The sequence below is a fragment of the Flavicella sp. IMCC45537 genome (assembly GCF_057197705.1).
The window spans coordinates 2,018,500-2,076,170 of the sequence record NZ_CM170067.1; the positions used below are offsets into that span (position 1 = coordinate 2,018,500).

A 57,671-nucleotide genomic window follows, 5' to 3' on the forward strand; every position below is an offset into this window, starting at 1 on the left:
AGAGCATATAGAGCATTGATCGCAAAACCACCCCATAATACTACAACCCATATGGCCAAACTACTGTTTCTTGCGATAGCCCCAGCATTTCGAGCTAATTCACCAATTGCCTTCCCTTCAGAAAATCCAACAGCTAGGTAGGCAGATAAGAAACCACTCAATACAGCGATAATTAATCCAACTTTTAAATTTATTTTTTCTCCAGTATCACCTTGTAATTTATCTTTTAATACACCTGCATACGCGGTAATCCCAACACCCACAAGCATAATAATTACACCTCCAATGATAAACGGAAATTCTGGCATTGCACTCGGATTATCCATAGAGAACAAAGGAATCAATCCACCTGCAGCAGAACAAACTCCCATAACAATTCCATAAGTTAAAGAAATCCCAATATAAGGAACACTTTTTCCAAATAAAATTCCACCAACTCCCCATAATGCACCAAATGCCATTGCTGTCATAATCACATTTGATGGAGCAGCTGTCAATACACTAAACAAATCTGGTGTGACAAAATAAGCCCATGCAGTAGGAATCAAAATCATTGCTACTACTGAGTGAACAAGCCACCAAGCTTCCCATTTCAAAGGGTTCATAAATTTCATTCCAAGTCCAAAAGAACCTTGAAATACACTTGCTACTATTACCAGTAAAAAAGGTAAAAACATAGATGATTCCATAATTATTGTTTAAGTTTATTTAGTTATGTTTATTATTTAAGTTGACTTGTAATACCCTTAAAAGCATTCATCACCAATCCTACATCCACAGCATAAGATATATATTGTACCCCTATATCGCTCCACATTTTTGCTTTTTCTGGAGACTCTGTAAATGTACCCACTGCCTTTCCGAATTTTTTCGCTGTTTCAACAGCTTCTTTCATTGCATTCACAACACTTGGATGATCTACTTGCCCAGGTACACCACAAGACTGTGATAAATCATAAGGTCCTAAAAAGATAACATCAATCCCATCTACTTGAACAATTTCAGTCAAATTTTCAATTCCTTCCATCCCTTCAATATGAATGATTGTCGTAATGGAATCATTTGCTTTTCCAAAATGATCAGCACCATTGATATTTGTATATTCGGCAGCTCTGACATAGCGGCACATTCCTCTTTCTCCTTTTGGATAAAACTTAGTTGCTTTTACCAATTTATCGGCATCCTCTTTAGTACATATTTGAGGTACTTGAATGCATTTGGCTCCTATATCTAAAGTTCGTAAGATTAATGTTTCCGAATTCTCAGTAACACGTACCACAGGGGTAATCCCTCTAGCTTCCGCCGCACGAATCATATTTTGTGTGGACTCTATTCCATAAGGTCCATGTTCCATATCAATGATTACAAAGTCAAAATCACTCAAAGCAGCAATTTCAACGATTGCAGGGTCTTGCATTTTACAAAATGGACCGAAAACTGTTTCTCCAGCACCTAATTTCTTTTGTAATATATTTTCTTTCATAATTATAATGCAGTAGTAACACGTTTTTTAACTAGATAATCTTCTAGTGCCAAATGCGAACAATCATGTCCTATTCCGCTATTTTTAAATCCTCCATGTGGTAAATAGATAGCATATTTAACACCATTTACTTGTACCTCTCCAAACTCTAACTCTTCTGAAAACCTTTCAATTCTCTTATGATTATTTGTAAAAATATAAGACGCTAAACCAAACTCTGTATCATTTGCTAATTCTAAAACTTCATCATCTGTCTCAAAAGGCATCACCCCAGCTACAGGACCAAATGTTTCTTCATTAAACAATTTCATATCCATATTAACACCAGATAAAACTGTTGGCTCTATCCAATTTCCTCCTTCAGGAAGTCCTTTTGGAATACCTCCTCCAAACTCCAATTTGGCACCCTTATTCACTGCATCCTCAATCAAATCAAACATTTTTTCTCTTGCTCCAGGAGCCGCTAAAGGTCCCATAAACACATCTTCATTCTCTTTGATTCCAAATCCTACTTTCACTTCAGATGCACGTTTTGCGTATGCTTTGATAAATTTATCATAGATATTTTTATGAACAAAAATTCGGTTAGCAGCTACACAAATCTGACCTGAATTTCCAAATTTCAATCCAACAGCAAGATTCAATGCAGTTTCAAAATCTGCATCTTCAAAAACGATAAATGGAGCGTTCCCTCCTAATTCCATTCCTAATTTCTTAATAGACGTTGTACTATCAGCAATTACTTTCTGACCTGTTTGCGTAGAACCAATCATAGTCAGTACAGCAGGAATTTTACTTGTAGTCATCGTTGTAGCAACTTCGCTACTTGGTCCTGCTAAAATATTTACTACACCCGCTGGAAAATCAATACTGTGTAAAATTTCACCAATTATATAAGATGAAAGAGGCGATAAGCCTGAAGGCTTAATAATCAAAGAACAACCCGATGCCAATGCAGGTCCAATTTTATACCCAACATTTAACAATGGAAAATTCCATGCTAAATAAGCAACAGCAACACCAGCAGGCTGAGAAATCATTTTATGAATGTGCGTATTGTCATGATCAGGTATTTGTTCTTCTCTTAAGTTTTGCATAGCATTAGGATACCATTCTAATGCCTCCGTCAGTCTATCAATATCTTCCTGAGAGCCAGCATAGGTTTTACCCATTTCATGAACCATTGCTGTTCTTAATTCATGCTCTCTTTCTAAAATAGCATCTCTTAATTTCAACATCCACTGAGTTCTCTCTTTCAAAGAAAGTTTCTTCCAAAAATTAAATCCTTTTTTTGCAGACAACAAAGCCTTTTCCGCATCCTCTTTACCAGCTTTTGCAACCTCAGCAATAACCTCACCCGTAGCAGGACAAATTACATTATCCTTCTCTCCACTTGCCGCATCGACTAATTGACCGTCGATATACAATTTTTTATATCCGAATTTTTCTGTTTTCATCATTTTAACTTTTATAAAATACTACTCAGTATTACTCCATTTTTCTTGTATGTGTACCTTTCTAGAACCTCTTCATCCACATCAATTCCTAAACCTGGTCTTTTCGGTACCTCAATCATACCCTCTTTCATCTCTATCGATGGAAACGTAAGATTCTCTCTCAAACCATTTTCAGTTTGATCATACTCCATTAAAAAATTAGGTTGATACATTCTACCGGGTATCGATTCAATATTAGAAATAAAATGCAATGCAACATGAATACCAATAGCCGTTCCCCATGTATGAGGTATAATATCAATTCCATTAGCACTTGCCAATGCTCCAATTCTTTTGGCCTCTGTTAGTCCTCCACTTGCACAAATATCAGGTTGAATAATATCTACCGATTTATTCTTAATCAATTGATTGAAACCAAATCTAGTATACTCACACTCACCACCGGCAATAGGAATTGTAGTCTTAGTTTTTAACTCATTATATTGCTCATAAAACTCAGGAGAAATTGGTTCTTCAAACCATCCAATATCATATTTCTCGATTTTTCTGGACAATTCCGCTGCCTCTCTTAAGGTATAAGCATGATTTGAATCAACCATCAGTTTAGATTCCGGACCTATCAATTCACGCAATAACTTTACACATTCTACATCTTTCTCTATCCCTAAACCAACTTTCATTTTGAAAGCCTTAAAGCCCTGAGATAAATATAATTTGGCTTCTTTCTCAAAATCTCTAGAAGGATTTTCATGGTCCATATAATAAAACCCTGTTGCGTAAGGTTGAATTTTCTCTCTGTGTGCCCCTCCTAATAACGTAGAAACTGGTAAATTCAAAATCTTCCCTTTCAAATCCCAAATGGCAATATCTAAAGCACTTATGGAAGCCATTAACACACCCCTTCTTGCAAAATCAAGCGTTTTACGGTACATTTTATTCCAAATAACTTCATTCTCCAAAGGATTCTCCCCTATTACCGTAGACTCTAGAAACTTAATACCAGACTCCAAAATATTTGCAGGACCGTATCCTTCTCCCCAACCATGCTGACCATCTGAGGTAGTTACTTTTACAACACAAATGCATCGTTCTGAATATTCCCATTGCGAAAAGAAAAAACTTTGTGAAAGCTTATCTTTTAAAACAAAAGTTTCTATTTTTTCTATTATCATACCCTTTATTTTTTTCAAACAACTCTTTCCCAAAGAGTCAATTTGTTATTTAATATATTACAATCTTGACACATATGCCGATATTGTGGTAAAATTAAAGAAAGAAGATCCTTCTCTTTTATCAAAATTTACCCCAATAAGAACCGATATTACCAATTTTAAGGATAAAACCTAGCTGTTTTTATTTATAAATCCATCCTTTAACAACTCGAATCAATGAGAGTTTATTAAACAAAAAAAGGGTGTTGTTTGCAAACAACACCCTTTTCAATCAAATCATTTCAATTAATTATACACTTCTTCTTCAGCTATTACAACTGAAATTGGAGTCCCACCATCTATTGTAAGAGAACCTACACCTGTAGATTTTGTAGCTGCAATTACATACAAACTCTCAGACACCATCCCTTCGGAATCTTCTATTTTTTTAGTTACCGATATAAGATAATCTGTATCAGTAGAAGTATCAGAATAATCTGTTGCTTCGTATTTTTCTACTTTTGAACTTGAAATATGTTCGATAATCAGATCTCCTTTTTTATACACATTAATGCGTTCGAAGAAACTTGAATTATCAACTGCATTTACAGAATACACTGGTACCAATGCAATGTTCGGTTGCTTCCACTCTGCACTTTTATCACAGCTAGTCACAAACAGTAAAATTGCAAGCCCTAAAAATTTAAATATATTTTTCATCTTTATAAATGTTTTATTATTGGCTTGGCAGAAAACACTTTCTACCAAGCCAAATTATTATGGTCTTTCTTCTATTGGTTGTAAATTAAATTCATCAAAATACATCGTTTGCCTACCAGTAGCTCCTGCGTTAGCACCTCTATCAATAAAAATAGTCATTCTTGTTCTATCCTGTATAGATGGAACATTCTCAACCAATTTTTCAATCCTTACCCATTTTCCTTTTTCAACACCAGATATATCCCACGTTTGAGCCAAGCCAGCAATATCCCTTGTTTCAAATGTTGTTATATTAGTCGATTCAGGCACAAATACTCTAAAAGACATAACATATCTTCCCCCATCAAGTTTATCATGCATACCCAAACCAAAGGTGAAGCATTGATAATTATTAGGTGTACCTCCTGTGAATTCTGCTATTGAAAACTTCATAGAATTATCACCTGCAAATGCCTGTTCTCCACTTTGTGAGAACATTGGATCTCCACCAGGGCCGTTATTCACTCCTCCTCCTATCCAGAAAGTTCTTGCAGGTCCCATCCATCCATTTGATTGACCACCTTGTCTAGTCTCAAAACCAGCCCAGAAAGATGATAAAACATTTGGTCTGTATGTAACTACACTCACAGGATCAAAGGCTGCTAAAGTTCTTTCATCTAAAGACTTTATATTACCACCTTTATATTCAACTGTAATCATATCAGAGTTATAAATAGGATCTTGTAATGTTAATTCAACAAAAACATTATTATCATCACTAATTTTAGCCTGTGTAACAGTTATGTTTTGATTGAAAACCCCATTTTGAACATTTACAACAAAGTTTGCTTCTTCATTTTCAACAGTCTTCAACGGACCATTTACTCTGAATCTGATTGTCTCGTCCTCATTTTCAACCATTACACCATCATATACGAATGGTGCAGAAGATGGTAATACATTCACCATCAAAGGTATCAACTTCTCTTGATTACCAGCTGGTATACCTTCTCCACTTCTGATTACTCTAATACTACCTGCAGGCTCTTGTCCTAAGTTATAGAAAATAGTTTCGATATCAGCTTGATTAGAATTACCTGGTATCCCTCTATTAATTGTCCAACTCCTTGAAGTTGGTCTGCCCTCAACAGTATTATCTTTAAAAATCAAAGTTTCGCCTGATTCTATTGATTCTACTGGCCATGTACTTTGATCTTTTTCCAAAATCAAATCTTCTTCAGTTACTTCCAATATTAACTCCTCATTCCCTGAATCATCTCTTTTATAAACCGAAAACGCAGGTAAAATATGGCCATAAACATCAAAGGTAAATGTAGTATCGATTACCCAAAAATCTCCAACTTTCGTTGCTCCTAATGGCAATTCACTCGAATTAAAAGTAACTGAATCCTTAAATTTATTTAATAAACGAATCCCGTGCTCTCCCTTTTCTGTAAAAAGCACATGCGCCTTTTTATCTATTGAATTAGTTCCTACTCCTTCTTTGATAAACAAAGGCAAAGAGTCGGTCCTAGTAAATCCCTCATTCAGATAATGCATAGTTTCATCAATAATCCATTCATGTTCAATTGTACCTTGCGATACATCAACTAAAGACATATGAGTATCAATTGCAATATTGTATGGATTTTGGCTATCACTAAATCCAATGATCCAAGATACATCGGACAAATCATCCGGTGCTTTATAATCTAAATATTCTTCTTGACAACTAGTCACTAAAAGTAACCCAACAAGAAAACTTAATATTCCTATTTTTTTCATAATTAGTGCTTTTTAATTTGAGATATTTGGATTTGAATTAATTTCAGTTAATGGAATTGGATAGGTTCCATGTAACTCTTCGTTATAATTTTGACTTGGAATATCATATTCGTAATCAATTCTAGAAAATGTATGTGCCGGATTTGATGGTGGCGAAGTAGCTACCTCAGAATCCCATCTCCAAGTGGATTGGTTAGACCCAGGAGGGGTATAACTATAATGACGTAAATAGAATGATTGAGCAGCTAATTTCGCGAAGTTTTCTTCGACTACCCCCCACCTCTTTAAATCCAGGAATCGAATTGCATGTCCTTCCATAGACAACTCCAAAGGTTTTTCTTTATACATCAAATGCTCCATAAAAGAATCTCTGTCATACGTTAGTTCATCATAAAAATGTTCAGTATCACCGTTAGAAGGACCTAACAATTCCAATGCCCATCTTTTTCTTAAACGATTTATCATTTCAAGTGCTCCAGGAATATCTCCTGTCTCAGCTAAACATTCAGCTTGGTTGATAATAACCTCAGCTAATCTATGTACAACTACATTTTTCCCAGATTGATTTGTACCATAAGGAAGGTCATTTTCATCCGCTACTATATCATGATTTGTATGTTTTTTAAACCAAGCAAACCCCCAACCGTTTTTACTGATTCTCATATTTTGAGTAACGGTACCATCTAAATAATACAATGTTTGCTCATCTTGAACAACAGCCATCATCGCAGAAGCTCTAAGAGAAACATTTCTAAACAGTGTAGTTCCAGTTTCATCTTCGTATTTGTTTCTGTCACTTCTGATATCGATTGTTTCGTTCGCATACTCATAAGTCAACCAAGCTGGACCATATGGCCCTTGAACTCCACCTGTAAACAAAGCTAAAATATTCGATACAGCTTCACCGTTCCATAGATTTGCCTCTGGTTTAAGCGTATTGTTATATGTTATCTCTAAAATGGATCCTGAATTATGCTCACCAGCTGTTGTAAATAATAAATCAATATCTTCTTCTAATTGGTAGTCATGATTATTGATAACATCAGAATAATACACCATAGCTTTCGTATAATCCTTTTCTTGTAAATAAGTATTTCCTAATAGTGTTGCCGCAGCTCCAGAAGTAGCCTTACCTAAATTATAAGACCCAGGATATTCTCCTTTAGCATATAAATTTGCATATGCATACTCCAAATCCTCACGTATAAACGATAACACCTCTGCTGCCTCTGACAAGCCTTTATATAGTTCATCAGTATTTTTTGGCACTGCATCTTTAATAATAATGCTTCCGTTATTGTAGGTAGAGTATAAAAAGTAATGATACATACCTCTTAAAAATCTTGCCTGTGCCATTTGAGAAGTCCATTCTTCTTGTTGAAGAAAACTTTCATCCAAATTGTTTAAAGCTTCAATTACTTGATTTGTTCTAAAAATCCCTTGGTAAGTTACCTCCCATTTATCAATTATTTCTCTAGTACTGTTAGTAAATGTTTGATTGTAAAAAGGACTAATAGCCTGTGGAACAGGTCTACCAAAACCTGGCCAACCCAAATCAGAACGTAAGGTTTCAGGAATAATCGATAATGTTGCCGGATGATGTAGCGTATGATATGCCGCATACAATCCTTTTTCTGTAGCTCCTAAATCTTTCCAATAAGTTATATTTGAACTTGCTGTTGGATTTGTCTCTGTAATAAAATCATCACTACAAGAGCTCATAAAACTCATTGCTACGATGAAAATAATGCTTTTTATAATTCTATTTTTCATAATATAACAAAGTTTTAAAAGTTAAAGTTTAATCCAAGTAAATACTGAGCTGATACTGGAGTAACACCTTTATCTAACCCTCTTGCAGAAACCCCTCCTCCAACTTCTGGATTGTACCCAGAATAATTAGTAAAAGTAAATGGGTTTTGTGCTCTTACATAAAATCTCACTCTATTAACTCCTAGTTTTTCAATTGTTTTCTTAGTCAAGCTATATCCAAGTGAAATAGCTCTTAATCTCAAATACGATCCATCTTCTAACCATAAATCACTATAACCAACACTATTAAGATGTCTAGTTGTATCACCTCTCCAAGCATAAATTGGTGTTACTGGATTAGCCTCAGACCATTGGTATATGTTATCTCTATGTCTTCCGTAACCTACAGCTGTAGCTCTACTTCCATTCATGATTTTCTGACCTAAAGCGGCATACCAGTTCATAGAGAAATCAAAACTTTTCCAGTTTGCGTTGAAAGTATAACCTATTTCGTATTTAGGTAATCCACTTCCACTATAAACTCTATCTAAATCTGAAATTACACCATCTCCATTGTTATCTTTAAATATTACATCTCCCATTCTAGCAGATGGTAATAACTTTTGAAACTCAGCTAATTTCTCTTCTGTATCAGCTATTCCATCCGTAGTTAACAAGAAGAATGAACCTGCTTCGTGACCTACAGCGTGCGCTGTTACACGAGATTGATTGGTAGCCCCTTGAACTAACCCAAAATCATCAGTAAATAAGAAATCGCTTTGACCATCTATTTTAGTAATTTCATTTTTGTTTGTTGCAAATGTTCCATTCATTCTCCAATTAACTTTACCAGTTTTTCCTCTTAAGCCCATCGCCAATTCAAATCCTTGATTCGTCATGTTACCAACGTTATAAATAACACGAGCATTCGCACCACCACCATTTGAAGGAGGAATAAAAACAGGGAATAACATGTCTTCTTTATCAGAATAATAATATTCTCCAGTAACAGTAAACTTGTTTTTAAACATTCCCAAATCAAAACCAATATTCGATTGTCTTGTCGTCTCCCATTTTACATCTTCATTCGGATATGCTATTTGTCCCGCACCTCTACCTAGTTGCTCAGAAATCCCACTAGCATTACTCTCTGCAAAAGCACCATCAACATTTTGCTGAATTACACCTTGACCAATATATGCTTGTACACTTTGATTCCCCACTGTTCCGCTAGAAACTCTAACTTTAAAGCTATTCGCAACATTTTTAAATGAGTTCCAAAAGTTTTCATCAGATACATTCCATGCAAATGCCATAGAAGGGAAAATCGCCCATTTATTACCTGACTCAAATTTAGAAGTTCCATCATAACGGAAACTAGAACTGAAAACATACTTTCCTTTATAATCATATTGCATACGACCCAAAGTCCCGAATAGAATATTTGTATAATTATTAAGATTCCCCACATCCATAGCCAAAACTGCTGAATTCAAAACTTCAATATCTGGATCTGTTGCTCCTGCTCTACGGGCAAAAAATCCTTCATAAATATATTTCTCATAGGTAGTACCATATGTAAATGTTACATTATGGTCTTTTATAAATTCCTTTTTATAAGTCAACAGCCCTTCTAAATACAAAGACGTTCTTCTTGAAGCGTCATTTCTTACAAAACTATTTGAAGGATTACTTACATTCCCATTCTCTAAATTCACCACCAGTCTGTATGGTCTGAATTGACTCTCATAAATATTATGAGATGTTGCCGCCGCAGTACCTCGCACTGATAAATCATCCGTGATTTGATAATTCAACGCAACAGAAGCATTTGTTCTCACTCCTTTTTGTTTTCTGGTTGTGTTGATAGTTTCTACCAACCAACTTTGTCTGTTTGCATCCGAACCTCCAAAATTCAATGCAGGATCTGTTGCTCCTGGCTCAACAGGATCTTGGGTTGGACTGTATCGAATTGATTGTTGAATCAACCAACCTTGAGGTATATCTCTATCTTCGTATGATAAACCTACACTCGAATTAATACTAATTTTATTTTTCTTGTACGATGTATTTACTCTTGTATTAAAACGCTCGAAACCAGAATTGATCAACAACCCTTCTTGCTTAAACAATCCTAACATTACATTATATGTAATATCATCTGTACCACCAGAAATATTAGCATTGTAATTTTGCGTAGGTGTATTATCTCTAAAAATTGTTTTACTCAAATCAGTTTCATTCTGCAAATTGTATGGAGATCTGAGTACTCTAAGAAAACCATTTGCATCATCATCAAAAGCTCCTTCAGAATTTCTCCTAGAAACAATATCGAAATAAGTTTGATCTACAGAGTTCATCAATTGCTGAGAAGGATTCAACACATTAACCGCATAACTTGCATTCAACCTAACACGTAAAGACCCTGGCTTACCTTGCTTTGTTGTAATCAATATTACTCCGGCAGCACCACGAGACCCATAAATTGCAGTTGATGAGGCATCCTTTAAGATATCGATTGTTTCAATATCACTAGGATTGATCCCAGGATCTCCTTCTTGAGCAATTCCGTCTACCACATATAATGGTGTATTATCACCGATTGTAGTAATACCTCGAATCAAGATCTCCGATTGACCTCCTGGATCTGCAGATGAAATAACGTTTACACCCGCTGCTTGACCTTGTAAAGCAATTCCTAAATCAGGTGTATTAATTTCTTCTAATTGTTCCGCTTTCACCCTTACGACAGCCCCGGTAACTTCCTTTTTCTTTACGGCACCATATCCAATAACGATCACCTCTTCTAACTCATCCACATCAGCTGTCATGGCAGTATTTACCGTATTCCCATTAACTGTAACTTCTTGGTCAACCATTCCCATATAGCTAAACTTCAAAACCTCTCCTTGTTGAGCTTCAATAGAATATTCACCATCGAAATCAGTTGTCACACCAATGGTTTTTCCATTACGTTCTAAGGTAACTGAAACCCCTGGAATCGGACTTCCATCCTCTGCTCCGGTAACAACCCCTTGAACCTTTTCTCCTTGTCCTTGAGCTGACATTGTAAAACTCAGAGTCAAAAGAATGAAGAAAATCGAATGCCTCAATTTCCCTCTAATATTAAATTTTTGTTTCATTTTCATTTTGTTAAGTATTGGTATTAGTTTACTTATTTATAGATTTTTTTTAGCATCTCAACCTTTCGCACAAGGAGGTAAATACATTACAAGTCTAAAACATGTTTTACTCATAGATTTCACTGGTTTTTTGAGTTATTAAAAGGTTGTTGGTTACAATAATCATCTGATTCGAAATATGAATTTTAACACTAGGATCTTCTTAATTCACTCGAATACAAAAAGTAACTCTGTAAAATTAACAGTTGCTTAACTTTTCAAACCTCATTTTTTTACCCTTTAGTTAATCGATTTTACCCTAGGTGAATTAACTCGTGTTTAAAAACAAAAAGCACCTACATAAAGTAGGTGCTTTTCTAAGCATTTTAAAATGAAACAATATTATTTCATCAAACTTTTATAATACTGCTTCATAAGTTTTTTTACCAATTTGGGATTTTCTAAGGCAATATTAATAGACTCTTTCGGATCCTCTTCATGGTCATAAAGCTCTATATAAATAGGTATCGTATTTTGTTTTGAACTATCTTCCCAAACAATCAACCTATAGCGATCTGTTCTCATTGTATATCCCATTAATTCATTCTCAAAAAAATCTCTATCCCATTTTTCTTTTTGTTGCAATTTTATTCTTTCTTCAACTTCATCTAATAAAACACCAAAATAAGTCTCTCTCATTGCTGGTCGTAATGGATACGCACCCCATTCACGTAAGGCAGGAGTTGGAAATTGACTAAAGGCCGCCTTTTTCCATTTTTTATTTGGATGATTTAATAGCGGAACAAAACTTTTACCCTCTAAATGAATGGGTTTTGAAATATTTGCCAATTCACAGAGCGTCGGATACATATCTACCAACTCCACTAAAGCATTTGTTTGGCTCCCAATATTCTTTTTTTTGATCATTGGTGAAGAAATAATCAATGGAACTCTTGTTGCAACTTCATAATTTGTTGCTTTCCCCCAAATTCCTTTATCTCCAAGATGCCATCCGTGATCACTCCAAACAATAACTATTGTATTCTCTCTTTGTCCAGACGCTTCTAATGCCTCCATCATTTTACCTATCTGAGCATCTACATAACTTACACAGGCTAAATAAGCATGTTTCAATGTTCGAGCTAATTCTGCATCAATTTCACCTTGTTTTGGAATTCCATGACGTACCCTTAATTCAAAAGACGGATGTAGCCCCATTTCAGCACCATTAATAGGTCCCTTAATTTCGTCCGTAAGCGGAACATTTTCAGGATCATATAAATCCCAATATTTTTTTGGAGAAGTCCAATTCAAATGTGGTTTATGAAAACCCAGTCCTAAAAAAAAAGGCTTTTCTCCTTCTTTTAAAACTTCCCTCATGGAAGCTATAGCTAATTCGGTATTATAACCATCCGCATAGGCGTTATCAGGTACGTCTGCAGACTCATAGGCTGGTCCGCTTGCCAATCCATACTTCGCAACTTTTCCATATTTTGCGAACATCTCTTTTTTATACGCCTCCTTTATTTTCTGATTTTTTATTGTATTAAACCCTGCAGGCTTAGCAATCCCCTTGATTTCCATAGAATCCAAAGCAGGTTGACGATTCCAAGATAACGCATCATCCTTATCTCCATGATGAAATATTTTACCACAATAAAATGTCTCATAGCCATTTTGAGAAAATAATTGAGGTAAAGTTACTACCTCTGGGTTTGCTTCCCTAAATTTGATATAATTGTGATAAACACCACTAGTCTGTGGCCTTATCCCTGTAAGCAAACTTGCACGAGATGGTCCACAAATTGCTTGTTGGCAATAAGCTCTTTTAAAAAGCACCCCCTCACTTGCCAACTTGTCTAAATTCGGAGTAATAGCGATATCCGATCCATAACACCCCAGCTCAGGTCTTAAATCGTCAATACCAATAAATAATATATTTGGTTTTTGTTTCAGTTGTGCTTGTGCTACTTGAAAAAGAAACAAACAAACCAACTCTATAAAATTAAGTCTCTTTTTATGCATAACATCTAATTTCAAAAAGTTTAGCCGAATCTGCTCCATACGTTTCATGCATATTCACACGAATTGCCGTTACTTTAGCGGACTCAAAATTAAATTTAATCAATCTAGTCCTGTTGTTAAAGTTTTCACCTATTGTTTTCCATTCACCATCAACCCTCGCCTCAATATCCAACCTCTTCAATAATTCAACAGGTACATGATTTGCAAACGTCTCATTATTACGACTATCTTTGCGCATCATGATATTTTTTTTAAGATTTGTGTCACATTTCAACTCTACCTTGCTTAAAGAAACCGGCACCTCCCATTCCATTTGAATGTTAGCTGGTAAACTTTCCGACTCCCAGTGATTTACCTTCCCATCAAAATCTCTAGAAACCCCATTAATCAATAGCTTAGCATCACCTGATTTTGTAGTTGAGCCAAATAATGCGGATGACTTTTGTGCTAAATCCTTTTTATCATTGGCATATCTATTTGGAATAAAAGCATCATCTCTTAAAAGCTGTTCTTGCAACTCATTTATATACTCTTGTGCTACTTTTCTAGGAGATACATTTTTCTTAACACATATACTAGCCGCTGTTCCTACCGCTTGTCCCATTAACGCGCATGTTCCCATGACCCTTGAGGATGACAATGCGATATGTGTTTGACTGATATTTCTACCAGCAAATAGTAAGTTCGAGATATTCTTTGAATACAAACTACGGTATGGTATTTCATACACCTTTTCAAAATGCGCATGAAAATAACTAGGTGGATGCGTAATATTTTCAATACCACCCCAATTGTGCTCATCTAACGACCATCCTCCGTACGCCACAGCATCTTCAAAATGTCTATGCTCTGTTAAATCTCTTTCAGATAAAATAAAATCACCTACAAAACGACGAGACTCCCTTCTACCAGGAATAGACTGTACCCAATCCAATGCATAATTATCGGCTTCTGGAAACTTTCCTGAATTTTTAATATAATCCCAAACACCGTGTAAATGTCCCATAAGTCTTTCACGATTTTCTTCTTGCTCTGCAATTATATCTCCCTTACTTCCGACTTCAACCCACCAAATACCACCTTCAAAACCTTTTATCTTCCTTTTCGGATGTGCATTTTCATAATCGTATTTTATCACATAAGACGGTGCCTCATAAGGCATCGGTCTCCCCATATCTTTTGAAGACATTAACAAGGTAGCCCCCATCTGCCAACCATCGGCTTCTTTTGGAGCATATTTTTCATTGAACTCTGAAGAGGCCTCTCTCCCCGTCCTAAATTCAGCACCCGCAGAAGCTGCTAACATTCCATCACCAGAACAATCAATAAACTGCTTTGCATTTATAGTAAACTCAGTCTCTGTAGTCAATTGCCAACAAACAGCCGCTACAATAGTATTCCCATCCATGACAGCCTCATTTGCCTGGGTATTAAGCATGAGGTCCAAATTTTCTTGCTGAACGATATAATCATACATAACATGATCAAAAACAGGGTAAGCCTCTTGTGGATTTCTAAACCTGTTATGTAAAAGAATTTCTTCAATCACCCCTGTTTCTCTTTCTGGAAGTCCATTAGGTCTTAAATGAGTTACACCATTTACGTGAACCCTCATTTCGCTAGAGGCATTTCCTCCTAAAACAGGTCTATCCTGAATGATAACGGTTTTCGCACCATTTCTTGCAGCAGACACAGCTGCACACATACCAGCTAATCCCCCTCCCAAAACGGCAACATCATAGGTAAGTGTTTTTCTTCGTTTTATATCCTTTTTTGTAGAAGACTCAGCTTCCGTTGAAAAAGAAGATTCAGAGGTAACATCTTTTGTAATGTCACATGCATTTACAACTGGAACCAAACCAGCCGCTAATACCCCTTTAGCTCCTTTTTTAAAAAAATCCCTTCTTTTCATCTGCCATATATTTTAATTATTAATGTCCTACTACTCTAAAGACTCAACTATATCTCTAGATGGTTAAATGTACATACTCATAGCTAAACAGCTCTTATTTAACCATTACAAAAACTTAACATGCTAATTTTTGAGCGTTTTTACAGATTAACTTTACTATCTTTATTCAATCATTAAACTACCATACACATTGAATAAATTGAAATTTCTATTTTTCACATGTACCTTATTATTTTTATCAATAACCTTACATGCGCAACAATTAACGAATCATGCTGAAGCTAAATATTTACTTGATAAAAACCCTAAAGAACTCAAATCTGAATATCGGAAAAGTTTACAAAATGGAGATACAGTTTATGCAATACAAAATATTTTAACCTTAAGTAAAAGAAATAGAATTACGCAGCAGTATAGTGACGCGTTTTACAATGCAGGAGAAGCATTATTTTTATCAGAATTCATAAAAGACACCCTAAACATTGCAAGAGCGCATACTGAACTTGGAAAAATTCAATATTTGTTTAAACAAGATGCTGCCTGTGGAGAACATTTTCATAAAGCGAATGATTTGTTCAAAAAAATAAAACACACCCCAAGATCAGAATTTTTAAAATCTTACTTTAATATATTATTATACTACCAGCACATTGATGATGCAGAAAATATGTTGGCATACATTGACACCTGTAATACGCTAGCTTCAAGTATACCAACAGATAAGTTTTTTCATGTGTTTCTTCAAGAAAAAAAATCAAGTGTCTTAAAAACCCAAGGAAAATTCAAAGAATCGATACAAGTATTAAAACACTCCATAGATACTGTTCTAGTTTCTAATCCGAACCATAGCTTTTTAATCATTCTATATGGTTCCTTAGCAACCAGATACAACAAAATAAATGACATTGAATCTGCAAAAAGATACTTTCAAAAAGCTACGTCTATCAAAGACAAATATGGAGAAAACACGTTTTACAAATCTTACCTACATACGATTTACGCAAGATTATTAGATAAAAAAGGAGATTATAAATTGGCCTATAAAAATTTAGAAATTTCAAGATCAATTGACAATCGATACCTCAACACAAGAAATGTAAGAAACAAAGATTTCTTGACTATAAAAAACAGGTACAGAGAACAACTTTTCACTTCGAAGCAAAAAATAAACCAACAACAATTGGAAATTTTGGAGAAGGAGCAAGAAATTATTCTTTTTAGATCATTAATTCTAATTTTATTGTTTAGCTCCTTGCTAATTGGTATACTGTTGCATTTCAGAAAAAAATCTTTAAATCATAAAAGAAAACAACAAGAATCTGAAGAAAAAATAGCACTTAACAACAAAGAACTCACCACTAATGTATTGCAACTTATTGAAAAAGAATCAATCATAAACAGTCTTAAAAAAGAACTTAAATCCATAGACAAAGAGGGAAAATCAAAAGGTCTATTATTAAGTATTGAGCAACAATCTAATAAACTATGGGACTCCTTTAACAATCGATTTATAGAACAAAACAAGGGGTTCTATGAACGTTTACAGAAAAAGGCTCCAAATTTAAGTGCCGCAGATTTAAAATTATGTGCCTTGATAAAACTAAATTTTTCTGGACAAGAAATGGCATATCTACTTGGAATTTCACTTGGTAGTGTGCATGTTGCACGTCATAGATTGAGAAAAAAAATAGACTTAGATAGAAAAATCAATTTAACCACATTCATGGCATCCATATAAAAAAAGCCCAATTAAAATTGGGCTTTTTTTTTATTTTTTTGAAGCTGCATTTTGTAACATTTCGACCTCAAATGTCTCTTTAAACTGAGGCATTCTTCCGTCTTCCCATAACTCTTCATCTTTTGCAGAGTAGTACCACATTGGTTTGATAAACGAGTGTGTCCATTCTTCTATTTCTGCAATCATTTCCCTCATTTGTTCAGGATACCTATTTCCTAAGTTTTTCTTTTCACCTTTATCTTTATCCACATCAAACATCAACCAAGGTTCATTACCCATTCTAGTAACTTTTAAACTCCCTTTTCTACCCGCTACATCAGAATAACCATGTCTATACCTTAGCGCATAAATCATCTCATCTGGCCTAGCATCTTTGCCCGCTATCACAGAAGGTAAAATATCTTTACCTGCTAAGATTTTATTTTTTGGAAATTTTACATTAGCTGCATTTAAAAAACTTGGATATAAATCCAATGCCGAAACAGGATAATCATACACTTCTCCTCCTTTTATTTTAGCTGGCCAATGCACAAACATTGGAACTCTAAAACCACCTTCCCAAGTATCACCTTTCGTTCCTTTAAGTGGTGCATTGTTGGCTCCATGATCAAAATTACCACCATTATCGCTAAGAAAAACTATAATAGTATTCTCTAATTGATTTGTTTCTTTTAACGCTGCCACGATTTTACCTACCCCTCTATCAACTGCATATACCATTCCGGCATAGGTTCTTCTATCTTTATCTTTAATAGAAGAAAAAACTTCCATATCTTCTGCTTTTGCCTCCAATGGAACATGCGGTGCATTGTATGCCAAATAGGTAAAAAAAGGTTGTTTTTTATTCTTGGCATTTAGGATCGTGTTTACGGCCTCTCTTGACAAAGCATCAGTAATATATTCTGTTTCCTTTACTTCTTTTCCATTATGTTCTAATGGCAATACATAATCTCGAATTACCTTTACTCCCTGCTTCTTTTGATTTTCATAAACTTTTCTATACTTCGAAGGAAAATAATTATGACCTCCGCCCAAGAAACCATAAAAATTATCAAACCCTCTTTTATTTGGATGAAATTTTGGAGAAGCTCCCAAATGCCATTTTCCAATAACAGAAGTGTAGTATCCTGCTTTTTGAAGTGATTTAGACATAAACACTTCTTTTGTTGTCACTCCCATATTATCCTTATCATTCTCACTTGAATTGGAGTGTAAATTAAATGGAGCCCCAATCTGATGCGGATACCTACCTGTCATCAAAGCCGCCCTACTTGGTCCACAAAACGAATGCGCTACATAAGCCGACGTAAAAATAGTTCCATTTCCCGCAAGTTTATCTAGTTCGGGAGTTATTATATCTGTTGATCCATTAAACCCAACATCTGCATAACCTAAGTCATCACATAGAATTACCAGAATATTTGGAGGCGTCTCCTTTTTTGAGTTTTCGGTTGCATTAGAATTGCAGGCTGACAATGCAGCCACTACTGCAACAACAAGGTGAATTGATTTAAATAATTTCATTTTTTCTTGTTTACATTAAAGTTTAAATATAGGTGATTATTCTTCTAAATATTTCCACTATTTACCCATATACCTCTCCTATTTTATCACAAAAAAAAAGACATTGCACTTATACAACGTCTTTTTTCTGAAATTCAATAAAATTATTCCCACAAAATAGGTAGCCAAACTGACATCTCACTCGCACCTCTATTTGCCCAAGCAAAATAGGGAACTAGTTGTACATTTGTTGCTTCCCATTTTGGTTTTGCTATCTCTCTATACATTCCAGGTTCATTATCTTTTCTAAGCTTTAATTCACCTGATATTGTAGAAATTCCTCCTAAAAAGTTTGGATCATATTTTGCTTTTAAATTAGAGTTAACTGGTAAATAAACATCTAATATATCCGTCTTTTTCGGCAAGTCTGGAGTTTCAACACAATATACTACCGGTCCTCTTTTTACCGCTGCTTGATTTCTAACCTCCTCAATCAAAGGGTTCCCTTCTAACAATTTTATTTCCATTGGCATTTGTAAACTTATTACATCTCCCTTTCTCCATTTTCTATGAATTGTGGCGAAGTTACCAGGAACAACACTAGTAGCAACAGACTTTCCATTTACGAGTACTTTAGAACCCTTTGCCCATTCTGGAATCCTCAATAACATATCAAAAGCAGCTCTTTTACATCTTTCAACAGTAATGGTCACGTCTCCTTTCCATGGATACTCAGTATCTTGTTTCAGCTCTATTCTAGAGCCATCCAATAATTTAGTTTTTAATTTATTTCCTCCATAAAGATTTACTGCAACACCATTATCTGACAAACTATAAGCCCATCCTGAAAGTTTTGCGATTGTTCTCACTAAGTTAGGTGGACAACAAAAACAAGGTATATAGGGTTGTCTAACATCAAATTCAGTATCATTACCAGGGTCAAACCCTTTATGACTGACACGCAGTGGATTTGCATAAAAATAATCTTTCCCTTCTACACTTATTCCTGATAAGGCACTGTTAAAAAGCACCAATTCCATGATATCTGCATATTTTGATTCCCCATGAATTCCAAGCATTCTATAACTAAACATTGAATTACAAACATTTGCACAAGTCTCGTTGTAGGCCGTTAAATTAGGCATCATATAATCATTGATAAACCCCTCATGAACCATATCGACATGCTTAGAAACACCGTGATGTGTTTGCCCCACTGCGCCTGTTACATACATTTTTTTATCCGTTACGCTTTCCCAAAGTCTGTCCAAAGCATCAATTAATGCCTGTTCACCTGTTTCTGCAGCTACATCAGCGGCACCCGCATAGAAATAAAGCGCCAATACAGCATGTCCTTCTGCAGAAGTGGCTTTTCGAAGTGGTGTACGTTCTTGCACCATATCTCCAATAAATTTATATCCAGAAACGGCAGTTGGCTGTACCTTAGACTGTCCTCTTAAATTAATAAACAACTCCGCTAGGTCTAAATATCTTTTATCTTTAGTTGTTCTATACAACTCTACCAATCCCATAATTTGGGTCTGATTAAATCCAAAACGTTTTAAATCCCCTTTAGGTTCTGGCATAAATTTTTGATACAGGAAATCAGCATTTTTTATGGCCAAATCTAAAAAGTTTGTTTGCCCAGTAATTCTATTATGAATACAAGCACTTGTATATAAATGTCCGAAATTATACATTTCATGGTGTTGTCTATTTCCAAAACGCTCCATTGAATCGTCTGTAGAAACTTTGGTATGAATATAGCCATCAGGTGCTTGGGCTTTGGCTATAATTGAAATATACTGGTCAAGCTCCTCAACAATTCTTTTATCTTTATTCTGCGCATAAATATATAAAGATGCCTCCATCCATTTATAGAAATCACCATCATGCCATTTCATCCCCTTGTGTTTTCCTTCTTTTAATCCGGCAGCTATTTTAAAATTATTTAAAGCATGTCCTACATCACCTGTTAATAGAGTTCCCATATGCGGCACCATAACTTCCTCGGCAACTTTGAATTTATCTGCCCAGAAACCACTGGTCCATTGACAGTCGCCAATATTCACACTTTTCAGCTTTACATATTTACTATCTTTATTGGATATGATCCCTTTACTTTGTGCAAATGACAAATTTGACATTACTGCCAATCCAAAACATACTACAATTTTAAAATAACTTTTCATTCTATTCTTTTTAAAACACTATTACTATTTACGACTCTAATTAATAAATTACTAAAGGAAGTTTTGTCTCTAAAGGATTATTTTTTGTCTTCTAGGATACTATCGTTCCCCATTATCTGTTATTCCTTAATTTTAGACAGCAAAAAGCCTTAAAAGATAATTCTCTCAAGGCTTTAACTATGTTTATTTCTTTTGCCAAATACGAACATATTCTATCTCATAATCAACAACACCATCCTCTTTTTTTCCTTCTGGACTATTTAACTCTAAATCTTCTAGAGAATCAGGAACGCCATGCCAAGGAAAAGTCTCTTGATCTAACCATATGCTAATTTCACCATCAAGTACCCATCCATTTGGATAACCTTTCTTTGCTGCATAAGCATCTACTTGTTCTCGAGTTGCCCCTGTTTTGTATTTACCATCTACATAAAGCTTCACTCCATTCTCATTCCATTCAATTCCGTATACATGAAAATCGTCGGCAACTCTAAATCCATAATCCAAATGTTCGGTATAAACGCTCTTCCCTTTTCCTTCTCTACTCCAATCATGAATGGACCACCACATTTCTGTATCTAAATGTTGTTTATTTTTGTTTCTACCACTTCCGAATTGTTCAAAAATATCTAATTCCGTTCCGCTACCTATACCCCAAAAGGCACTTGTAATTTCTGCATCTGCCGCTTTACTTTTAATTTCCATATAACCATATTTAAAGAACTTTCGTCCTATCAAACATGCAGTAGTAATATTTTCAAACTTACTTCTGGTATTATTTTTCCCCCATGGTTTACTTAATTCGTCACTAAAAGGAAAGTCTGGTTCCCACCTAGTTTCCAAAATCAATTTCCCATCTTCTAAACGATAATTTTCTCCAGAAAATTGCGAAGGAGCTCTTCCCTTCCAGACCTTCTTATTGGGTTTATCTGGGTGTTTATAAACTGGTTTTCCATTTTTAAACTTCCCAACAACATACCATCTTTTCTCATTCAAGCTACGAGATTCAAACTCATCACTCGCCTCTTTATTTAATTTCCATCCTCCTTTATTTTCAGGATCGGAAAATGGATACACTTTTTGAGCTTTGATTGATTGCAATGCAATTGCAATAAAAACAATACCCAACACAGACCACTTTTTAAAACTATTTAACATCATAATTTATAATTATCTGGATTACACAAAGTAAGTTAAACAAGTCCTAATTCTCAGGCTTTAATTTAACTAAAATTAAGTGGATATTACCAAAACACTCTTGGTTTATTACCCTCTCCTTTATTAATAAAAAAATCGCTATCAACATAATGCTCATAGCGATTTGAATTCTTTTTTTAATCTACATTACCAAACCACTGGTAAGAATACACTCATTTCACTTTCTACTCCCTTATTTCTATTAGACCAAGAATAATAAGGAACAAACATCGTTTTATATGACTCCAAAGTTGGTTTCGAAACTTTGTTATACATATTCTTATCAGACTTCCCTTTCCTAATCAGGATATCACCAGTAATAGCCGTAACTCCACCTAACAAATCTTCTTTGTATTCAGCAGTTAAAGCATCCGTATCACCTTTGATATATGCATCAACAATATGCGCATCCTTAGGTAAATCAGCAGACTCTAAACAATACACAACTGGACCTCTTTTGATTGCAACTTGATTACGAACTTCTTCAATTCTAGAATGCCCTTCAACAAAAGTAATATCCATTGGAAATTCGATAGAAACTACATCTCCTTTTTTCCACTTACGATTGATTGTAGCAAACTCACCTGCCACTGCTTTTGTACCGCTATCCTTTCCGTTCACAGTAATCTTAGTACCTTCTGCCCAGTTTGGAATTCTTAACATTACATCAAATGCACTTCTTTTAGCTTTCTGTACCGTTAACTTTACTGCACCTTCCCAAGGATACATTGTTTCTTGTTTTAAGGAAATTTTAGAACCATCTAACAATTTAGTATTCAAAGTATTTCCTCCATACAAGTTTACAGCAACTCCATTTGGTGCTAAACTATATGCCCATCCTGAAACTTTAGCTACAGTTCTAACTAAGTTTGGAGGACAACAAAAACAATCTAAATAAGGTTGACGTGTTGGGTATTCCGTATTCATTTTTTTGTAATCTCTTGAACCTTCGATTACTCTCAACGGATTTGCATAATAGTACTTATCACCTTCTAAATTAATTCCAGACAAAGCACTATTGTACAATACCAACTCCATGATATCTGCATACTTAGATTCTCCGTGCAACCCTAACATTCTATAACTAAACATAGAGTTACAAACATTTGCACAAGTTTCGTTATACGCCGTCATGTTTGGCATCATATATCCATCAATAAATCCTTCTTCAATTTTATCTCTATTTGTAGAAGCTCCATAATGTGTTTGTCCAACTGCACCGGTTACATACATTTTTTTACCTGTTACATTGTTCCACAATCTATCTAAAGCATCCACCAATGCTTGCTCTCCCGTTTCAGCATATACATCAGCCGCTCCTGCGTAATAGTATAAAGCCAATACAGCGTGACCTACCGCCTCACTAGATTTTCTCAACGGAGTACGTTCTTGTACCATATCTCCAATTGGATATCCAATGGTTGTAGAAACCTCAGTAACCTTGTATTTACCTCTGTTGTTGATAAACTTCTCAGCTAACTCTAAATATTTCTTGTCTTTTGTAGTTCTATACATTTCTACCAGTCCCATAATTTGAGTTTGATTGAAACCAAAACGTCCTAACAATTTATTATCTGGTAAAAACTGCGTATGTAGTAAATCTGCATGTTTAATAGCAATATCTAAGAAATTTCTTTGTCCTGTAGTTCTGTAATGAATACAAGCTGAAGTCATTAAATGACCAGAGTTATACATCTCATGATATTTTCTATTTTCGTAACGATCCACATCCTCATTCAATTGAATTTGTGTTTGAAGATATCCATCTTTTTCTTGAGCTTTACCGATTATTTCAATATAACCATCTAATTCAGTTAATAGGTTCTGATCACCATTTTGAGAATACAGATAGCATTCAGCCTCCATAAACTTATAAAAATCCCCATCATGCCAACGCATTCCTTTATGTTCACCCTCTTGTAAACCAGCGGCAATCTTAAAATTATTTAAAGCATGGCCCACATCTCCAGTTAAAACCGAACGCATGTAAGGTATCATTGTTTTCTCTGCAATTTTAAACTTTTCAGCCCAAAATCCCTCCGTCCAATGACAGTCACCCATATTGATACTTTTCAACTTTACATGCTCACTTTTAGAATTATCAATAATCCCTTTGCTTTGGGCGTTTGCAGAAGACATGCATACCATAGCTACAGCAGACAACACAGCTCCTTTTAGCAATGATATTTTTTGAGTTTTGTTTTTCAAAATCATTTTTTAGAATTTTATTTTTTGATTCTTGCAACCACATCACCGGTTACCCTTGTTAATCACATATTTATCTAACACAAATTAAACGGAACAATCCTATAAATGATTTATAAAATTTACCCCGTACAAGCATAATTTTACCCTCGTTAAAAAAATATATGTTTTGATATAAAATGAACTGCACAAATCAAACACATACACCATGTATCATTCGCGTACTTTCAACTTGAAGTTTACAAATACCACTCGTTCGAAAAGAAAAATTAGATAGCTCTTCTATATGCTTTTGGAGTATACCCCATAACATGCTTGAATTGCTTGTTAAAATTGGTTACAGATTTATATCCCACCAAATAACATACCTCATTTACAGGGAAATCTTCTTGAACTAATAACCTTGACGCATTTCTAATTCGGACTTCATTTAAAAATCTCGTAAATGATTTGTTTGTCATTTTCTTAAAAAATCGACAAAAAGAATTCGTTGTCATACAGGCAACATCCGCGACATCATTTAACGTGATATAACTAGAATAGTTATCAGAAATAAATTTTAAAACGGTGTCAATACGATCTGAATTATTTGTTGTGTATTGTCGCATATCAGATGAAGACAATACTGTTTTATGTTTAGTTAAAGACAATTTATACAGAATATCCAATAATTTAATAGACTTCTCAGGTCGTGTAGCATCATACATTGACATCAAGTCTTTATGCATTGATTTACTAACTTTTTTGCTAAATGAAACCCCATATTTAGACTGTGCTAATAAATTTTTTATTTCAGAAAACTCAGGATTATCAAAAGCTCCTTCTCCCAAAAAATTACTGTTAAATTTAATTACGATGGTATTGACGCTGTTGTAATCCCCTTCTGTATAATATGAAGGATCGTTTCTCCATAAATGAGGTAAGTAAGGACCTACTAATACTAAATCACCAGCTTCAAAACGCTCCACACTATCTCCAACAAAACGAATACCTGTACTTTTTGTGATATACAATAACTCATATTGCGAATGATAATGCCAAGCGGCATCTAAACAAGGAACATCTTTTCTTGTAACACTCAATCTATCATTTACTAACGTATCTGTATTTTTTAGAACTAATTTCATAATCGTAGAGGTTTTAGTGAAAGTTAAAATTGGTTTCTTTTTATCTTTATGTAAAGAATTTCACACAAGAGACATATACAAACTTAGTAACGAACCCAAATTATATCTTATACATCAGTACAATTACATTAATTGTTAGTTCAACAGCAATCAAAACCCCATATAAAACAAGGGATAGAGAAGAAGTTTAATGTAGTTTTTTTTTCAATCTCAAAGTACCTTATATTGAAATTACACTCAGATATAAGAAGTAAAAACTCGTTAAAACGAGGTAAAATGTTGCTTTCATAGGGTAAATTTGGATAAAAAAAGAAAAGACTCCGGTACTGAGGTATAATGTTCTGTTAACAAAAACAGCTCTATTTTACCCCGTTTTCTGACACATAATTGGAAGGAGAGACCTTAAAGTATTCTTTAAAAGCCTTATTAAAGTGTGGTCTATTTTTGAATCCTGTAGACAAAAACACCTCATTGACAGACATATTTTTCTGAACTAACATACTGGCTGCCTTTTTCAAACGATAGGTTTTTAACAAGCTATAAGGTGTTTGATCGGTAAGTGCTTTTACTTTCTGAAAAAAATGCGTTCTGCTTAAGAACAATTCTTTAGCAAAGGAATTGATATCCACTTCCTGATTATCTAGATTCTCTTCCATAAGTGCATATAACTTTTCTAAAAAAGTAACATCTGTACTTACAATTTCATCTTTTTTTCGAGTAAGAGGCAAATTAACTTCGAACCTTTCTCTTAACAACTTTCTACTCTGTAAAATTGATTCGATCTTTGAAATAAGTAATTTCATATCAAAAGGTTTGGTTATATAGCTATCCGCCCCTTCCATCAATCCCTTAACTTGCTCGTCGACTTCTGCACAAGCCGTTAATAATACTATCGGAATATGACTTGTATTGATATCAGCTTTTACACTTCTACACAATTCAAACCCATTCATTTCTGGCATCAAAACATCACTGATAATCAAGTCGGGCCATTCATTATCCAATGCATCCAAACAAGCTTTACCATTGCTAAAAGAAGTTATATTAAAATAAGCTCCTAGTGCATTAGATATAAATAATCGCATATCATCATTGTCTTCCGCTAAAAACAAATTCGCTCCTCTTAACTCTGAGGCCACTGATACATTTTCAATTTCATCTTGAGTAGGTACAAATTTCTCTTGTGTATACTTTTCTTCAAGAGATAATAGTTCTTTTTCTTTTTCTATTTGCCCTTCCTCAAAACCTTCAATTACTATAGGCATTGAAATAGAAATCTCGGTTCCTACTGTCAATTCACTTTTTGCAGCAATGGTTCCATAATGCATTTCTACCAAACGTTTTGAGAAAGCCAACCCGATACCTGAACCTCCCACTCCAAAACTATTCTGTTTATTGGAATGATAGAAACGATCAAAAATAAATGGTAAATCTTCTGCATCTATACCTTTCCCTGAATCCTGAACTGAAACTGACAAAACATTCCCTTCATTTTTATAACGAATGGTTACAATATCACCTGATTCTGTAAATTTAAAAGAGTTACTTAATAAATTATTTAAGGTTTTTTCTAGCTTGTCATAGTCAGCAAAAACATACACTGGTTTTTCCGGTGCAATTATTTCTAGTTTTTTATTATGATTTATGACATGTATTCTATAATCCTTTTGAATCTCCTCCATCAATTCATGTACATAAAAATGAGATTTATTCAATTTTAAAGCATTGGCATCGGATTTCTGAAAATCGTGCACTTGATTTACTAGTTGAATAATTTTTTTAGTTTGACGTTGAATCATTTCCAAATGACCATAAATATCTGTCTGTTTGCTAAATTTTTCTGCCAATATAGAAACAGGTCCAGATATCAAGGTTAAGGGCGTTTTAATTTCATGTGAGATATCAGAAAAATACCTCAATTTAGCCGCACTTATTTCATTTACCTTATCCTTTTCAAACTGTTGAATTTCTAAATCATGTTCTAAATGAATATACCTGAGCCTATAATTTACAATCCCATATAGGACGAGTACAATCAATAGTATATATACCATGCGGGCAAAGGTTGTATTCCACCAAGGCTGAAGGATTGTAATTTTCAATTCCTTCGGTTTTGTCCATTCATTTAGAGAATTAGAGGCCATCACCTTTAATTTATACTCACCCGAAGGCAAACTACTATAATTGATTGTTTTTTGAGCACTCGGTACTTGAATCCATTCAGAATTACTAGGAAGTAATTGATATTTTAAGTAATATTTTTTAGGATTCGAAAAATGCAAGGAAATTAAATCAATGGAAAAAATATTCTCATCGTATTTTAAAACCAACTCCTCAATATCATCTATACTAGACTCTAATACAATCCTATCCTCTAGAACATCCTCTGGATCTATTTTCTTATTTAATATTTTTAAATTTCCAAAACTTAATTGAGGGAGCGGTTTAAAGAGTTCTAAATCTTCACTTTTAAAATAGAAATAATCTCTGTAACCAGATAGTAATAGAGTACCGTTATCAAACAAAGCATTCACGTCTCGAAACTCCTCAAAGGGTAATCCATCCTCTTTATAAAATTTGGCAAAATTTACATTTTTTGGATCAAATTTATTCAAGCCATAGTTCGTAGCTACCCAAAGAGTGTTTTTCTTATCAATAAAAATATCTTGTACATTATTATTAGAAAGTCCATCCTTTTCCGTGTAAGAAAGAAATTTCAACTTGTTGTCATTTTCTAAAACTTTTGCAATTCCGCCACCCACTGTACCAATCCAAAGAATATTATCTGGTCCTCTTTGAATAGCACTTACATAATTACTAGGAATTGAATTTTCTAGGGAAACATCCGACAAAGATTGGGTTATAACTAAATCTTTTAAGGGCTTATTTTTTTCTAATTCTACTCTATACAAACCATCATGAATAGTTCCTAACCATAAATAATTGTAAATCGGATCTACATAAAAGTCCCTTACATAATAGAGTTTATCTTTGATAAAAAAGGAATTCTCCGTAAGTTCCTCAAAGCCTTTATAATCGCCCTTTTCATCAAACTTCAATCTAAAAACAGCATTTACGCTATGAATCCAAATATCACCAAACTGATCCTCTTCTATGGACTTAAATGAAATAAGATTTTCTAATTTTTTTTCTTCAATTTTAGTAACCTTATCCGTATCTGCATCGATTACAAAAAGTGACTTATCACTATACCAAACCCAAGTATTCTTTTTAGAATCTATAAAAATCTTAATAACATTGTTGTTGTTAATTTTTCTAAACTTTTGAATAAAGGGACTATTTTTTCCTGTTCTAGTATTTATTAAATCTACTCTACCATTTCTAGCAATTACATAAGTCTGATCATCATCAAGCTCGGTAATATTCATAACTCGATAAGCATTTACATCATCACTAATTACTCCTTCCATGGACATTTGTTTAAAAGGAGATTTTTTCGTTTTAAATTTAAAAATCCCTCTATCAAAACTCCCTACCCAAGTTCCTTTATTTTCTGTGATTAACACGGAAGTAATATGACAATGTTCCGATGGAATTATAAACCTTGCGGTATCCGTCCCTTTCCCATGAATCAGTTTAAAAATATTATCCACTAAATATAGTCCGTTTGCTACATGCCCTAACCAAAGATTACCATCTTTATCCACATTTGCTGTATTAAAACGCGTCTTTTTAAACCCTGAAAACAGGCTAGAATAATAAAGTCTATCGTCTAAAACATGATAAGAATATACCGCTACGCCATTCTCTAAGGTGAAAATTAACTTATCATTATCAAACACTTGAACAGATCTCGCATCCTTAAAAACAGGATTATCAATTATTTTATATTGATTCTTATTGGCATTAAAATGCAACAATCCAACATTTGAAGTAAGCAATAAATTCTCATCATCCAACAGGGTCATATCTGACAACAGAACCGTTCCTAATTCCATTTTTTTTGGGATAATATATTTATCCAAAAACCTCATCTCGGTATTAAAAACAAGAATTCCCTCTTGCCAAGTCATGGCATAGATTTTATTGTTTTTTTTATCTTCAATAACCTTTAAAACACCTGGTCCTTTATCTAATTTATTCTTTAATTGATTGGAATATAACGCTGTAAATTTCTCCAATTTTGGATCATAGATCGTAATTCCATTATCTGTTCCGATCCAAATCCTACCTTTAGAATCCTCACAAAGAGATCGCACCCTATTGCTGACCAATATTTTTTTATCTGTAGCATTTCTATACTTTTTTATTTCGTAACCATCATACCTATTAAGTCCATTAAAGGTACCAAACCACAAATAGCCGCTAGAATCTTCAAGCATACAAGTTACGCTGTTATCAGATAATCCATCAGGAACAGAGATATGTGTAATAGGCTCAAGTTTGTTCTCAACAGCGAAAACACTTATAGAAACTAAACATAAAAAAACGCAAAAACAGAATTTTCTAAACATAGAATAATATTACAACATTTTTATTTTTCCTTCAACTATAACAAAATAGAATGTATAAAAAAGCTGCTTTGTATTCTCATACAAAGCAGCTTATCAATTATTTTTTTATCTTATTTAAATTCTAATACATAAGTAAAATCATGTTTACCAGTCTTAATAACAAACTGAGGTAAGGTTTCAGATAAAGTTCCACCAACACTCATTTGAACTAAATTTAAATTAAGTGTATAAAAATCTTGTTCAGTCAAATCATATGGATGTTTGGCTTTTTCAATATTCTCTGAACTATAAGGCCATATTGAGAAGCCAAACTCAGGTGTTCCGGTAACAATTATTCCTGGTTTTTTGGATTCAGAAAGTTCCAACCAACGAACGTCCGATCTATTTCCATTTCCTTGCGGATATATATAATTCGTAAATAAATCGTCCGTTCTAAAGGTAAATTCATCCACGATGGCACCTCTTTTTCTATCAATATAGTTTTCCCAAGGTCCTTTCCCGTAAAACTTAGTATTCTTATAAGTTTTAGGCACCCCCATGGTCATTCCATAGTTAATCAAACTTGGTAAAGATTCTTTAGCATCCATCTGCATAGATACTTCAATTTTAGCATCACTTAGTACCCTGTACGTAATCGTCAGCTTCACCTCATCTTTATATTCTTTCGATACAACAATTGATGTTTCATTGTTTTTATCCGATACTACTTTTACATCTGAAACCTTTAACTTTTTATCAAATCCTTTCCAATAGTTTCTAGATTTCTTAAAGTCTCTACTACTAGCCCCTCGAATATCATTATCTACAGGAGCTCTATAAAAATCTGGTTTTAACGGACTTTTTATTTGCTCTTTTTTTCCGATGATAAACGATATCAAATCTCCGGTTTCTTTTGAAATCGTTGTAGAGAACTTATTTCCTTTCACAACTACTTTTTCATTAGAGTTGTTCACCGTTAACTTAGATTTTGAAGAAGAAGTTATTCCAACTGTATTTTTCTTCGCTCTAATTAATAATTGCTCTTTTGCTACAACATGACCTTTCTTTGCCCAGAAATTATCCGCTTTTTCTAAAACAGAAATTTCTAACCAATATTCAGAATTTTCTTTAAATCTAATCCTTCTAAAAGGAATTTTTAATTCTTGTGTAGTATTTGCAGCAACATCTGTTGATTTTAAAACACCTGATTGAATTTGTTTTCCGTTTTCAGAAACAGACCACTTTACATCATATGCACTTAAATTAGTATCATTTAAATGATTTATCGCTTTTATTTTTCCAGTTTCAATTGCAGTAGCAGCAAAATTAAACGGTTGAAAAATATACTTACACTCCCATGCATGCGGATTTGGTTTATGGTCTGGAGCAAAAACACCATTGATACAAAAGTTTCCTGCATTTGGCACATCGCCAAAATCACCTCCATAGGCATAATACATATTTCCGTTTTTATCTTTGGCTTCTAATCCTTGGTCAATCATATCCCAAATAAACCCACCAATTAAATTTGGCTTAGAATTGATTAAATCCCAGTATTCGCCTAGACCTCCAATAGAATTCCCCATTGCATGAGCATATTCACACATCACAATTGGTCTATTGATGTATTTGCTCTCTGACATGGCTTTCAACTGATACACCTCAGGATACATTCTACTCAACACATCAACATACTTAGGATCTGTTGGGTTGGCATGTGTAGGTCCTCTAAATAATTTTTGTCCTTCTTCTCCTTCTTTATATTCCGGATGTGTAGGATCTCCTTGAGCACCTTCGTAATGCACAAACCTTGAAGGATCATAATCTTTAACCCATGAAGCAGCTGCCGCAAAGGCAGGTCCTGTTCCTGCTTCATTACCTAACGACCAAGAAATAATTGATGGATTATTTTTATCTCTATCAACCATTCTCATCACTCTTGATAAAATTGGAATGGCAAACTCTGGCTGCTGTGGAGCATAGCTTCCTAAATGATGCGTCTCTATATTCGCTTCATCCATAACATACAAACCATACTTGTTACACAGTTCATAAAAATAAGGATCATTTGGGTAATGAGAGGTTCTAATGGCATTAAAATTAAAGGCTTTTAACACCTTGATATCTTCCTCTAGATCTTCTCTTGTTAAAGCTTTTCCTCTAACAGGGTGGTGATCATGGCGATTTACCCCCATAATTTTAACAACCTTCCCGTTAATCAATAATTCATTTTTATCACTAAAAGTAACTTTTCTAAAACCAACTTTCTGACTTCTAGATTCTACTATTTTTCCTGAAGGATCCTTTACGTCAAAAACCAAGGTATATAAATATGGTTTTTCCACAGACCATTTATTAGGCGACTTAATATTAGCCTCCAAAAATGCAAACTTTGTAATATCTCTTTGCGGCCATCTTTCGTAATGAATATCTTCTATAGAAGCCGCCATAGAAGCCCCAGAAACCTTTTCATTTTGAGCGTTGTATAATTGTGCTGTAAGCTCCCACCCTTTCAAAGCATCTTCGTCTCCTTTCATCCACATATGCGGACGTACTTCAATTTTAGCATCGTTTAACTCAGCATCAAACTTTGTTCTTACAAAAAAGTCATTCAAAGCTATTTTAGGTTGTGCTAACAACAACACCTCTCTGTGAATTCCACTTAGTCTCCACATATCTTGATCTTCTAGATAGCTTCCATCACTCCAACGAAACACCTGCACCGCAACACGGTTTTTCCCTTCATTTAAAAACTCCGTTACATCAAATTCTGCGGCCAATCTACTTCCCTGACTGTACCCAACTTTTTTACCATTTACCCATACATAAAAAGCAGAAGAGACACCTCCAAAATGTAGAATTACGGATTGGTTTTTCCAATCAGCAGGTACTGTAAAGTCTCTATAATAACTCCCAACAGGATTATCTCTATACTTCTCAATAAATGGAAATTGTGGAGGATGAGGCCCCATATAATTAAAGTTTCTTTTCCCACCGTTTTCAATATCGGGAGTAAAAGGATAAATTATATTAGAATATATTGGCTGTCCAAAACCTTGCAATTCCCAATTAGAAGGTACTGGCATATCACTCCAATTTGCTCCTTCAAAATCGTTTGCAATAAAATCTACAGGTCTTTCGCTTGATTTTTCAACAAAATTAAATTTCCAAATTCCATTTAAACTTTGAACTCTAGAAACATCCCTATTTCCGGCTAAAGCATCTTGATGGTTCAAGTAAGAATAACTTGGTACACGAGCTCTCAATTTGTTTTGTTCAAACATAAACCCATTCTCCCAATCATTTTGAGCCTGAGCCACTTGTAAAAACAAGACACCCATAAAACCTAGTAATAGATATTTTAATTTCATTTTTCTTTTTTTAATTAATAAAGACATTGTATACAAAAAAAGCGTAAAAAATACATTTTTCCTATAACTAACTTATCTAATTGTAAACTATTTTTAACTGCTCCAAGAAAAGCAACCACTTTAAATCAAAAAAGCACCCATATTTTTTTTATGGATGCCCTCGTTGAATAAATATTTTTTTTTAAATTTCTTTAAGCTCCTTTCTCATCCTTGTCATGAAAGGCTCTAACTCTGGATACGTTTTCCCTGTTGCTTTGATTAATTTATTGTTAAACTCTTTATTAACTTGATTGATCTGTGATTTCTTTTCATCAGCAGAAATATCACCTGCTTTTGCTTTCTGAACCACTGCCATATAATTATTAAAATATGCGATTCTATCATCTAACAAGCTTTTTTCTTCAGCTTCATTTAATCCAAACTCCTCCGCTGCGGAAGTTACATAATGATTGATTTTTTTCATTTGATACTTTCCTTGGGCAACCGCTGCTTTTACTGAAAACAATAAAATTGCTACTAAAATAATTTTCTTCATACTACTCTATTTTACTTTTATCTATTAACTTTTTTAATGAATATAGCAACCTACTTGTGCACTAATCTAAAATTCTGCTTATTCCAACCAAATTAAAAAACGAATTTAACTACCCAAGCAGGCGTGCTATTCCAATCAAACCAAATATTACTCTTTTACTTCCATAAATTCTACAGGCGAACCATTATGAACAATAAACGCCACACGCACTCCTTCACCTGGAGAGAAAGTATCTACCAAAATTTCTTTTCCTTCAATTGCAGCTTCAATATTATCAACCAAAAAAGCAACATGAGGCAATTTTTGCATCATTTCCGGCATTGGACTATCTACATCAAATTTTATCCATTCCACTCCATATTCATCCTTACTAAAATCAGTATAATGAATTTTTCCAGGCTCATAAAAACCGTCCCATTTTTTTTCCTCTGTTGTTGGTATACCGATATGACTAAATTTATATTCCATTTAAAATTTATTTTAAGTTTAATTAATGAACAGTCACGTTCTATTTACAAATTTGGCACAATATATTACTCAAGCATTTATATAATTTACCCTTGAACTACATTATTTTACCCTATCTAATCCACCATATTATAATAACGATACTCATTAGGTGTACTCCCCATCGCTAGCTTGAACTGTTTGTTAAAATTATTTATAGAGTTATATCCAACCAAGTAACAAATCTCAGAAATGGATTTTTCTCGATGCACCAAATAACGTAATGCTTTGCGAACTCTAACCTCATTCAAAAACTGAGTGAAAGATTTATTTGTCATTTTTTTAAAAAATCTGCAAAAACTATTTGGGGTCATACATGCTAAATCAGACACATCTTTTAAAGAAATATTAGTTGTATAGTTATCTGAAATATATTTCAACACCACATCCAATTTATCCGCCTTTTTGGTTGTTAATTGCCTCATATCTTTCTCAGACAAGGTCTGTTTGTCTCTAGTCGTTGCAAGAATTAACAAAATATCCATTAATTTTATTGCTTGTTTTGCCTTAGGCATATCTACAATTTGCATTAAGGCTTCATGAAGTTCTTCTGCTACTTTATTTCCAAAAACAATTCCAAAAGTTGATTCTTCTAGTAATTCTTTTACCTCGGTAAATTCAGGCTGATTAAAAGTTTCTGAACTCAGAAATTCCTTTTTGAATTTAATAACAGTTGTTTCAACCTGCTCTTCAGGACTATTCCTATTTTTATAAAATGAAATATCATTCCTCCATAAATGGGGTACATAAGCCCCCACTAACACAAGATCACCCGGATGAAAAGAGGCTACACTTTCACCAACAAAACGAATCCCGCTGCTTTTAGTTACATAAAGTAATTCAAACTGAGAATGATAATGCCAAGAGGAGTCAATGCATGGCACAACATTTTTAATTACATTCAATCGCTGGTTTACGATTTCTTCTGAATTTTTTAAAAATAATTGCATAAAGTTTAGCTTAGTCTACTACAAAGAGACCTTATTTTTAGCTAAATCTATTTATAAAAATTACCCCAAGAACGGAATATTTTACCCAAAATAATTTTTAGTTACCTGATTACAAACACCAAACAAGCTGCTATTCTATTTCAAAATGAATACCTCAATCATACCAATACAATTAAAGAAACATAACTAGTCAGAAAAAAATTAATTCAAAATTAAACACCCAATTGGAAGTATTATACTATACTCCAAATCTATAACCGATAAACATTTCTCTCTTTAAAAACATTCAATCGTTCCTTTTCTAACTCTGATAATTTTTTATTTTTAAGATACCAATAAGCCCTTCTTGCGATAATAAAATTATCATGCGTCAATAATTCAACTGAATTTGATATTACTTTTTGAGAAACATAATCTTTAGCTTGCAGTAGTGTAAAAAACAAATCAATCTCTTGATATGAATTAGAAAGAATATTTTTATCACTAAAATGATCATACACGCCTACCGGCGCAATAAATCTTGTTTCTATCATTGAATTCAAGACAGCTCTTCTTAAATTCTCCTTATCATTATAATATAATTTCTCAAGAGCCTTATAATAAATTCCTGAGGTTGATTTCTCAAAATATGCAATCCCTTTTTTACCTAACGCATCAGAAACTAAACTGGCAATGACAACTTGTTCTTGAGCTTCAACTGAATAAAACTTTCTTTTATCCAATTCTTCTATAGAAAATTTCTTGTACGCATTATTACTACCTTTTAATAAGCTTATTAGTTTTGAGCTAGAATATTTTTCTGCGGTAATTTCTCTAATTTTAGAAACGGTTTCTCCATTTGCCCAATACCAAAGTGTGTAACAAGTCCAAACCGCACCTTCAACAATAGCCGTTTTATCTATTTCTACCGTTGCCCCTGAAAAAGCATCCAAAGCGTTGGCATGAGAATTATTTACTAATTCATATTTATAATATGTTTGGAGAGGTGAATTTTTATCTTTTAAAATCGTTTGTAATTTTTCATAATCTGATTTAGAAAAAGGTTTCCCTTCATTCTTTTCTAATTCGGCACCATTCCTTAATTCTATTTTTGAATAGGCTCCTAATGCATCCCAATGAACACGAACGGTAACAATTTTACATTCTTTTGATCCGCACACAACGGATTCTACATCCATATAAAAACTACTATTATTCGCATAGGGACTTTTAGATTCTATCAACTTGCACTCTACAGGTTTTTCAGTACTAATTCCTGGATGCAATACAGAAATCACATGCGTGATTTCTGTATTTGTAAGGAGCTTGCCTTCAACTGCCTTTCCTGTAACACTAAAAAGGAGCGAAAAAGCGACTAATATGTTTATTTTATATTTCATTAAACTTCGTAACAACGCACCTCAAATAATTTAGCCGTTGGATGACCATAGGTCTCTTTTAAATTAATTCTAATAGCGGTTGTTTTCACTTGTTCAAAATCAAACTTTATCAAACGTACAATATTATTTTTAGTTTCCGCTACCTTAACCCAAGATCCATCCAATCTTACCTCTACATCTAAAACTTTCATTAATTCTGGTGGTACATAATCAATAAATGTTTTCCTAAGATGATCAGATAACGGTTGCTTTCTCATAGTAATATTCTTATGCAAATTAGAATCACACTTAATTTCCACCTTTGATAGCTTTATCGGAGCATCCCATTCCATTTGAAAAGTAGCACCCAACCCTTCAGATTGCCAATGATTTATTTCACCATCTATATCTCTTGAAATCCCATTAATCACATTTTTGGCATCCCCTGTTTTTGTAGAGGACCCGAAAATCTGACTTGCTTTTTTTGCTAAATCATTAGGGTCATTTGCAACTACTTTAGGAATATAAACATCATCTCTCATCAATTGCTCTTGCAATTCTTTGATATATTTTTGCCCAACTTCCCTTGGTGTAATACCTTTTTTAACACAAATAGTAGCCGCTGTTCCCACAGCTTGCCCCATCAAAGCACAGGTTCCCTGAATTCTTGTAGAAGACAGAGCTATGTGAGTCAAACTAGCATTTCTACCTGCAAACATCAAATTAGCAATATTTTTTGAATAAAGTGATCTAAACGGAACTTGATATACCGTCTTAAATTTTTGATGAAAAAAACTAGGCTCGTTTGACAAATCCTCAATTCCTCCTGGATTATGTTCATCCAAAGACCAACCACCAAAACCAATAGCATCCTCAAAATGCTTATGTTCAGTTAAGTCTCTTTCTGACAAAACATGATCTCCAATAAATCTTCTAGACTCTCTTCTTCCTGGAAAAGAACCGATCCAGTCAATTGCATAATTTTCGGATTCAGGAAATTTCCCTGAATTTTTTATATAATTCCATACCCCATGAGCATACCCCATTAATTTATGGCGATTTACATCTTGAACATCAATAATATCAAAATCATCTCCTAATTCAACCCACCAATATCCATCTATAAAATTGTTAATTTTTCTATGTTTGGTGCTATCTCCATTGTATTCTAGCATAAAAGAAGGAGGTGTATATGGCATAGGCCTTCCATAATCTCTTCCTTGCATCAAAATAGAAGCTCCCATTTGCCACCCATCTGGCTCATCAGGTGCATATTTCTCGTTAAATTCTGCTTTTCCCTCTCTTCCTGTTCTATAGAGTGCACCAGCTTTTGCCGCCATCAAACCATCACCTGAACAATCAATAAAAACATCTGCCTTTAAGGTGAATTCTGTTTCTGTGGTTACCTGCCAACAACGAGCCGAAATAATTTTATCACCATCCATCTCTGCATCTATTGCAGAAGTATTTACCATTACAGTCAAATTTGGCTCTCTTGTGACATAATCATAAACAATATGGTCCCACATAGGATAAGATTCCTGAGCATTCAAAAGTCTATTTTCTAAGAGTAATTCTTCTACAATCCCCGTTTCACGTTCCGCTAACCCTGTAGATAATCTATTCACTCCATTTACTGTTACCCTTATTTCGCTTGAAGCATTTCCACCTAACATAGGTCTGTCATTCACCAAAACCGTTTTTGCACCATTTCTAGCAGCTGCTACAGCAGCTGGAATTCCAGCCATCCCTGCTCCTATCACCACTACGTCATACTCAACGGTCTTTTTACGGACAGGAGTTGGAACCTTTTTTCCTGTTCCTAATTGATGCCATTGCTCCTCTCCACCATTTCCTTCACCAATAGAACCTACAGCAGAATTTCCTGTAACCTGGTCAGTAGATTTACACGCAATAGGCAACAAACTAGTCGCTACTGCAGCACCAGCAACATTTCTAAGAAAATTTCTTCTTTTCATAATTTTGTATTGAATCTTTATGATTGACGGTATTCACTAAGAAACACCGAATAATTAGTAACTACATTCACAAAGTTCTGAAAGGAACTAACTTAATTTGTATATGTAAATCCATAAAATGTATATTTCAGTACATAATCCATTCATAAAAGCAAAAAAGCCTCCCTATCGGAGACTTTTTCTAACAAGCACCAAATTGTTATTTATTTTATTCTATCATAATTTTTTGAGCCTGTCCATATCCTAATTTTAGATAATAGACACCTCTTGCCAGTGAACGCACATCAATAAGAATATTTTTACCCGTATTAACATCCACATTTTTTTGATATACAATTGCTCCAAATGCATTTACAAGCGTCAATGCTCCCCCTTTAAAATCTTCAGAAAGAACTACGGACAACCTATCATTCACCGGGTTTGGATATACTCCTTCTATTACAGAGTAAAGTTCTACAGTTCTTTTTTCAATATTTTTTGATGCATTGTTTGAACACTGATCTGCATCTTCATCATGTAAAATTAGTTTAGGCTGACTTTCAAATCCAACAGCTGTTACATCTGCTTCTTCTATATTAATATTAAAATACCCCGGCCCAGTTCCTTTGGAACCATCTATTACAGCAGCAACTGAAGGAGATTTATAACTCTCTCCATCTACATTGTATTCAGTGGCAATATCATCAAGCAAATTACAAGGCATGTATTTAATATGTTTCGCCTTTAATTGTGCATTGGTACCAAAAGTTGCATGAATATCACTAACCACTGAAGTACTCTTAAACATTCCAGGCACCAAACCGGCAGCTTCTTGATCAGATTTTGTATAACCAGCACCTACTCTCACGGCAAACCCACAACTTACACTAGTGACATCAGACACATCTACATGTCCATTCTGAATAGCATGCGGAGAAATCATTACGGCAGCATTACCATTCGTACATTTAACAGTTCTTCCATATATCCTATCAAGCCCACCTACTTGCAATAAGTTCATTTTATCATAGCCTGTTTCAAGTCTTAGCGTAACTCCTCCAGTACCATTTAGATATTTTAATAAAATGTTTTTTCCGGCTTGCATTTGTACCAACCCATAACCATAATGGGCATTTGAAACTTTACCACTTAAGATAACACCATGACGTGGAACAAAATAGTTTCCATTATATTCAGAATACCCAAAAGTAACGGCAGAAAACTTTGTGTTATCATCCAATACATTGAATTTCGCTAAGTAAAAATTCTTAACATTTTTAAAATTAAAAACGGCTACATTTTTATTTTGAAGATTTCGTAAATCAACTATAAACTTGCCTCCAACACCTCTAATACTGGTATTTAAAACGGTTCCAAAATCACCTCCAAAAGCAAAAATTGAATAGTTCTTGGTATCTGTTCTTGGCGTTGGATAAATTTTCACATTGGAATCTATTTCTAAATGCACATTAGATTTCATTACAATTCCAGATAATACATAATTACCCGCTGGAATTTTGATCACTCCTCCATTGGGTTCTTTCTTCATATCCTCAATAGCCGACTGTAAATCAGCACTATCATCATTTCCATCATTCGGAGTTCCCCCGTAATCTTCAATAAAATCTTTGGTAACTCCTAGATGGTTTGTTTCGGTATAAAAATCTTTTATTTTCTGACTTTTCCCTATGAATCCTGCGCATAGAAACAAAGCCAAAATACTTGGTTTAATTAGTTTAATCATTCTTTGGTTTTTAAGTTGGTTGGTTGGTACTTGTAATCTTATAAACAATTGCACAGCTAGGTGGCTCCAATTATTTTCAATTTGATTTCAAAAATTCTGCTTTCTAAAATAAATTGATATGTATTCGTTTTAATCATAAGAGGTAGGATTGAATGTGTTAAATATAATCCCCTTAACAAAAGAGCATGTCCTCTGTAGTAAAAAAGAATACTTAACCATACAGCCTGAATTTATTACCATTTACATATAACATGTAGTTCTCAGTCTACCAAAAACAAAAAACCTCACCAAAATGGTGAGGTCCTTAATCTAACAAACTAATTAACTTACAAATTTCAACAATTTGTAATTTTATTTAAACCCTTTGTTCCTTTTGACAACAATATTTTCTTCAGATGCGGCATCTACCTTCACCATCTCAGTATTTTTAGCTTTGCCTATATACTTATTTTTATAAACTTTTACATCTTTACAATTTTCAAATTCAAAAACCGGAGCATCGGGATATAAAGCCTTAGCATTTTTTGTTTTTGTAATCGTGTTCCCTTCAATTAACAAACCTTCTGCTCTGTCTGCCCAAACAACTCTGTTGTCAAAGTTCTCAATAGTATTATTTATAAATCTAATATTTTTATCGTACGTAATAGTCTGGTCAAATGTTCTTCCTAACCTAGGGGTAACACGCAGTACAGCATGCTCAGACCCACTATAAGCGCAGTATTTAAATTTATTATTCTGGATCAAAACATCACCTACCGCACCTGATTCATACCAAAAGTAGGATTCTCCTCTTAACAATATAGAAGACATCATAGAGGACAAATTATTATTTTCTATCACCACCTTAAGAGGAGTTTTAAAAATAATATTTCTAGCTCTGTGATTTCTTATCGTACATCCTCTCATCGTAAACTCAGGATTCCATGTTTTATTCTCAACAATATCTCCCTTAGCTAAACTTTCAGGTATTTCATTTTCAAAAGTAAGATCAGAATATCTATCATTTACGTATGTTACTTTTGTTACTTTGTTTACAATTCCTCTTGAAGGATCGGGGTTTTGAATAAACCATACTTCATCATTTGCTTCTGCGAATACAAAGCCCATTTGTTCAAAATGCTGTAGTTTTACTCTAATAGTTTTTGAATTGATTATTTGATCTACACTCACATAAGTCCCATGTACATTAGTCCCATCATCCAACATGTTTTCAAAACGACAGTTTTCTATTAGAATTTGCCCCTTACAATTAGCAAAATGAGTAGCATCTGCAATGGTAGAAACAACTCGATCCGAATTTTCTGGCAATACAATCTTAGAATTTAAAATGGAAATATATTCACTTCTTTCAAACAGAAACCCCATTCCTAAAGCATGATGAATTGTAATATTATCAAAGTTTATATGAGACGAAGTAGTTACCTGAAAAGCAGGAGCATATCTATTCTGTCCATGACCTCCTTTTGAGTGTAACACAGTTCCTACAGCAGGATAAAACTTTCTTTTTTCGTGAATTCTTAAAACTCCATTCGGTCTTTTTTCCACCCATCTTGGTCTACTACCGAAATCCCAAGCACCATGGCCTACTGCTTTTGTTTTTTTATCAAACTCTAAAGTACTTCCTAATTCTTCAAAATGAAAACCATCAATATTTGGAAACATGATTCTTCCTTTCATCAACTTCCAAGAAAAACCTTGTTTATAAGGCTTGATATCAATCCATTCTGCATCTTTATCAACTTGCAGCACATCTCCTTGAAAAGAGAATGGCACATCCCAGTCAATAGTCAAATCCTTAACAGATACCTTTTTACAATTTTCAAATTGAAAGGGAGCTTCTTGACCATGAAACATAAAATTTGATCCATTTCCTTCAATTTCCACGGATTCAAACCCATCAAATCTGAAAATAATTTTTTTCAATCCATTTCCATGATTTGTAATAAAGCAATATTTATCCATGGCATAGGTAGGAAGAAAAAGATAAGTTCCTTGTTCAAAAATTATTTTTACTTCCTTATCGACAATACCATTTAATTTATCTCTAAGAATTTGGGTCATATCACCCTTTTCCTTCTTAATATTTATTATTTCTTTTGCCTCAGCAGTTACTACCAACCCCAGTAAGAAAAATATATGTGCTAAAAATTTAAGTCTCATTTTCTTCAATTATTTGTTTTATAAAAATACAGGCTTTATCTGAATCAAAATACATCAATACTACCTCCGAATAAAAACAAATTAACCCATTCTTAATTGCTTCCATGTAGGTTCAAGTATAATACCTGTTACTATTAGTACATTTTCTGCCTAAAATTACATTTCTGTAATTATTTTCATCATTTTGCCCACCATTGTTGGATTTTGGTCCGCTAGGTTATGTTCTTCTGAAATATCACTTGACAAATCATACAATTCTAGAGGCATTTTTCTTTCAGTTGTTTTCTTTGTTTTTTTATAGGTATTCAAAACCCCTTTCCAATTCCCTATTCTTATCGCTTGATGGTATATTTTATGAGACTCGATTCTCCAAAATAAATAGTCGTGTTGTTTTTGATTTTTAATATTCCCCTTTAAAGTTGGCAAAAAAGAAATCCCATCGCATTGCGCCGGAACTTCAACATCTAATATATCAGATGCAGTAGCCATAACATCCCAAAAGGCACTTGGTAGATTTGTTACAGAACCAGGCTTGATAACGCCAGGCCAATAAGCCAACATAGGAGTTCTTATACCTCCTTCATACATATCTCTTTTCATTCCTCTAAACGCCCCGGTAGAATTCCAAAATTTTGGATCATGCCCTCCCACATTATGAGCTCCATTATCACTTGTAAATATGATCAACGTGTTTTCCAACTGACCTGTTTTTTTCAAAATTTCTACTATTTCCCCTACTTGATTGTCCAAGTGCTCTACCATAGCCGCAAAAGCAGCAACTGGATTTACAACATCGGGACATGGCTCGTCCTTCGCACTATACACACCTATTTTATCTTCAAACTGAGGGAGTTTTTTGCGCCATTTATTATGTAAATCCTTCGGAGCATGCATCGCTGCATGAGGAATTGCTGTAGGAATATAACAGAAAAAAGGCTTATTATGCTTCGCGTTCTTTTCTATAAAACTGAAGGCGTTTTTCATAATTTCATCGTGAACATAGGTACCAGGTTTCATCATAACCTTTTTCCCATTATGAACCATGCTTGTTGGATAGTAGGTATGTGCTGCATATTGTGTTTTCCATCCATAAAACTCATCAAATCCATTTTGTAATGGGTTGGCCTCTGTATCTAAATAAGTATAGCCCAATCCCCATTTCCCAAAGGCTCCCGTTGCATAACCCGCATTTTTAAAAAGCTCTGGTAACACAGTCATTTCCGGTTTTAATGGGGTCTCATTTGGAGAATTACCAATAATATGGTTATGACCAGGATGTTGCCCTGACATTAAAACTGCTCTAGAAGGACTGCATACTGCGTTTCCGGAATAATGATCCGTAAATTTAATTCCTTCATAACCCAGCCTATCAATATTTGGCGTTTTTAATAATTTTTGACCATATATTCCTAAATCCCCAATACCAAGGTCATCTGCCAGTATATAAATCACATTCGTTTTTTTTGATTGCGACTGTAGCAATATAGAAACTAGTAGTACTGATAAGAAAATTATTTTTTTTGAAGAATTTAAATTCATTAATCTTATTTATTTTTAAAAATGCGTTATATTTTTTTTTCGTACGCAATTCTCTCTCTATATATTTTTGGAGTTTCATTTTGTACTAATTTGAACTGCTTGTTAAAATTTGTGATTGATGGAAACCCTACCTCTATAGCTATTTCAGAAATAGATTTATTCGTTGAAACTAAAAGTTTCGCAGCATTTCTAATACGCACCTCATTTAAAAACTTCACGAAAGATTTATTTGTCAAATTTTTAAAATACCTACAAAAAGAATTTTCAGTCATACAAGCAATTTCCGCAACATCCTTTAAAGAGATACTAGAGGCATAATTGATAGATATAAACTTCATCACCTCATCTAACTTAGAGCCATTTTCAGAAGAATATTGTCTCATATCCAGAGTGGAAATTTGTTTATCTATCTTTTCCTGAGACAAATCATGCAATAAAGAAAGTAATTCTATTGACTTTTCTGGGGCATTCAAATCATGAAAGTGCAACAAGCGATCTTTAAATTCTTCAGAAGTTTCACTCGAGAATAACACTCCTAAATCAGATGCTTTTAACATATCCTTAATAGCATAAAATTCAGGGTTTTCAAAAACTCCTTGCCCGATAAAATCTTTCAGAAATTTTATGACTACGATTTCAACATTAGAATCTGAATCTAACTTTGATGATAAATCATTACGCCACAAGTGCGGCAAATAGGCACCTACCAAAACTAACTCACCTTCATTAAACTCTTGAACACTATCTCCTACAAAACGTATACCACTTCCCTTAGAAACATACAGCAACTCATATTCTTTGTGATAATGCCAAGAAGAATCTAGACAGGGTTGGTTGTATTTATAAGAAAAAAGTTTCTCACTAAGAAAACACTTTGTTTGTTTTAATTGTAATTTCATTTACATACTGTTTACCTTCAACATCATAGAGCACTTGAAAGCTCCACATCAATAAAACGAAAAGTTCCACATGGAATATCAACCTCAATTGTTGTTGAATTCGCGTCAAAAGATTTTCCGTCAAGTATATCTGTTACTTTTATTGGATTGATGGTATTAAAAGTAACTTTTGCGATTCGGTCATCTGGATTCAAATAACCTCCGTCAATAATTGTCAACCTTAAATGCGTTGGAGAAGTTTGTGCAACTACCCATGCAACATCCCCTTCTACCGTAATCGGTATTAAATTTGACTTAGATTCTATTTCAGATTCTACTGTAGTATAATAAGTATCCGCGGCATACGTTTGTGTACCATCAGAAGAGTAATAGTGCCTACCATCTGTGATGTATTCCGTTAGAATATCTTTATAAATTGGATGTAAATTATCTTTTAATTTCCCTCTAATAGCAGTTTGGTTTGAATATACTCCTTCTTGAGGTGGAGTAATCAGTACCAATCCGTTTGGGTAATTCGGCAAATAGTTCTGTCTTCTATCCTTTACATGTCCAGCATAACTAGAAAAATCCCACGGATTCACCTTTGCTGCCATCCAAGTAGAGTTTTGCCTACTAAAAACAAAAGGGTTACTTTCTTCAAATTCTTCGTCATAAAAAACAGACCACTTTAAACTACTTCCCTCTTCCATATAATGTGCATCAGGATTTTGCATGCTCAAATGCACTGGAGAATAACTAACAATCTCATTGGCTTTTGGAACATAAAGTGCACCTTTCGCTACTAACTCCCAAAGAAAGCTCATGTAATCAGGATATACTGCAAAGTTGTTGATATATTGAGCTCCACTTGCCATATGATACATCATATGACGCAAAAAATGATTTGGCAATCGCTGATGTGAATGTTGACGTGATCTGTCAAAACTTGGATTATCTGGAACAGAACGTGATCCCCAACTATCAACAGCACCACTGGCCCAAACTCCTGAACGTCCAGCAATACTAATATCCATTGCCTTGTCTGTAGTTTCTTCCATAGAAGGGACAAAAATTTCAGCATAATCACCATTCAACGTCTTCTCCCACATCGGCAAATAAATATTTCCTTGCCAAAAGTTATGTTTTGTTCTAACAAAAATATTGGTGTTTTTAGTCTTCGAATAATCTGCTAAAGGATAAAACAAATCTTCCATTACCCAAGCAAAATCATCCGAATCATCTTCTAATTCAGGATATATCAATACCGTTTTTTTTCCTGCTGCATGGTCTATTACTTTTTTGGTAGTTTCTAAATGAAACATATACGGATCATTTCCATGACCTCCCCAATAAGCAATTCCATCTTCTCCTTCATACCAAGGTGTTATCAAATCCAAGCACTCTTGTTGAGTGTATGTATATTGCCTTCTACCATCTCTTTTTTCTTTATACTTTTCGTTTTCCATTTCAGAACGATCCCAATCTTCAGCCTTATTCGTATGTTCACCGCCTAAAAAGATTGGACTATTATAATTGGCCTTGATCTCATCAGCAACTTGTTTTGCCAACCCTGAATCTGTACTTTCTGTCATCATATAAACTGGAACTGGTTCTCTTTCAAAATCAGGTCTAATGTACCCTGCTAAATTAGCCCTAGCTGCAGCGGTATTATCTATTATTTCTTGGATTTTTCCTTCAGGCGAAATCGTCTCATATGCCGTTTTCCAACCTGAAACATCCGTATTCAGAATATGGATACAGCTTCCTCCACTTTGTGCACTTGCCAACACAAGCTTGTTATCATCTTTCCACATATCATTAAAAGAATAAAAGCATTCCAACTCTTCTCTTCCTGAACCATCTAAAGAAGTATCTAGTAAAAACATATGATTCCCTGAAATTGAAACATATTTATCGACAGCATCCTCTTGAATCATCTCTGTTTGTGTTACAAAATATCCAAACCCCATTCCAGAATGTGTGTATCTTACTAAATCATCCGCGGTAGCATCAATATCAACACGAACAATCTCAGCACTTTTATAATGTGCAGAAGTTCCCATCACAATTTCTTCAGTTCCATCATTATCTATATCACTAACCTTTAAATCTCCTAAAACCGTATTTGCAGATAATTTGATCGATTTATATGGCAATTCTTCAAAAGCATTAAATAAATAAATACTTCCTTTACCTTGCATATGATTGTTACTCCCATGAACCGCTAAAACTTCATTTCCATCACTGGTTTTAACAGGTCGTAAAAAATTGGCATAGTGTAAATAATTATATTTTGAATCTACTCCTCCCCAGGGCTTTTCATTGCTATAGGTTGAAGAGTGAATGTTTTTCAACATTATCCCGGAATTCGACAAGTAAGAAATACTGAGATCCATCCCTCCGCATACTATATATTTTGATCCATTACTTGTGACTGTACAGATAGAATACATTGGAGTATCATTTCTTTTATACTCCCATTTGGTATCTCCTGAAGTTCCATCTAAACAATAAGCATTACCATCAGCATTTGCTATCAATACTTCATCTTTACCATCTCCGTCAATATCATCGCACCAAATATCATGGATCATGTATCCTGATAGGTTATTTTTCCACAAAATATTACCACCATAGGAAACCCCCATTACAATACCGTCATAAGAACTGGCAATCAAATACTTTTGTCCATTGTTAACCGCAACTCTTACTTTCATAATAGTATGCCCAGTATTGATACTGTAATACGCAGTATTTTTATATGCTGAATAATTACTGAATTTCATACTGTAGGAACCTGATACAGACTTTTCATCTGTAGGAGAGAAATTTTCAGAATGATCCGTGCTCCAACCTTTTCCATTCTCTTCAAAATCATAAGTAGCCTCTGTATTAGAAACTGATTTTTTATATTGAGCTTGCGTTGTGAAGAAACTAAAAGCGATGATGGAAACCCCAAGGGTTAATACTTTTTTCATTTTATTATTTGTCATTTAGGTTGGTTACAAAACGATGCAACTTGCAATAACAAATAAAAAAAAACTAAGTCAAAGCCATGTATCCGTTGGTTCTTATTATGTGTTTAACAGTAAATCTTATAAACTCTAAGACACAAAAAATCCGGTAAAGACCTTACAAGCCCTACCGGATAATTTACAATAACTAAGAATTTTTATTTTTTCAATTCAAAAGGTCTCCTTGAAGATTTTGTGGCACTTGGAAAATCTCCGGGAACCTCTTGGGTTACCTTACCGGTTGCAGCCCATTCTACTCCTCTTAAAAACGAAACCTGAAAACCTACACTTTCAAATGACAAAGCATCATGCCCTAAAGTGGTATGAAAAATTTTTCCTTTCCCATAATCAAGCACCATTAACACAGGCTCATGTCGATCCGTTGGAGCTTTTCCTGAGGCATCTTTACCAGTAGCTAGTATGGTCATATTTTCTGCTGGCCCCCTTAATTTTGCATAACATTCATCTTTTGTTGTCAACCAAACTTTTGGCATTCCATTTGTAATTGGATGCTCTGCTCTCACGGTCACGGGAAATTCATTTTTTGGCCCATGGGCACCTGAACCTCCAGGACTAGTATCTCTTACCAGTTCTCCTTCATTTGTATAATATACATATGGTCCATCTTTTTCTGTTCTGTTACCCCAACCACCTAAACCAATCATTTGGTTATATGCAAACCATTTTGGAAAAGAGTTATCCGCAGCATGCACAGACACAAATCCACCTCCTTTTTTCATATATTTCTCAAAAGCTTTTTGCGTTTTTTCTGGCCAAGAAGCAGCTTTCCACCCAAAATTAGAAACTACAACATCATATTTTTTAAATTTTGGAGAAAATTCAGGATCTGTCTTTGGAGATTTAGACGTGCTACGTTCACCCACTCCAGCAAGTGGTAAAAATTCTTTTTTCCCTTCTGATTTCCACATAAAATTGCTTCTCTCAATATCTACCTTAAACAAACCTGTCTCTTCTAAATATTGCTTCATCATAATCGTTGACATAGGCCAAACACCATGATTATTCTGTCCATCTACAATCAATACTTTTATTTGCGCCTGTAATTGCAGAGCAAATAAACAATAAACAATGGCTATGATACTTTTCTTCATTATATTCATTTTTTCTTTCAGATTCTAAAAACGTGAAATTAAGCTATTTCTATGAGTAACAGTTTCAAAATTTTTCATAGTGGAAATTTGAACATCAATAAAAAAATGTAGCACATAAAAAAACGTCCTAAAGTATTTAGGACGTTTTAAGCTAACCTTAACCTAACTAATAACTAAAATCAATAAATCTTAAGGAACCAGCAGGAACGCATAGTTCTAAATTATTTTTGATTTTAATTTTATCATTTGAAAGAATATCTTTTGCAGAAACTGGTAACTCCCCTGTAAAGGAAATAATTGCATTTCTTTTGCTTGGCTCTATATAACCGGGATCCATAAGAATTAATCTGACATGATTTTTATCTATCCTAATTGCACTCCAAGCAGCACCTTTTACCAAAATAGGTAGTTGAGATGCTCCTTTTGCAACGGTCTTTTTAAAATACGGAGCAAAGTCTTCTGCAGAAATAAATTTATCATTCAACTTTCCTTTAACTCCATCACTGATCGTATAAGGAATCCCCTTTTCTTTCAATTGTTTTTCAAACTCTATTGGAGCTACAGGCACCATTCCATTCGGTAATTCAGGAATATAATTCAACCATCTATAGTGCACCCCTAGCGCAATCTGAGAATAATCATTTTCAGGGATATTTGTTCCTGCCCAATGCATTTGAGCTACCGAAAACACAGCCTTATCATCAGTCGCTTTGTATTGCTTTAACGAGTGATGGTTATCAATAGAATGCACTAAATGCGCATCTACATTATCAATTAAATGCCAAGATCCAATAGACATAATATCTTCTTTTTCCACAATAGGTAACACACCAGATTTCATCAGTCCAAACAACACATTCAAGCCAGGCTCTTCGATAAACTTATTATCTGCAACTACTCCATGACTTGCACCGTAAGCAGCCATCATAACTCCTTGACGTAAATACGGAGAAACAGAACGCTGTCCACCTGGCGTTAAAGGTCTCCAACTTGTTGGATTGTCATCTATCAACCTCATCGCAAAATCATCAACATACCCCGCAGATAACATTCCCACACGACCAGCTAAGTTGATATCTTGTGTTCTTGAACTTGTATCTTCTGAGGCAGGCACCAATATATCATTGTATTTGTTAGAAAAAAACAACTCTTGCCATAATGGCAATTTATTTGTCAAAGACCAAAATGTGTTTTTATACCTAAAATATAATTTTGCCTTGTTATTAACTCTAATCGCTTTTGCTAATCTAGGAACATACTCTCTTACAAAATGTTGTACCCTAGGATCATCAACATTATCCATTTCTGCATAAACAAAACCACGACAAGTATTTGGTGCAACTTTTAAAATCTCTTCCAAAGTTTCTATTTGAATATAAAAAGGGTCATTTCCGTGGCCTGCCCAAAAAGTGAACAACTGTCCTTCTGCCTCATATGCCTTCGCTTGATTTACAATCGCAGCTCTTGAATCTTGATATTTCCCTCTCTTATCTTTTTTAAGTGCAATATCTCCCATGACAGCCACTAAGTGCGACCTATCTGTACTTTCTTTAGGCGATCTTTGAATAACAAATTTTATGTTATTTCCTTTAAGTTTCGCAACCTTAGCATCTACTTTTTTTCCGGTTATCATCACCCATTCCTTGTCAGAGGACTTTTGATAAAATGGCATTTTAAAATCTAACAATTGCTCATACAAGGTTTCCATGTTTCTAGCAACCTCATCCATGGTTCCAATAGACTTAGGTTTGGTTGCAACATTCCAATTATTCTTCTTTAAATCATAAAAGCATACTGTATTTCCTCCATCTACCTCTCCAGCTCCAATCAATTGTTTGGATTTTACATCTACTGTAAAATCATTAAACACCAACTCTCCAGATATTGCATATCTCGTACCTGTTTTCTGAATCAATTTACCTTTCAAATCTAATTTATAAAGGAAACCTCCAAATTGAAACATTATTTCATCCTTTACTGGCAGAAGCACCGTACCCTTGGCATTAGCATAACGTTGAATTTCTTTACGCGTACCTTTGAAACTCAAAATTTCCTGAAACGAACCATTCAAACCAACTACCACTGGAATCCAAGATACATCTCCAAAAAAAGTGATATCCGACAAACCATCTTTGTTTAAATCCGCAATTGTAATTTCGGTAACCATCATTTTTGATAATTCCTTTACCGCTGCTTTTTTATAGTTTAATTCCTTTAGAACCTTTTTTGTATCAGCATCTAAAACCCCCATAAATTCCCAACGAAATTTATCATGTGAATAGGTCATCACAAAAAGAGATTCTTTGTTTTTATCAATAAAATTTCCGGATTCTATTTTACGGATGGTCCCAGAAATTTTAGTAGTTCCGATGAATTTCCCATTTGCATCTATCTCATATATCTTATAGTCATTTCCTCCTGCAAAGATTTGAATTCCCGCGTTATTTTTGACAACTGCTATTTCCGAAAATCGCACTTTGTGGTTTGGCGTAAATTCCCATAACAAATCACCCTTCCCATTAAAACAATAGATGGAACCATTTCCACTAGCAACCAACAATTCATCACTCCCGTCTTTGGTAATATCTTCAGCTAAAATTTCAAATAATACTCCTGAAGTATCCAAAGTTTTTTCCCAAATCTTTTTCCCATCAAGAGAATAACAGCCTACAGCATCACTTAAAGAAGATATATAAACACATGATTTTCCATCTACTTTGGCAGATACAATATTTCTAATATTCGTTATTTCCGTAGAAAAACTTTTAGGTGATTTTCCTTTATTTGCGGTTGCAATTTGACTTAAACCACATATGGCAACAATACACCAAATGATTTTTGAATTAATGTTTTTACTTTTTCTCATTATTTAAATTTAAAAAGATTCGTGCTCACTCTCATCAGCTCTTCAAATTAAATTGAAAACAAAGTACAAAATGTATTCTTGGGTATATGTATTGTAGTTTTTATAAAATTTTTAGATAGATTTAGAAAAAAACTATCACAAATGGCCAAACCAGTTATGGTTTACTCAATGCAAATGATTTCTTTCAAAGTTCTATGGTAAATAGATCCATTAGCATAACTCATCGTGTTTACCGTCCAAGTTTTTCCTTGTTCACCTAAATCATTCACGGCTTTTAATGCTGAACCATCAAAACTTTCGCTAGAAGTATCGATAACATACACCATTCCTAATGCATTTGTAAAGTATATATAATCATCTATCATTGTAGGAGAACCCAAAAAACATTTCTGAAAACCATGACCTCTCACTCTAGCATCTGAACTATGCCTTTGACCTTTCGAATTCAGACCGTCATTTGCCTGAGCAGTATGCCAAATAAAATTTCCTTGCTCGTCAATTTCTCTTGGAACTTCAAGAAACACATTTTCTCCTGTAACCGTATTATGCCTAGCAATATAGGGTTGATATCTCACCATATAATAAATAAAGTCACCTACTTGCATATTACAATGTCTTTCATTTTCACTATGAGGTAATTTTGCGTTTTTTTCCAAGGTATAAGAATCTGTAAGCGTATCAAATGTATAGACTTTTCCTTCTTTCAACTGTTTCTTACCAATTAATTCCCCATTTTTAGAATCAATGGTTACATGATAATCTCCTTTATAAAACCAAGAAACACGTTCGTTATTCCAATGCTGCGTACTTAAGGCTCCCCAACCAGATATACTATTATCCTCTTTTGGTTCCCAATTCCAAATTTCATTGCCGGCGTTGTCTTTCTCTAGACTAATCAAACTCAAACCAACGGGTCTTTCTGGAACTCCATGTGGCCCTCCACGTCCCATCATAACTGCCACAATTCCTTCTTTTGTTCTCCCAATAACCGGTGTATTATAATGTGTTAAAGCCTCTTGAGTTGTCCAAACCAACACGCCAGTATTTTTATCAAAAGCATGTAGGTAATTCCACAATGGATTTCTAGTTCCATCCCCCTCCATTGGCGGTTCAGAACTCAAAATCCAATCGCCAAACAATATAGAATCAAATTGTTTATTAAAAGGTCTGCCTTCGGTAGGGTGCCAAGTTCTTTCCCAAACTACATCACCATTCATCGTATAACAAGCCATTGCACCACAGGCATTGATTGCCCATACAAAATTACCATCAGTCATAGGACACGGACTTGTTGCATCACTAAATCCATTGTTATATTCAGTTTCAATGACACCTTTTAATGTTTTTGTCCATAATTCCTTTCCAGTAGTTGCATCCAAACAATAAAGTAAAACGTCTTTACCCTTTTGACTTCCTTTTACATCTTTGGTAAGCTGTGTATATTTTTCATAAGCTATTTTTAACTCCTTTGACTTGTTATGAATATAATTTTGATAGTTTGTTTTATGTAGCTGAAACTGTTTACCTATCTCATTTTTTTTCAATAACTCCCCTTTAATTTTATTTTTTCTGTTTCCTGTCGCTTTTTGATACCCTTTATGGGATGCCAATAAGCTTTCCCACTTTTTCTCTGATTGGGTATATGAGGCGGCAATTTTTTTAAACCTAGCATCACTTTTTAATAATTGGTTTTTTGTCTGCCTCAATAACAATTCATACTTTTTTTGAGCCGCCTTATATTGAGTTTGTACCTGATTGTACGGCAAATTATCAGTGGGAATATTTATTGTAAAAAACAACTTATCATTCCAAACAGCAATCCCACTTTGTCCACCAGCAGGCAATGTTTTTTTCCATTTTACATTCTCATTATTTCGGACAGACCACTGCACAGGAACTTTATTTTTAGATATCACTTTGTAATTCCCATTGGGTCCACCCGACATAGGCCAAGTATTATTTTTACCTGTAATTGTTTGTTCCGTTTTTGATGTTTGACATGAAACTGCTAAAACAGTCAGCACACAGAATAAAATAGTTTTTTGAAATTTCATTTTTAAGTTATCGTTTTTTAATACTCCTTTATGTATTCTACTGGAATTTCTCCTTTTAATGATTTTAAAAATTCTTGAATTTTAATAGCTTCTTCCACAGAAATCTGAAGTCCACGCTCATGCCTACCCATCAACTGAATAGCTTTCCATAGTTTTTTCGAGGATCTATCATGAAAATAAGGACTTGTTTCAGAAACATTTCTTAATGAAGAAACTCTAAAAAACATTTTATAATCAGATTGATGTTTCACGTGATAATACCCTAAATCCGTTTGATTTGGCCATGCTTCTGTAATTCCTAATTTCTGAATCATTTGCCCTCCAAAACTTGATCCGGTATGACAGGAATAACAACTTTTATCATTAAATAGATGTCCGCCTTCAATTTGTTCCAAAGTTAAAGCCGTTGTATCTCCTAAAACAAATGCATCTATAGGAGCAGGAGTAACCAATCCTTTTAAAAATTGATTCAAAGCATCCACAACGATCGCACTTTTTTCTTTTGCTGTTGGATATAATTCGGAAAATTCTTTCTCATATTTCTGAAGTTCATCTAATCGTTTTTCTAAATTTTCATCATCCCCCATGCTCATTTCACAAGAACTCTTAAGGCTATGAAATATTTTTTCCTCTAAATTATCAAATACCCCTTCGGAGTTGAATAATAACATCTCGTTAATATTATAAAGGGATGGAACGTCTCTAAAAAAAGTACCTTCATGAATTTGTGACAAAAAATAGCTTCCATTGCTAGCATAGTTTTTTAAATCATGACAACTGTTACAACTATATCCTTTAGACTGAGATAAGTTATTTTCATAAAATAATTTCTTTCCAAGAATTTGTTTTCTTTGAACTAAATCTGTCTCCTCTTTGGTTTGAAAAGGAACAAAATGAGGTTTTATAATAGTACGTAATGCAGCGGCTGATCTATTTTTTGAGGCTTGAGAGACCACCGATAGACCAACACATAAAAACAAAAAGGTTAAAAATTTAAGCCGCAACCTCTCTTATTTAATTTAAACAAATATAGATGGTAAGGCACCCGTGCTATCAGAAAATTTTTCCGTTGGAATATCTAATTTATTCAGCATACTTACAAATAAATTAGACATTGGAACTTCTTTTGGATCAAATACCGTATATGCCCCATGGTCTATTCCTAACTTACTACCACCCGCCAACACCAAAGGGCAATTATTAGCATTATGAGTAGAGCTACAAGAACTACCATACAAGATCATCGTATTATCCAACAGAGAACCGTGTTCATCATGAGTATTTTCCATTCTCTCTAAAAAATAAGCCATTTGCTTAGCTAACCATTGATCATATTTTGATTGACGTAATAAGTGCCCTTCCGATTTATCATGTGTCATTCCATGATGTCCAGACAATCCTAGTGCGAGTTTAGGAAAATTATCTCCAAAACCCATTCCATCTTCACGCGCCATCATATTTGTCATCACTCGTGTCATATCCGTCTGGAAACCAATCACCATCAAATCAATAGTGGCTCTTAAATAAGCCTCTGGATCAATGGTTGCATCCACATCTAAATTTAAATGTGCAGCATCAAATTTTTTCAACGGAATATCGAGCCACTTCTCATTTCTGACCACCTGCTCTTCTACTCTATTTAAAGAAGTAAGATATTCATCTAGTTTTTGCTTATCATTTGCTCCTAGTTTTTTTTGTAAATTTTTACTATCCTCTAACACTAGATCTACAATTTTTTTTCCTTGCTGAATACTTTTTCGTCTGTCAGCTGTAGTCGCGCCTCCATTTGGTGCAAAATACCTTTCAAAAATTTCTCTTTGACGATGTTCAGAAGGAATGGCTTTTCCAATTCCATCAAATGATAAAGTAGAAGCTCTAGATTTATATCCAACCCCTCCGTCTGTGGATAAAGTCAATGATGGATACCTAGTATATTTACTTAAATGATGTGCAGCAACTTGATCTACCGATATACTGTTTTTATAATCACTTCCCCTTAAATCTCCACCGGTAAGCCAAGTATCACCTGCCATATGGCCAAGTACAGCTCTACTTTTGGGATGACTTAAGCCTCCTAGTACCGACATTTTATTTTTAAAAGGTTCTAACGGTGATAAGGTTTTTGTTAACTGATAATCCTTTCCTTCTTTGACTGGAAACCAATTCCAATCCTTATAAAGTGGATCTTTTTTATCATAGATACCCACACCATTTGGAATGTACATAAAGCACATTCTTTTTGGTATATCCGGACTGGTAAATTTTGATAATTTTCCCATTCCCATACTTTCTAAATAGGGTAACATACATGCGGCTCCAACCCCTTTGATAAAAGTACGTCGGTCTAAATGCCATGATTTTTTAGCCATAATATCAGTTTATAATTCAATTTAACTCTTGAGAGAACGATTCACTTTTGATAATTTCTTCAATTACCGATTGGAATTTATAATCTTCATTTTTCACCTTAGTTACAATAGCGGCAATCTCCTTTTCATCAGAAAAACCAACATTTCTTCCAATTGCATAGGCAAATAAATGCTCTACCAATGCCTTTGTAAACTGCTCCTTTTTGGAATCTAGAATATAAGACTTAATTCCATCTATTCCTTCTATCTCTGTACCATCAGGTAAAATAGAAGTAGCATCAATTGGCTTTCCTTTAGCCTGTAATTGATATCTACCTACTGCATCGAAATTTTCAAAAGCAACCCCATAAGGATCTATTTTTAAATGACAATCTATGCAGGAAGCCTTATTTCTATGCAACTCTAACTTTTCTTTTAAAGTCAGTTTATCAAAACCAGGGGTATCCGGATCTAATTCAGGTACGTTTGGAGGTGGAGGTGGGGGTGGATCACCAAGAATTTTTTCTTTTAACCAAACTGCTCTTTTTATAGGATGGGCCCCAACTCCATCAGAATGCCCCGTTAAAAAGGCGCCTTGAGACAGCAAGCCTCCTCGATGTTCTTCCGGTTTAACTGTCACGGGTCTAAAATTATCACCTACTACATTTTTTACTCCATAAAACTCAGCCAAATTTTGATTTAACATGGCAAAATCCGAATCAATAAAATTTAAAATACTTTTGTCCTTTTCTAAAACATAATGCATAAAATGATAGGTTTCTTCAGCCATATCTTCTTTCACAAAACGAGTATAATCAGCATACATTCTTTTATTGATATCCATACTTTTTAACCTATCCACTCGCAACCACTCATAAGTAAAGGAGCGTATCATCCTCCATATTTTAGGATTCTCAATCATTCTATCAATTTCATTTGATAAGTTCTCTTGTAACTTTCCTTTCTCTGCCAACGAAATCAAACTTTGATCTGGTGGAGAGTTCCATAAAAAATAAGACATTTTTGATGCCATAAAAAAATCATTGGAAGTTTTGACATCTTTATTTTTTTCCTCTTCTAAAATGTATAAAAAATTAGGAGAACACAGAATAGCAACCATCACCTCCTTTACACTATCTTCATAACGATCATAATCATCTTTGATCTCATTCCAAAAATCTACATAGCGCTTTACTTCACTTTGAGATACCTTTCGTCGATAAGCATTTTGCATAAAACGCTCTAAAACCTCAACCGTGTAAATCTCTTTGATCTCTTTATTTGGAGAGTCGAAAAATATTTTTGTGTGACTTGTTGGCGGCCAAACAGGGAAATAGGGTGCCTCTATTTCAATCGATTTAATTAAAACAGGTGGCCCCGTTTCTCCTTTGTTTTTAACCAAATAATTATTCCACAACCCTACTATTAATATGTTCGAATTTTCATTGGTTTCATTTAAATCGAATACTGGTTTC

The 57,671-nt window shown here is 34.2% G+C and carries 34 protein-coding genes (2 of these 34 only partly in view); 1 reads left to right on the forward strand and 33 read right to left on the reverse strand.

What is annotated here, in order from left to right; all coding sequences use genetic code 11:
* The 10 genes from AC2DGP_RS08335 to AC2DGP_RS08380 form a co-directional block, all read right to left on the reverse strand.
* On the reverse strand, positions 1 to 689 hold the 5' portion of the coding sequence (locus tag AC2DGP_RS08335; protein ID WP_484489606.1) for an L-rhamnose/proton symporter RhaT. The gene continues 307 nt to the left of window position 1, outside the view; only the first 689 of its 996 coding nucleotides appear in the window; the start codon lies at positions 687 to 689; its stop codon lies beyond the left edge, outside the window.
* A 32-nt stretch (positions 690 to 721) separates the two neighbouring features.
* Positions 722 to 1,483 (reverse strand): HpcH/HpaI aldolase family protein, encoded by a 762-nt coding sequence (locus tag AC2DGP_RS08340; protein WP_484489607.1) that lies wholly within the window; start codon positions 1,481 to 1,483, stop codon positions 722 to 724.
* 2 nt (positions 1,484 to 1,485) lie between these two features.
* Positions 1,486 to 2,940 carry an NAD-dependent succinate-semialdehyde dehydrogenase gene (locus tag AC2DGP_RS08345; RefSeq protein ID WP_484489608.1) on the reverse strand — a complete coding sequence of 485 codons (1,455 nt, stop codon included), beginning with the start codon at positions 2,938 to 2,940 and terminating at the stop codon, positions 1,486 to 1,488.
* 11 nt (positions 2,941 to 2,951) lie between these two features.
* Complete coding sequence (locus AC2DGP_RS08350) at positions 2,952 to 4,112, reverse strand: mandelate racemase/muconate lactonizing enzyme family protein (protein ID WP_484489609.1); 1,161 nt, start codon at positions 4,110 to 4,112, stop codon at positions 2,952 to 2,954.
* 285 nt (positions 4,113 to 4,397) lie between these two features.
* Positions 4,398 to 4,811: a hypothetical protein gene (locus AC2DGP_RS08355; RefSeq protein ID WP_484489610.1), complete on the reverse strand. Its 414-nt coding sequence runs from the start codon at positions 4,809 to 4,811 to the stop codon at positions 4,398 to 4,400.
* Positions 4,812 to 4,868: 57 nt separating this feature from the next.
* Positions 4,869 to 6,575 (reverse strand): SwmB domain-containing protein, encoded by a 1,707-nt coding sequence (locus AC2DGP_RS08360; protein ID WP_484489611.1) that lies wholly within the window; start codon positions 6,573 to 6,575, stop codon positions 4,869 to 4,871.
* 12 nt (positions 6,576 to 6,587) lie between these two features.
* Entirely contained in the window at positions 6,588 to 8,348 is a 1,761-nt protein-coding gene (locus tag AC2DGP_RS08365) for a RagB/SusD family nutrient uptake outer membrane protein (protein ID WP_484489612.1), read from the reverse strand.
* 14 nt (positions 8,349 to 8,362) lie between these two features.
* Positions 8,363 to 11,470, reverse strand: a complete 3,108-nt coding sequence (locus tag AC2DGP_RS08370; RefSeq protein WP_484489613.1) for a SusC/RagA family TonB-linked outer membrane protein — start codon at positions 11,468 to 11,470, stop codon at positions 8,363 to 8,365.
* 381 nt (positions 11,471 to 11,851) lie between these two features.
* A complete protein-coding gene (locus tag AC2DGP_RS08375; RefSeq protein ID WP_484489614.1) occupies positions 11,852 to 13,474 on the reverse strand; it encodes a sulfatase in 1,623 nt (540 codons plus the stop codon).
* Positions 13,467 to 15,386 (reverse strand): FAD-dependent oxidoreductase, encoded by a 1,920-nt coding sequence (locus AC2DGP_RS08380; RefSeq protein WP_484489615.1) that lies wholly within the window; start codon positions 15,384 to 15,386, stop codon positions 13,467 to 13,469. The genes AC2DGP_RS08375 and AC2DGP_RS08380 overlap by 8 nt, the downstream gene beginning before the upstream one ends.
* Before the next feature lie 199 nt (positions 15,387 to 15,585).
* Between AC2DGP_RS08380 and AC2DGP_RS08385 the strand changes: the two genes are divergently transcribed.
* The gene (locus tag AC2DGP_RS08385) at positions 15,586 to 17,124 is read left to right on the forward strand and encodes a helix-turn-helix transcriptional regulator (RefSeq protein WP_484489616.1); all 1,539 of its coding nucleotides are present in this window, start codon (positions 15,586 to 15,588) and stop codon (positions 17,122 to 17,124) included.
* Between the two features lie 30 nt (positions 17,125 to 17,154).
* Here AC2DGP_RS08385 and AC2DGP_RS08390 read toward each other — a convergent pair whose 3' ends face one another.
* From AC2DGP_RS08390 to AC2DGP_RS08500, 23 genes are all read right to left on the reverse strand, one after another.
* Positions 17,155 to 18,648, reverse strand: a complete 1,494-nt coding sequence (locus AC2DGP_RS08390; protein ID WP_484489617.1) for a sulfatase-like hydrolase/transferase — start codon at positions 18,646 to 18,648, stop codon at positions 17,155 to 17,157.
* Positions 18,649 to 18,791: 143 nt separating this feature from the next.
* Positions 18,792 to 20,819, reverse strand: coding sequence for a glycoside hydrolase family 127 protein (locus AC2DGP_RS08395; RefSeq protein WP_484489618.1), 2,028 nt, complete (start codon positions 20,817 to 20,819; stop codon positions 18,792 to 18,794).
* Between the two features lie 183 nt (positions 20,820 to 21,002).
* A complete protein-coding gene (locus tag AC2DGP_RS08400) occupies positions 21,003 to 21,980 on the reverse strand; it encodes a family 16 glycosylhydrolase (protein ID WP_484489619.1) in 978 nt (325 codons plus the stop codon).
* A 183-nt stretch (positions 21,981 to 22,163) separates the two neighbouring features.
* On the reverse strand, positions 22,164 to 24,230 hold the full coding sequence (locus tag AC2DGP_RS08405) for a glycoside hydrolase family 127 protein (protein ID WP_484489620.1): 2,067 nt from the start codon (positions 24,228 to 24,230) through the stop codon (positions 22,164 to 22,166).
* Positions 24,231 to 24,490: 260 nt separating this feature from the next.
* Positions 24,491 to 25,348, reverse strand: coding sequence for a helix-turn-helix domain-containing protein (locus tag AC2DGP_RS08410; protein WP_484489621.1), 858 nt, complete (start codon positions 25,346 to 25,348; stop codon positions 24,491 to 24,493).
* A 359-nt stretch (positions 25,349 to 25,707) separates the two neighbouring features.
* Entirely contained in the window at positions 25,708 to 29,823 is a 4,116-nt protein-coding gene (locus AC2DGP_RS08415; protein WP_484489622.1) for a hybrid sensor histidine kinase/response regulator transcription factor, read from the reverse strand.
* A 110-nt stretch (positions 29,824 to 29,933) separates the two neighbouring features.
* A complete protein-coding gene (locus AC2DGP_RS08420) occupies positions 29,934 to 33,173 on the reverse strand; it encodes a glycoside hydrolase family 2 TIM barrel-domain containing protein (RefSeq protein WP_484489623.1) in 3,240 nt (1,079 codons plus the stop codon).
* 181 nt (positions 33,174 to 33,354) lie between these two features.
* Positions 33,355 to 33,708: a hypothetical protein gene (locus AC2DGP_RS08425; RefSeq protein ID WP_484489624.1), complete on the reverse strand. Its 354-nt coding sequence runs from the start codon at positions 33,706 to 33,708 to the stop codon at positions 33,355 to 33,357.
* A gap of 147 nt (positions 33,709 to 33,855) precedes the next feature.
* Positions 33,856 to 34,176 carry a VOC family protein gene (locus AC2DGP_RS08430; RefSeq protein WP_484489625.1) on the reverse strand — a complete coding sequence of 107 codons (321 nt, stop codon included), beginning with the start codon at positions 34,174 to 34,176 and terminating at the stop codon, positions 33,856 to 33,858.
* Positions 34,177 to 34,292: 116 nt separating this feature from the next.
* Complete coding sequence (locus tag AC2DGP_RS08435; protein ID WP_484489626.1) at positions 34,293 to 35,165, reverse strand: AraC family transcriptional regulator; 873 nt, start codon at positions 35,163 to 35,165, stop codon at positions 34,293 to 34,295.
* A gap of 251 nt (positions 35,166 to 35,416) precedes the next feature.
* A complete protein-coding gene (locus tag AC2DGP_RS08440) occupies positions 35,417 to 36,544 on the reverse strand; it encodes a hypothetical protein (RefSeq protein WP_484489627.1) in 1,128 nt (375 codons plus the stop codon).
* Positions 36,544 to 38,502 (reverse strand): FAD-dependent oxidoreductase, encoded by a 1,959-nt coding sequence (locus AC2DGP_RS08445; RefSeq protein WP_484489628.1) that lies wholly within the window; start codon positions 38,500 to 38,502, stop codon positions 36,544 to 36,546. Before AC2DGP_RS08445 ends, AC2DGP_RS08440 begins: the two co-directional genes overlap by 1 nt.
* A 208-nt stretch (positions 38,503 to 38,710) precedes the next feature.
* Entirely contained in the window at positions 38,711 to 40,225 is a 1,515-nt protein-coding gene (locus AC2DGP_RS08450; RefSeq protein WP_484489629.1) for a T9SS type A sorting domain-containing protein, read from the reverse strand.
* A gap of 351 nt (positions 40,226 to 40,576) precedes the next feature.
* On the reverse strand, positions 40,577 to 42,385 hold the full coding sequence (locus tag AC2DGP_RS08455) for an alpha-1,3-galactosidase-related protein (RefSeq protein WP_484489630.1): 1,809 nt from the start codon (positions 42,383 to 42,385) through the stop codon (positions 40,577 to 40,579).
* A gap of 156 nt (positions 42,386 to 42,541) precedes the next feature.
* Complete coding sequence (locus tag AC2DGP_RS08460; RefSeq protein ID WP_484489631.1) at positions 42,542 to 43,837, reverse strand: arylsulfatase; 1,296 nt, start codon at positions 43,835 to 43,837, stop codon at positions 42,542 to 42,544.
* Positions 43,838 to 43,950: 113 nt separating this feature from the next.
* Positions 43,951 to 44,823, reverse strand: a complete 873-nt coding sequence (locus AC2DGP_RS08465) for an AraC family transcriptional regulator (protein ID WP_484489632.1) — start codon at positions 44,821 to 44,823, stop codon at positions 43,951 to 43,953.
* Between the two features lie 23 nt (positions 44,824 to 44,846).
* Positions 44,847 to 47,780: a hypothetical protein gene (locus AC2DGP_RS08470; RefSeq protein ID WP_484489633.1), complete on the reverse strand. Its 2,934-nt coding sequence runs from the start codon at positions 47,778 to 47,780 to the stop codon at positions 44,847 to 44,849.
* 194 nt (positions 47,781 to 47,974) lie between these two features.
* Entirely contained in the window at positions 47,975 to 48,928 is a 954-nt protein-coding gene (locus AC2DGP_RS08475) for a ThuA domain-containing protein (protein ID WP_484489634.1), read from the reverse strand.
* 166 nt (positions 48,929 to 49,094) lie between these two features.
* Positions 49,095 to 51,794 (reverse strand): hypothetical protein, encoded by a 2,700-nt coding sequence (locus AC2DGP_RS08480; protein WP_484489635.1) that lies wholly within the window; start codon positions 51,792 to 51,794, stop codon positions 49,095 to 49,097.
* Positions 51,795 to 51,955: 161 nt separating this feature from the next.
* On the reverse strand, positions 51,956 to 53,848 hold the full coding sequence (locus tag AC2DGP_RS08485) for a PQQ-binding-like beta-propeller repeat protein (RefSeq protein WP_484489636.1): 1,893 nt from the start codon (positions 53,846 to 53,848) through the stop codon (positions 51,956 to 51,958).
* Positions 53,849 to 53,865: 17 nt separating this feature from the next.
* A complete protein-coding gene (locus AC2DGP_RS08490; protein ID WP_484489637.1) occupies positions 53,866 to 54,852 on the reverse strand; it encodes a cytochrome-c peroxidase in 987 nt (328 codons plus the stop codon).
* A gap of 15 nt (positions 54,853 to 54,867) precedes the next feature.
* Complete coding sequence (locus AC2DGP_RS08495) at positions 54,868 to 56,217, reverse strand: DUF1552 domain-containing protein (RefSeq protein ID WP_484489638.1); 1,350 nt, start codon at positions 56,215 to 56,217, stop codon at positions 54,868 to 54,870.
* 16 nt (positions 56,218 to 56,233) lie between these two features.
* Positions 56,234 to 57,671: the 3' end of a DUF1592 domain-containing protein gene (locus AC2DGP_RS08500; protein WP_484489639.1), read on the reverse strand. Its footprint extends 2,537 nt past the window's final position; 1,438 of the gene's 3,975 nt are visible here — the last part of the coding sequence; its start codon lies beyond the right edge, outside the window — the gene reads right to left on this strand; its stop codon occupies positions 56,234 to 56,236.

Bases quoted from the DNA above. Each gene is read 5' to 3' on its own strand.
- AC2DGP_RS08450 (WP_484489629.1), bottom strand. From the start codon at position 40,225: ATGATTAAACTAATTAAACCAAGTATTTTGGCTTTGTTTCTATGCGCA.
- AC2DGP_RS08395 (WP_484489618.1), bottom strand. From the start codon at position 20,819: ATGAAAAGTTATTTTAAAATTGTAGTATGTTTTGGATTGGCAGTAATG.
- AC2DGP_RS08470 (WP_484489633.1), bottom strand. From the start codon at position 47,780: ATGAAAAAAGTATTAACCCTTGGGGTTTCCATCATCGCTTTTAGTTTC.
- AC2DGP_RS08370 (WP_484489613.1), bottom strand. From the start codon at position 11,470: ATGAAACAAAAATTTAATATTAGAGGGAAATTGAGGCATTCGATTTTC.
- AC2DGP_RS08390 (WP_484489617.1), bottom strand. From the start codon at position 18,648: ATGAAATTATTTAAATCAATTCACCTTGTTGTTGCAGTAGTGGCTGCA.
- AC2DGP_RS08380 (WP_484489615.1), bottom strand. From the start codon at position 15,386: ATGAAAAGAAGGGATTTTTTTAAAAAAGGAGCTAAAGGGGTATTAGCG.
- AC2DGP_RS08350 (WP_484489609.1), bottom strand. From the start codon at position 4,112: ATGATAATAGAAAAAATAGAAACTTTTGTTTTAAAAGATAAGCTTTCA.
- AC2DGP_RS08435 (WP_484489626.1), bottom strand. From the start codon at position 35,165: ATGCAATTATTTTTAAAAAATTCAGAAGAAATCGTAAACCAGCGATTG.
- AC2DGP_RS08485 (WP_484489636.1), bottom strand. From the start codon at position 53,848: ATGAAATTTCAAAAAACTATTTTATTCTGTGTGCTGACTGTTTTAGCA.
- AC2DGP_RS08415 (WP_484489622.1), bottom strand. From the start codon at position 29,823: ATGTTTAGAAAATTCTGTTTTTGCGTTTTTTTATGTTTAGTTTCTATA.
- AC2DGP_RS08425 (WP_484489624.1), bottom strand. From the start codon at position 33,708: ATGAAGAAAATTATTTTAGTAGCAATTTTATTGTTTTCAGTAAAAGCA.
- AC2DGP_RS08355 (WP_484489610.1), bottom strand. From the start codon at position 4,811: ATGAAAAATATATTTAAATTTTTAGGGCTTGCAATTTTACTGTTTGTG.
- AC2DGP_RS08480 (WP_484489635.1), bottom strand. From the start codon at position 51,794: ATGAGAAAAAGTAAAAACATTAATTCAAAAATCATTTGGTGTATTGTT.
- AC2DGP_RS08495 (WP_484489638.1), bottom strand. From the start codon at position 56,217: ATGGCTAAAAAATCATGGCATTTAGACCGACGTACTTTTATCAAAGGG.
- AC2DGP_RS08440 (WP_484489627.1), bottom strand. From the start codon at position 36,544: ATGAAATATAAAATAAACATATTAGTCGCTTTTTCGCTCCTTTTTAGT.
- AC2DGP_RS08360 (WP_484489611.1), bottom strand. From the start codon at position 6,575: ATGAAAAAAATAGGAATATTAAGTTTTCTTGTTGGGTTACTTTTAGTG.
- AC2DGP_RS08410 (WP_484489621.1), bottom strand. From the start codon at position 25,348: ATGAAATTAGTTCTAAAAAATACAGATACGTTAGTAAATGATAGATTG.
- AC2DGP_RS08430 (WP_484489625.1), bottom strand. From the start codon at position 34,176: ATGGAATATAAATTTAGTCATATCGGTATACCAACAACAGAGGAAAAA.
- AC2DGP_RS08345 (WP_484489608.1), bottom strand. From the start codon at position 2,940: ATGAAAACAGAAAAATTCGGATATAAAAAATTGTATATCGACGGTCAA.
- AC2DGP_RS08405 (WP_484489620.1), bottom strand. From the start codon at position 24,230: ATGATTTTGAAAAACAAAACTCAAAAAATATCATTGCTAAAAGGAGCT.
- AC2DGP_RS08465 (WP_484489632.1), bottom strand. From the start codon at position 44,823: ATGAAATTACAATTAAAACAAACAAAGTGTTTTCTTAGTGAGAAACTT.
- AC2DGP_RS08365 (WP_484489612.1), bottom strand. From the start codon at position 8,348: ATGAAAAATAGAATTATAAAAAGCATTATTTTCATCGTAGCAATGAGT.
- AC2DGP_RS08400 (WP_484489619.1), bottom strand. From the start codon at position 21,980: ATGATGTTAAATAGTTTTAAAAAGTGGTCTGTGTTGGGTATTGTTTTT.
- AC2DGP_RS08340 (WP_484489607.1), bottom strand. From the start codon at position 1,483: ATGAAAGAAAATATATTACAAAAGAAATTAGGTGCTGGAGAAACAGTT.
- AC2DGP_RS08420 (WP_484489623.1), bottom strand. From the start codon at position 33,173: ATGAAATTAAAATATCTATTACTAGGTTTTATGGGTGTCTTGTTTTTA.
- AC2DGP_RS08455 (WP_484489630.1), bottom strand. From the start codon at position 42,385: ATGAGACTTAAATTTTTAGCACATATATTTTTCTTACTGGGGTTGGTA.
- AC2DGP_RS08445 (WP_484489628.1), bottom strand. From the start codon at position 38,502: ATGAAAAGAAGAAATTTTCTTAGAAATGTTGCTGGTGCTGCAGTAGCG.
- AC2DGP_RS08375 (WP_484489614.1), bottom strand. From the start codon at position 13,474: ATGCATAAAAAGAGACTTAATTTTATAGAGTTGGTTTGTTTGTTTCTT.
- AC2DGP_RS08475 (WP_484489634.1), bottom strand. From the start codon at position 48,928: ATGAAGAAAAGTATCATAGCCATTGTTTATTGTTTATTTGCTCTGCAA.